The organism is Kitasatospora sp. NPDC058184, from assembly GCF_042883725.1.
Taxonomy (GTDB): domain Bacteria; phylum Actinomycetota; class Actinomycetes; order Streptomycetales; family Streptomycetaceae; genus Kitasatospora.
The window spans coordinates 55584-111887 of sequence record NZ_JBHVVE010000017.1; the positions used below are offsets into that span (position 1 = coordinate 55584).

Here is a 56304-nt window from a genome sequence, read left to right on the forward strand (position 1 = left end):
ACCGCGGGGCCGCCATGCCCCCGCAGGGCCCGGCATCCGCCGTGCAGGCGGCGGCAGGACCGCGGAGGGACTCGGATCAGGTGCCGTCCGTCGGTTCAGGCCCGGAGTTCCCGGGCACCCGCGAGGTATCCCACCGGCAACGACTCACGAAGGAGAGCCCGCCATGACGAAGTCCGGCGACAAGGGCACCCAGCCGAACGAGACAACGCGGGAGCGCTCCGCAGAGGAGCGTTCGATCACCTCCCCCACCCCGGCCGACGTCCGGGCGAAAGCGGACGGGATCGTCGGGGCCCGCGAGCGATCCGCCGAGGAGCGCGGGATCACGGCTCCCACCCCGGCCGACGTCCGGCGCAAGGCCGACTCGGACGACGACGAACCGGAGCCGCCGGCGGCGGACACCGTGGCGCCCTAGGGAGAATCGTGGCCGCCCGGCAAGCCCGCGCCGCTCCTCCCCGGACCGGAGCACGCCGGGCGGGGACGGCATCTCAGGAGGCCGACTGCGGCGCACACGGCCGCTTCGACGACGAAGCCCGTGATCACGGCGCCCAGCTGTGGGGCTCCCCCTACCAGCCGTCGGCGGGGCGGCGTTCGTCGCCGCCGCGGCCGGCGCGATGGCATCCGGCGCGGCGGCCGCGGTGAGCGGAGCGGACCGTCCGTCCGCTCACCTCCCACCGGCCGCACCGCCCGAGTCGCGCGGGCCCTGCTCCCGGGCCCGCAGCGGCCGTCCGTGCCGCCGGTGGCTGGTGTCGCAGAACGGGTACGTGCGGCTGCGCCGGCAGGCGCACAGGGCCACCACCGGGCGCTCGGACAGCCTCCGGGTGCCGTCGGGGAGGACCACCTCCACCGGGCCCTCGACCAGCAGAGGGCCGCCCGGCACGACGACCACCCGGGTGGCGTAGCGATCAGCGCCCGCGGACACCGCGCACCACCACCAACTCCTCCTCGCGCTCGCCGGGCCGGATCACTCCGAGCCGCTCGAACAGGGCGGCCCGGGCCGTCATCACCGGCCCGAAGGGCTGCCACCGCCGAGCCGCCACCTCTGTGCGCAGCGCGGCCGCGCGCAGGAGCGCCAGGGTGGCCGGCACGCCCGCGAGCGCGGACTGCACGACCAGCAGCACGCCGCCCTCGGCCAGCGCCCCGGGAACCGTCCGGCAGATCCGGTCCAGGACCAGCCGTCCGTCCGGTCCGGCGTCCCAGGCCAGCGCGGCGCCCCGGCCGGGAGCCGCGCCGTCCGGGTCCGTCGGGACGTACGGGGGATTCGCGGTCACCAGGTCGAAGCGTTCACCGGGCAGCGGGGCCAGAAGGTCCCCCCGGCGCAGCCGGACCCGGTCGTGGTGCAGCCGGGCGTTGCACCAGGCGGTGGCCACCGCCCTGGCGGACAGGTCCACCGCCGTGACCAGGGCCCCGCTGCGCGCCGCCGTGATCGCGACGGCCCCGGTCCCGGTGCAGAGGTCGAGCACCCGGCTGGAGCCGTCCAGCGGCTCCCGGCGCACACAGGCGGCCAGCAGTTCGGTGTCGCCCTGGGGCACGTAGACCCCGGGCGGGCGGATCAGCAGCATGCCGAGCGGTTGCCCGGCCCGGCACCGTTCACACCTACCGCACGGCGGCTCGTACCGGGACATGTCCCGAGCGTCCGCTCGGGTCCGCCCCGAGCGCTCGTCTTCGGGCCGGACCCCGGATCCGTGATGCCGACGTGGCCGGGAGAAGGGACTCTGGTCAGGTGGACGGCAGCGGCGCCCCGGGCGCGCGAGGAGCCCGGCAGCCCGTGGCAGGCACTGCGGGCCGTGGCCGGGGGCCGACGCCGACGGTGGGCGTGGAGGAGGAGCACTTCCTCGTGGACCCCGTGTCCCGGGCCGTGGTTCCCGCGGGCCCGCGGCTGGCCGCCCGCGCCGCGGGCGTGCTGGGGGACCTGGTGTCCGGTGAGTTCACGGACCTCCAGGTCGAGGTGCGGACACCGCCGTGCGCCACCATGCGCGAGCTGTCCGCCCAGCTGGCCCGGTTGCGCCGCGAGCTCGCCGCGTGCGCCGAGGCCGAGGGCCTGGCCGTGTGCCCCAGTGCGACGCCCGTGATCGGGGGCGGCGGCGTGGTGCCGGTGGGCCACCACCCCCGGTACCTGGACGGGGTGGAACTGTTCCGCAGCCTGATGGACGACTTCGCCGTCTGCGCCCTGCACGTCCACGTGTGCCTGCCCGACCGCGAGGTGGCGGCCCTAGTCGGCAACCATCTGCGCCCGTGGCTGCCGCTGCTGGTGGAGATGAGCGCCAACTCGCCCTTCCACGCCGGACGGGACACCCAGTACGCGAGCTGGCGCTCGGTGCTGCGGCTGCGCTTCCCCTCCCTCGGACCGCCACCGTGGGTCGAGTCCTTCGACGACTACCGGCGCGTCGCCGCCGCGATGGCGGAGGTCGGCGGGAGCTCCTTCGCCGACCTGCCGTTCTGGGACACCCGGCCGCACCCGCGCCTGCCGACGCTGGAAGTGCGGTGCATGGACGTTCCGGCCGAGTCCGCCGACTCGGTGGCCCTGGCGGCCGTCGTGCGCGGCCTGGTGGTGACCTCCGCCCGCCTGGCGGAGCGCGGCGACAAGGGACCGCAGCTTCGCGGTGAGCTGTTGCGCGGCTCGTACTGGTACGCGACCCGCGACGGCTGGCCGGGGCCGGGAGCGGATGCGCTGACCGGACGCGTCCTGCCCGCCCCGGAACGCGCACGGAGGCTCGTCGAGCACATCGGCCCCGCGCTGGAGGAGCTGGGGGACCTGGAGCGGGTCGCCGCCTTCGTCGACCGGCTGGCCGCCCGGGGCAGCGGCGCCCACCGCCAGCGCGCCGCACACCGGGCCGGCGGCCTGCCAGCGGTCGTGGACGACCTCGCGACCTGCATGACCAGCCCGCAGGCCGTCCCGCCCCGGTCATCCGCACAGCGGTCACCCCAGGGGCGCGACCCCGACGGGTGTGCCAGCGTGGAGGAAGCCGGAGGGGCACGCGGCCCCATCTCCACGGACGCCCGCGACCACCCGGAGAAGCCGATGGACGACAGACCGGAGCAGCACGGACGCCCGCCGGAGCGCGGCGGGCGGGTGCGCCGTGACGGGTACGCCCGCCTGAACGCCGCCGACCTCGGCATCGACACCGTGGCCCTGGCCGAGGACTTCACCCGGCTCGCCGACTCCTACCAGGACCTGCCGCCGGATCCGTACGCCCGTGAGACCCACCGCTTCCGCCGCTACTCGCACGCCGTCCACCTGCCCTGGACCGGCGAGCTCTCCTACATCCCGGGCACCCCCGACGAGGAGTTCGGCACCGTCACGGAGTACTGGCAGGACGAGCACAACCCCGAGTACCCCCGGGTGCGGCGCCGGCTGCCCGACATCCCGGAAGCCCTGCACCGCAACCGGCTGCTCGACGCCCTCGTCCATGCCGACCTGGACCGTGCCCTGTGGCTGGAGGACCTGCGCCGCGTCCCCGTCTACGTCGGCATCCACCTGATCTCGCTCGGCATCCACGACCAGGACCAGGAGGCGGTGTCCTCACCGAACTGCCTGCATCAGGACGGCGGTTCACCGGCCACCTTCACCTTCGCCCACCTGATCGGCCGCCGGAACGTGAAGGGCGGCGAGAACGTCATCGCCACCCCGGAGAGCGCCGGCCGACAACCCGACGCGCTGCCCCCGGAAGCGATCCACGACCGCTTCGTGCTGACCGAGCCGCTGGACGGCTACGGCGTCCACGACCGACGCGTCAGCCACTACGTCGGCCCGGTCCGCCTCGGCGACGACGGGAACGAAGGGCGCCGCGACATCCTCATCATCGGGATCGCCCCCTACGCCCCGGGGCTTTGACCGGGGGATCCAATGCCTGAATTTCCCTGCGGCGCTTCCTTCCGGAGCGTCGGGACGCGGTCCGGAAGCGCTACGGCTGTTTCCCGGACGACGACGTGTACGACTACGAACCGGAGATGCCGATCACACCTGGCCGGCAATGCTGCGCTCAGGGGAGCGGGGTGGCGCGCAAGCAGGTGTGCTGGCCCGGCCCTGTGGCGACGTCCAGGGGCCTGGCCACACCGGCTTGGATCTCCACCCGGAAGGTTCCGGTGTCGTCGGCGTAGATCGGGATACCGTCGGGCGTCCTGTCACTGGTGGCGTGGACAACGACGATCTCGGGCGGACGGTGCGCGCCTGGTGGGCCCGGCAGGGTGATCGCGTAGCGCTCGGGGGTGTCCATGGCGGGCCTCATTCTGCAGGGGGCACCGGCGTCGGTGAGGGGGCGCGGACGGTGTCGCGGACGGTGAAGACCTCGTCTGCGCCGGTGATCTGCCGCAGGCGCCGGGTCTGGGGGAACGGAGAGGCCGACACCAGGGCGGTTGCGGCGGCGGCCGGTCCGGCGGACATCCTCAGCGGACGGTGATCGGGGGACATGATCGGCCTCCTCACGTGAGGGAAGCTGTCCGCTTGTGATCCTGCCCGGCCGATGAGCTCGGAATCCATCGGCCGGGGCCGCCGGAGTCGCCCGCTCGACCAGCTCGGCGACACCCTTGAGGATCACCGCGCCAGTCGCGGGTAACCCACCAACCCGCATGCCCGTTGCCCGGAGGCCTCCCCGCTCCGGCTGTCCGCAGGCAACGCCGTGGGCGACGGCGACGGGCTGATGGCGATCGCTGTCTGCGGAGGGCACCGTGTGGCGTGTTGCCGCGCCCGCGGCCCACCGGGGACGGTGTCGGTGGACAGTGGAGGCGGCTGTCTTTGCGCACCGGACGGAGAGGGCGTCGGCATGACGTTTCAGCATCCTGCTCGTAAGCATGGGAACGGTCGGCGCGGGCGGTTCGAGGAGTTCGCGGAACTGGCGTCGAACTTCACCAGCTCGCCGCTGTTCGCGGTGCTGTGTCTGTGCCTGGTGGGCGCGGTCGTCGCGGTGCACGTGGCCGGGCTGCCGATCGAATGGCAGCTTCTGGTGGGCGATGCGATGGGCGCGGTGACGCTGTTGCTGCTGGCGATGCTGAAGAACTCCGAGCGACGGGCCGAGCATGCCATCCAGCGCAAGCTGGATGCGATCGTCCGGGCGATGCTGGAGCAGCATGAAGGCAAGCGCGGTCAGGCTTACGAGGATCTGAAGGCAGCCATCGGGATGGAGGAGCGACTGTAGGGCCCTGGGAGGATTCAGGTCTGGGCGGCGATCGCGACGCACAGCACCGCGACGCCGAGGGCGAGCCAGGCGAGGTAGTCGCCGAGGTGTCCGGAATGCAGGCGGCGCAGCGCCCGTACGGCTCGGGCAGCCGCGTGCCGGTCGGCGGCGGACCGATGGAGGGCAGCCGTGGCCAGGGCGAGAGCGACGGCTGCGGACAGCAGGCCCAGCAGCACCCCGGTCACGGTCCAGTCCGCGGCCGGCACGGGTCCGGGCGGCGTGTCGACGTGGGTGAGGACGACGGCGGTGTAGCCGTCGGGGTCGGTGAAGACGGCCGCGCCACGGGCGAGGGCGGCGGGGATGGCGGGCAGGGAACCGACGAGGACGGCGAGGCCGATCAGACCGGCCGGGACGATCGTCATGGTGCGCGGCAAGGCGCGCTGCGGGGACCTGATTTCGGGTTCCTCGCCCTCGCCGGTGATCTCGTCCCCGTCCGGTCGGCTGTGTGGGGCCGGGCCGGCGCCGAAGAAGATCCGCAGGGCCGCACGGAGAGCGGCTGCGCCGGTGGCGGCGGAGGCCGCGACGAACACGGCGGGCAGCCACGGCTGCCAGTGGCCGGCGGCGTCCTCGCTCAGGGCCTTGCCAAGGCCGGTACCGAACGGCGGCATGCCGGCCAGGGCCAGGGCGCCGGCCACGAACAGCACCCCGACGGTGCGCAGGTCGCGTGCCTTGCCGTGCAGGCCGTGTTCATCGACGGAGCCGTACCGGTCCAGCAGTACACCGGTGAGGGCGAACAGCGCGGCCTTCACCAGGCCGTGCGCGGCGACGTACACCGCGGTGCCGGTGGCGCCGTCGGGGGTGAGCAGGGCGAGGGCGATGAGGAACAGGCCGACGTGGCTGATGGTGGAGAACGCGAGCAGGCGCTTGAGGTGGCGCTGCTGCCAGCACATGAGGGCGCCGAGGAGTGCGGTCAGCACACCGATCGCGGTGAAGGTGGTGTGGAAGGCCTGGTGGGGGATGCCGCCCGGGCCGGCGAAGACGGTCCAGTAGACGCGGGCGATGCCGTAGACGCCGAGTTCGACCATGGCGCCGGACATCAGCATGCACACCGGGGTGGGCGCCACCGCGTGCGCGTCGGGCAGCCAGAAGTGGAACGGCACGGCGGCGGCCTTGACCAGCAGGGCGGTGGCGATCAGGGCGAACGCGGCCACGGTCAGCACGTCGGTGTGGTGGCCGGCGAGCTGCCGGCCGAGTCGGGCGAGGTTGAGTTCGCCGGTGCGGGCGTAGAGGAGACCGATGCCGAGCAGGGAGCAGTAGGCGGCGAAGGAGGTGACGATGCCGAAGGTGAGCGCCCCGTGGAGCGGGCGGGGGTCCTCGATGCGGTAGCCGGTCAGGGCGTAGGCGGCGGCTCCCATGAGTTCGAAGAAGACGAAGGCGTTGAACAGGTCGCCGGTGAGCGCGAAGCCGGCCATGCCGGCTTCGAACAGCAGGATCAGGGCGGGGAAGGCGCCGGCGTGCTCGCCGGTGGGTTCGTCGAAGTACCGCCAGGCGTAGACGACGACCGCGAGGACCAGGACGGCGACGAGCAGCGCGAGTCCGGCGCCGATGGGGTCGGCGGCGAGCACGATGCCGAGGCGCGCGGGCCAGCCGCCCAGGTCGGCGGTGACGAGGCGCCCGTCGGTGCGCGCCCAGAGTAGGGCGAGGCACGCTGCCTCGGCACCGGCGCAGGTGGTGGCCAGGATGTCGCAGCCGGTCCGGGGAAGTCGGCGGCCGGCGACGGCGAGCAGCGCGGCGCCGAGCAGGGGAATGGCCACCGCGAGCGGCAGCAGGGCTGCTTCGGTCACGGTCAGCCCTTGAGGCCGGTGAGGGCCTGCGGGTCGACAGTGTGGTGCCGTTTGCGCAACTGGATGGTGAGGGCGAGCAACAGCGCGGTGACGGTCGCGCCGACCACGACGTCGGTCAGGGCGAGGGCCTGCACGACGGGGTCGACGACGGGGCGGGTTCCGGGGGTGAGGTCGGAGTAGACGGGGGCGGTCGCGCCGCGGCGGTAGCCGACGGCGAGGAGCAGGAGGTAGGTGGAGGACTGGGCGACGGCCAGGCAGCCGATGGCGTGGATGAGGTTGCGACTGGTGACCAGGCCGTACAGGGCGATGAGCAGGACCCATCCGGCGGCCAGGAAGACCCACGTTCCCATCAGGTGTCTCCGTCTCTCTGCTGGTCGGGTTCGGTGAGTTCGACGGCCTGGTCGAGGAAGTGTGCGAGCAGGGCGATCAGGCCGCAGGCGACCTCGACGCCGACCGCGGCGTTGAGGACCGGGACGGTGCCGCCGGAGGTGACGGTGTTGAAGGTGCCCAGCGGCAGCACGTTCTTAAGGAACGCGCCGCCTGCGATCAGGCCGGCCAGGCCGACGAGGCTGTAGGAGGCGGCGGCGAGCGAGTCCGCGACGTCGAGGGCGGCGAGCGGGCGCAGCTGCTTCAGGGCCCGGTAGTCGGCGGCCACGTAGGCCAGGTGCAGGGCGGTGGCGAGGACGACGCCGCCCTGGAAGCCGCCGCCGGGGCTGAGCTGGCCGTGCGCGACGATGTAGACGCCCACGACCAGGGTGACCGGTAGCAGCAGCGCGCCGAAGAGGCGGGTCGTGGGCATGACCCGCTCCGCTTCGGCGCGGCGGTGGCGTTCGTCGCGGGCCCGGCGCAGCAGCAGGGTCGCCCCGAGCACGGTGCCGAAGAGGATGGACTCCTCGCCGAGGGTGTCGAAGGCGCGGATGTCGAAGTTGACGGCGGAGACGACGTTGGCGGTGCGCCGGTCCAGCGCCGCCGCCACCGCCCGGTCCCCGTAGGAATGGCTGTCCGTGCCGAACGGCGGGAGGTGAGTGCACGCGGCCGTGAAGAACGCGGCGATGACGGCGGCCGCTGCCAGGAACATCGTCAGCCGGGCGCGGGCCGTCACTTCCGTTCCCGCCCGTTGTCGCCGGCGCTGGCCCGGTCCTCGGTACGGGTGGGTCGGCGGGTGACCTTGCGTACGGTCAGCAGGATCAGCAACGGGGTCAGCGCGGTGCCCACGGCGAGCTGGGAGAGCGCCACGTCGGGCGCCTGCAGCACCGCGAACAGCATCGCCAGGCCCAGACCGAGCACGGAGAGGACGACCGCCTGGCGGGCCGGGTCACGGGTGAGGACCGCCGTGGTGGCGGCGAGGACGACGAAGGCGACGACGAATCCGATCAGCCATGCGTTCACGGCCTGCTCACCGCTTCGGCCTCGGCTTCACGGGTGGCACGGCCGACGGCGATCGTGGTGACCGTCCCGCCGACGGCGAAGACCAGGCCGATGAACAGCGTCTTGGCCGCCCCCCGGCCCGGTCCCTGGTCGACTGCCACGGCCGCGGCGATCAGCGGCACACCGGCCACCGAGGCCGGGGCCAGGGCGTGCAGGCGCGCCAGCGCTCCGCGCAGCCGCAGCACCGCGGCCGCGGACAGCAGCACGCACCCCACGCCGGCCCACAGCAGCACGAGCACGATCACATGGCGTGGCGTCAATCCGAACTCCCTCCCCCACCCCCGGTCTGGCCAGCCGGGCGGGGTCTCGTCAGTTCTCGGGCGTGGAACCGTACGGGTGGGCGTCGTGGCGGCGGCCGGCGACGAAGCGGGCGAAGACAAGGGTGCCAGCGGGGGCCAGGACGGCCAGCATCAGCGCGAGGTCTTGATAGGAGGACCGGTCGTACGCCATCGGGAGCAGCAGGAACACCGCGCCGGCCACGGTCGACAGCATCGACGCCCCGAGCAGTCGGCGCACCGCGGTGCCGCGCGCCGCGACCCACAGGCACGTCGGCGCGGGAATCGCCAGCAGGACCAGGGCCGCCTCTGTCCAGGCGTTCACCGCGCGCCGTCCGTGCGGGCCACGGCCTCCTCGACCGGTCCCGGGGTCGGGCGCAGAGCGTGCACGACGACCTCGTCGTCGCGGGGCACGTCGATCACGCAGGTGTCCGGAGAGGCGGCGAGCAGCGTGCCGGCCCACCCGGCTCCCGCTCCGGGGCGCAGCCGGATGCGCCGTACCCTCCCGTCTCCGTGACCGGGGGCCATCGCGGCCGTCAGCACGGCCAGACCGCGCACGACCGAGCCCGGCAGCGCGAGGAGCGCACGCACCGCGCCACGCCCTCCTCCGACTCGGACGCGTGCGGCCAGACGCATCCTGCGGGCCGCGACCGCCCCGCCCGACGCGGCGGGAACGGCGACCAGCAGCTCGACGGGCGAGACGGAGCTGATGAACACCACCGTCAGCCCCGTCAGGGCAGCACCCCACACCACGATCTCCACCAGCCGGGTGAGCACCTGACCTCCTGTAGTCCTCCGGGCCGTTGTTCGGTTGCCGGCCACCTGGCGACTCCGCGGCGCAGGCGGTGCCTCCGCGCACGCCGTCCACCGCCCGGCCGTGTCATGGCCTCCGGGTCAGTCGGGAGGCTCCGACGGGCGGGGGTGCCCGGGCTCCGGAGGGGCAGGCTCCGCGGGCTCGCCCGGGCCGGGCGGGGCCGGCGGCTCAGGGGGCGGTTCGGGCGTTCCGGGAGGCGCGGGCGGATCCGGCGGCACCGGTGGCTCCACCGGCTCCGGCGGGCTGGGCGACGGCGGAACCGGGGTGACATCGGGGTCGGGCGGCACGGGAACAGTACCCACGGTGACCAGCTCCTATCGGCCCAGGGCGTGTTCGAGTTCCTTCTTGTTCATCTTCGAGCGCCCGTGGATGTTGCGCTGCCTCGCCTCGTTGTAGAGCTGCTCCTTCGTCGGCCCCTGGGCGCCGCTGTGCGACCGCAGCCCACCGCGACGGGAGGAGGACATGTCCTTCAGCGAGCTGCGGCTGGCGGTCTTCGACTCCCCGTGCCGGGCCCGCTCCTTGTTCACGGTGCGGGCGGCGATCTCCTCGGCGCGCTTCTCGCTCTCACCACGCTCCAGCGCACTGTCCTTGATGTGCTCGTACTGCCGCTCCCGTTTGGGACTCGATCCGCGAGGCATGGTCACACACTCCTGTCCGATGACTGCGGGGTGCGTGTTCCCCGCATCCGTGAGAGGAACCCGCTACCAGCACCGGGCAAACCGGCTTGCACCCGTCCAGCCGCGCGCCCCAGCGCGTCGCCGAGGCCGCCGAGGGCGTGCGCCACCTGCTGCTGGCGGCTGCGATCCCGGGCCCGGCCGTCGAACCGGCCGTGCGCCCCGAAGTCCCGCCGGGCATCCACCGGCTCGAACAGGTTGTCCGGGTCCGTGGCGCGGCGCCGACGGTCCTCCTGCTGGGAGTCGAAGCCCGTGCGGGCCAGGTAGCGGTCCAGCAGCCCGGGCACGACGGCGTTCGCCACCAGGGTCGCCACCGTACTGCCGCCCACCCAGTACTCCCTCCGCCCGGGGTGGTCGGCGGCGAACAGCACCGCGCGGGCAGCGACCTCGGGCTGGTAGATCGGCGGAACCGGCTGCGCCCGACGGGGCAGGCGGGACCGGACCCAGTCGAACTGCGGCGTGTTGACGGCCGGCATCTGCACCATCGTGGTCCGCACCCGAGTACCGGAAGCGAGCAGCTCGCAGCGCAGCGCCTCGTTGAAGCCCTGGATGGCGTGCTTGGCGCCGCTGTAGGCGCTCTGCAGCGGAATGCCGCGGTAGGCGATCGCCGAGCCGACCTGCACGATCACCCCGGCATCGCGGGGCAGCATCCGGGCCAGGGCGGCCCGGGTGGCGTAGACGTAGCCGAGGTACGTGACCTCGGTGACGCGCCGGAACTCCTCCGGGGAGACCTCGGTGAACGGGGCGAAGACGGAGGCGAACGCGTCGTTGACCCACACGTCGACCGGCCCGAGTTCTTCCTCGGCCCGTTCGGCGGCGGCCTCCACCGCGTGTGCGTCGGCGACGTCGGCCTCGATGGCGATGACCTTGGCAGCGCCGGCCCGCTCGGCCTCGCGCACCGCCGCTTCGAGGCCGGCCCGGCCGCGGGCGATCAGCGCGAGCCGGTCTCCGCGGGCGGCGAACGCCTCGGCGGTCGCGCGGCCGATGCCACCGCTGGCCCCGGTGATGACGATGGTCCGGCAGGCAGTTTCCATACTGCTTCGGGTTTCCGGGAAACAGCGGGGCAAACGGCCCGGCGCCGCGCCGCGTGCGTGGCTGGTCGTCGGGCCGTAGCGTCGACAGGGTGGACATGCCGGGGGCGTGAGTGAGGGAGGCTTCGATGCCGGCCGCAGCGCTGTTCGATGTCGACGGCACACTTCTCGACACCAGCTACTGGCACACCGTCGCCTGGACCGAGGCGCTCGCCCGGTTCGGCCGCACACCGGCGATGGCCCGCGTCCACACTGCTCTGGTCACGTCCGGCGCCAGGCCGGGCGAGGCGCTGTTCGTCGGTGACACCTCATGGGACGTCCAAGCCGCCGCCGGGGCCCAGGTCACCTGCGCGGCGGTGCTCTCCGGCGGTTTCGGCGAGCGGGCCCTGCGCTCGGCGGGAGCCCTTGAGGTCCACACCGATGTCGGCGAACTCCTTGCCCGCCTTGATTCCAGCGCCCTCGCGGACCCGACGCACTTCCAGCCCGTACGCGGCTGAGCGCGCGGCCGTGGACGACTCCCCCGACGGCGGGTACGCGGTCTCCGCGGAGTTCTACGATCTCCTGCAGGCCGAGACCGACCGCCGTCTGGCCGAGCGGCGCTTCACCGAGGCGGCCGAGCGAGCCCGCCGAGCGGTCCTGGACGTCGGAGCGGGCACCGGCATCGTCACCGAGGTCCTGCTGCACGCTTCCGGCGTGCCCGTCCACGCCGTCGAACCGGCCCCGGCCATGCGCGCCGCCCTGCTGTCGCGCCTGGCCCGCCTCGGGGCGGACCAACGCGCTCGCGTCACCGTGCACCCCGAGCCCCTCGCGGCAGCAGGCCTGACGGCCGTGGCGGACCTGGCCGTCGCCTCCAACGTGATCGCCTGTCTGGATCCCCCGACCAGGCGGGCCACCTGGAGGGCGATCTCCGCGGCCCTCCTACCGGGCGGCCTACTCCTGTTCGATCCGCCGCCCGCCGACCTGCCCGGCGGATGCGAGGCGGTGGGACGGATCGGTCCGGTGCGGGTGGGCCCTGACCTGTACAGCGCCGACGTCACCCGCCGGCCCCACCGCGGCGTCCTGCGTGTGGTCTTCACCTACCGCGTCGAACGCGAGCAGGAGCTCCTGCGCGAGGCCCGGGAGGCGTTCGACATGTGGCCTGCCCCGCCCGAGCGGCTCACCGAGGAACTCGAAGCCGCAGGACTGCACGTTGTGCAGGCCCCCGGATCCGACCTCGTGGCGGCCCGCCGCCCCGCTCTCTAGACCCGACCTCGCCCGCCTGCGGGCATCACGTTCCGGGTGCCACTGCTGCTGGACGGCCCCGGCTACCGGTGCCGCGCGCATCTCACGCGGCCTTGGTCCCGTGCCGCACCGGATCAGTCGTCCGCTTCGCCGGGTGGTGTTCCGCCTGGCGCCCCGCCAGCCGGCCCCTCACCGGTTTCCGGTATGCCGCGGCCCCCCTCACCACCGTCACCCGCGGCTGACCGGTCGCCGCCGGACAGCGCCCACCCCACGAGGCTTCCGCCGTACACGGTGAAGCCCACCCCGATCAGCCAGGACTGGACCACCAGGACTGCGCCGACCGTGCCGTAGGAAACGGCGTTGGAGACCAGCAGCGGGGCGAAGACCAGCCGGGAGAACAGCCGGAGGCCGGCCAGGGCGACCATCGTGGCCACCGCCCCGGGCACCAGCCCTCGCCGCGGGGCACGGGCCCCGAGCAGGAAGCGCGGAAGCCACCAGAACAGCAGCAGACCGCCCAGCACCGTGGCGAGGATCCGCAGGGTCGGTTGGACGGCGGTGTGCTGCCACGGCACGCCGCTCCAGGCCGCGAGGACGAGATAGCCGGTCAGCCCGGCCAGCGCGACGACCTGGCGCCCCACCCGGTGCCACGGTCCTCGCGGCAGGCCCCAGATCCGCTCGTAGGCGCCCTGCATCGCACCCGTCAGCGAGACGCCGAAGAAGGCCAGCGCGGCGAGGCTGAACCCGGTGGTCGTGCTGAGGACCTGCCCGCGTGAACTGAACAGCGTCTCGACGGCCTGGCCACCGCGCGGCGACAGCCCCAGGCCGTCGGTGATCCACTGGGCGATCCCGTTGCCGCGGGCAGGGGAAGCCGCCGCGATGACCATGAGCAACGGCACCAGGGTCACGAAGAACAGCGCGGCGAAGGCCAGCGAACGCTGCATCAGCTCGATCTCCAACCCGCGCCCCCACGCCCGCCCGCACACAAAGCGCAACCGGTGCCAGACCGCTCTCACAGTGCACGCCTTCGCACGCCGGTCAGGTGCCAGAACCCGGGGCATCCGGCCGGCGCCGAGCGCCCCGGCGCCGCGAAGTACCCTGCCGTGCCGCCGCAACCACCTCTGCCTCTCGAAGGCGTCTGCGCCCGAAGGGGCCACCTGCCGGGGCCGGACCCTGTAGCGGGGCCTCTCCCGTGTGCGGACGCGGCTTCAGCGGCCATAGGTCGGACAGCCCGGGTCAGCGGTTCAGGGCGGGCAGGACCAGCTCACGGTAGGCGTCGAAGAAGACCTCCTGATCGGGGCCGATCTGTCCGACGTAGACCTCGTCGAACCCGGCGCGCTCATATGCGCGCGCTGTCTCCACGTGCTGCTCCACGTCGTCGCCGCAGGTGACCGCGTCGGCAACCATGTCGCGGGTGACGAGCTGACTTGCCTGTTCGAAGTGCGCCGGGGTGGGCAGGAGCTGGGCGAGCTCGCCGGGCAGCAGCTCGGTCGGCCACAGCCGGTGCACCACGTCCACGGCCGTTTCCCGGTTGCTGCTCCAGCACACCTTCACGCCGCCCACCACCTTCTTGCCCTGGCCCCCGGCCTCGCGGAACGCGCCCACGAGGTCGGCGTCCGGGGTCATGGTGACGAACCCGTCCCCGATCCGGCCTGCCAGCTCGGCGGCCTTCGGCCCGAACGCCGAGACGTAGACCGGCAGCGGCTGGTCTGGGGCGGTGTAGAGGCGGGCGTTGTCGACGGTGTAGTGCCGGCCGCGGTGGCTGACCGGTTCACCGGTGAACAACTTGCGCATCACCTCGACGGCCTCCTCCAGCATCTCGGCCCGCACCTCGAACGACGGCCACGCATCGCCGTGAACGTGCTCGTTCAACGCCTCCCCCGTCCCGACACCGAGAGCGAAGCGCCCATCCAGCAGAACGCTGGAGGTGGCGGCGGCCTGCGCGGTCACCGCCGGATGCAGCCGCACCATCGGACAGGTCACCAGCGTCGTGACCGGCAGCGAGACGGCCTGCGACAGCGCCCCGATCACCGACCACACGAACGCGCTGTTGCCCTGCGCGTCATTCCACGGATGGAAGTGATCGGAGACCGCCAACCGGGTGAACCCGGCCTGCTGCGCGCGGCGGGCCTGATCGATCAGCTCCGCGGGGGTGAACTCCTCACACGACAGGAAGTAGCCGTACTCGGCCAATCGGAATCCGCTCCTTCGTGAACGTCCTCGCCCCGCCTCGGGTGGCGGCGGCCCCCGGGCACTGTCGCCACCACGCTAGGCCGATGCTCCTTCGAGTGCTCCCTGACAGCACCACAAGGCCGACGGACTCGACCGCGAACGGGTTAGTGGGACAAGATCCACGCCTCGGGCGAGGAGGGCCGGCGCCTCGGGACGATCCTGGCCCCGCCGCTGGACGGGCGCACCGGCGTCGGCCGGTGAACCCGGACGCGGCGAAGCGCGTACTGGGCCGGCAGGTCACACCCCGGTGACGATGCAGGAGAAGATCAAGCAGGTCCACGACTTGGTCACGGACGAGACGGTCACGGCGCAGGGCGGTTGACGATGAGGATGGCGGTGCCGCGCAGGCGGTCGGCGGTGTGCAGGGCGATGGCCGCCCGAGCGGTCCGGGCGGTGACCGTGGAAGCCTTCAGGCTTCGGCTCGCGCTCACCTGGCCGGGGGTTCGATCGCGAGGGTGTGCCGGAAGATACCGCGGGGGTCCCAGCGTTCCTTGATCTGTTGCAGGCGGGGGTAGTTGGCCTTGTAGTACAGGGTGTGCCAGGGGATGCCGGAGGTGTTCCAGGCCGGGTCGGCGAGGTCCGTGTCGGCGTAGTTGATGTAGGAGCCGTCGCTGACGTCGCCAGGGACGGGGACGCCTCCGGTGTCGCGGTACACGTCCCGGTAGAAGTCGCGGACCCAGGCCAGCCGGGCGGCGTCGTCCGCCTCGTCGGCCCAGACGGTGAAGTAGACGGCCTTCATCACCGAGTCCCGCTGGGCGACGGCGGTGGCGTCGGGGGCGACGGCGTTGACCCGGCCGCCGTAGCCGATGAGCAGCATGCCGCTGTCGGTGCCACCGGTGTCGTTCGTCAGGTGCCGGTAGACGGTGGAGAGCTGGGCATCGGTCAGCCCGCGGCGCAGGTATCCGGCCTTGTCCTTGTACCGGCGGGTGGCGATGTCGCCGGCCTCTCCGGTGCCGGGCCAGGTCGCGGCCTGCAGCCAGGGCAGGGTGCCCCGGAGCGTGGCGGGCCGGGTGGTGCCGGTGCCCGCGGTCACGGCGGAGAGGAAGTCGGTCAGGAGGGCCTCGGCGTCCGGGACACCCGCGTCGAGCTGTACGACCAGCTCGAAGGTGCCGGTGGCGCGGTGCCCGGCGAGGAGCACCGCGTACAGGTTCGCGGCGGGCGAGCCGGGCGCGCTGTTGCGCTCGTGCCAGGTCCCGAAGTTGCGCAGCAGGGCGCTGAACGCACGCTCGTCCATCCTCTCGTCCCAGGGCCAGACGACCAGCGCCTTCAGCAACTCGCCCGGCGCGGTGGGCAGTAGACGCGCGGGGTCGTCGTGCGGCGGGACTCCGTCGCCCTCGGGCTGCGGGGAGCGCAGCCAGTACCGGGTGACGACACCGAAGTTGCCGCCCCCGCCACCGGTGTGGGCCCACCACAGATCGTGGTGCGGATCGCCGGGATCGCGGGTGGCGACGACCGCGCGGGCGGTGCCGTCCCGGTCGACGACGACCACCTCGACGGCGTGCAGGTGGTCGACCACCGAGCCGTGACGCCGGGACAGCGGACCGTATCCGCCGCCGACCAGGTGGCCGCCCGCCCCCACCTCGGGGCAGCCCCCGGCCGGGATCGTCACGCCCCACCCCTTGAACAGGGTCCGGTACACCTGCCCGAGGGTCGCCCCCGGCTGCACGGTGAAGGCGCCCATCGCGGGATCGAAGCCGACGGCGTCCATGGGGGAGAGATCCAGCAGGAGCCGCACCTCGGGGTCGGCGGTGAAGTCCTCGAAGCAGTGGCCGCCACTGCGTACCGCGATCCGGCGTCCGGTGCGGACGGCGTCGGAGACCGCCCGCACCACCTGCTCGGTGGAGCCGGCCAGCCGGATCTCCTGCGGGCTGCCGACGAAGCGGAAGTTGTCGCCGCGCGACAGGCTGTCGTAGCGGGCGTCCCCGGGGCGGACCACGACCGGCCCGAACGGCGCCGCACCCGCGCCCTCGCCGCCCGCATCCCCGCCGCCCCCGCCCTCGGCGCCCACCGCCTGGGCGGACCGGCCGGGCGCGGACCCGGCGGCGGCGGCGCCGACGGCGATCGCACCGGCCCGGGTGAGCAGGTGGCGGCGCCCCAGTTCCTGGTCCGTCGACCGTTCCATCGCGTCGTCCCCCTCCAACGTGCGGGCGTCCCTCGGTGCCCGCACGCTACCCGCCCGCGCGGGCCAAACCACCCCGCCGCCCCCGACACCCAGCACAACTCACCGGAACGGGCCCCTGGTTAGGAAACCGGAAGCGCCAGAGCAGCGGAGCCTTGCCCCAGACACCCGCTCGTCGCGGAAGCCGTTCCGATCACTGTCGCCGTGACAACGATCCGAACGGCACTCGGCTGTAAAACACCCATGAGAGAAGCTCTGACCAGGTATTTCAGATTCAAGGACAGCGTCCTGAGTCGGTGAACGGACAGAGCCCACCGGCCTCGCCTTGACAAGTGCGGACGGCCAGTCGGCCCCGTAGGTCCGGGTCTGCCCGCGCAGCGGGACCGGGACTCCTCCTAGGCAGGTCGCGCGGCCGATTCGGGCTCGGGTTCAGCGCTGCGGGAACCGGTGCTGTTCGATCAGGTGGACGAAGTCTTCCCAGAACGAGGCACCGGGCTGCCGGTCCGGGCCGCACAGGGCGACCCCGGCGAGCTGCTCCGCCTCGCGGGCCCCTGCGGCCCGCACGAGCGCCGTGCCGGTGCCGAGCACGGCCATCGGTTTGCCGTGCCGGAGTGCCTCGTTGACGAACCGGACGGCGTCCGGTTCCACGACGAGCGCGTCCTCTGCGCCGTCCGGCACGACCGCGGCGTCGTACAGCACCGAGGCGGTGGTCGCCAACGCCCGGTCGACCTCCACGTCTTGGCCGTCGCTGCCGGCCACGCTCCCGCCGTACCGGGCCAGGGTCTCCACCGTGGCGCCCTCGGCCTGCAGGGCGGTGCGCGCGGCCCGCACCTGGGCGGCGTCCACGCCCTGCGCCACCAGGACGGCGACCTTACGGGTACGGATGCCGTGGCCGCGCAGTTTCTCCAGGCTCAGCGCGGGCGAGACCCGCTCCCCCGCTGCTCCGGCCTCGCGGTCGCCGGTGGACCGGTCCGGTGCGGGCTCGGGCTCGGGCTCGGGCTCGCCGATGCGGCGGGCGACCTCCACAGCCAGTTCCTGGTCCACGCGGGTCAGGTTGGCGACCATCCGGCGCCGCACGGCCTGGTCTCCGACCTTGCCGAGCTCGAAGGAGAACGCGGCGATGATGTGCTTCTGCTCCCAGTCGGCCATGCTGCGCCAGAACAGCGCGGCCTGGCCGTAGTGGTCGGCGAAGCTCGGACTGCGCCGGCGGATCGCCTGCCCGTCGACACGCTCCTGGTAGTGCTCGAACACCCCCTCGGCGAGGTGCCCGCCACCCAGGGTGGCCGGGCATCCACCGCCGACCGAGTTCGGCGCGTAGCTCGTCCCGGAGTGGATCACCTGCTGGCCGTAGCCGTCGCGCTGGTTGGTGCGCACCTCGGTCAGCGGGCGGTTGACCGGCAGCTGGGAGAAGTTGGGGCCGCCCAGGCGGATCAACTGGGTGTCCAGGTAGGAGAAGTTGCGGCCCTGCAGCAGCGGGTCGTTGGTGAAGTCGATGCCGGGAACGATGTTGCCGGTATGGAAGGCGACCTGCTCGGTCTCGGCGAAGAAGTTCTCCGGGTTTCGGTCGAGGACCATCCGGCCGACCGGCCGCACCGGCACGAGTTCCTCCGGCACCAGCTTCGTCGGGTCCAGCAGGTCGAACGGGAACGAGAACTCGTCCTCCTCCGGGATCAGCTGGACGCCGAGCTCCCACTCCGGGAACTCGCCGGCCTCGATCGCCTCCCACAGGTCCCGGCGGTGGAAGTCGGGGTCGCGTCCGGCGGTGATCTGGGCCTCGTCCCAGACCTGGCACGCAACGCCGAGTTTTGGCTTCCAGTGGAACTTGACGAAGGTGGCGCGCCCGTCGGCGGTCACGAGGCGGAAGGTGTGCACGCCGAAGCCCTGCATCATCCGGAAGCTGCGCGGGATCGCCCGATCGGACATCGCCCACATCAGCATGTGGGTGGACTCCGGCTGCAGCGAACAGAAGTCCCAGAACGTGTCATGTGCGGTGCCGCCGGTGGGGATCTCGTTGTGCGGCTCCATCTTCACCGCGTGCACGAAGTCGGGAAACTTAATCGCGTCCTGGATGAAGAACACCGGCATGTTGTTGCCGACCAGGTCGTAATTGCCGTGCCGGGTGTAGAACTTGGTGGCGAAGCCGCGGACGTCGCGCACCGTGTCGGCGGAGCCGCGCGGTCCCTGGACGGTCGAGAAGCGGACGAACACCGGGGTCCGGCGGCCGGCCTCCTGGAGGAAGTCGGCGCAGGTGAACTCGGCCAGCGACTCGTACGGTTCGAAGAAGCCGTACGCGCCGGCACCGCGGGCGTGCACCACCCGCTCGGGAATGCGCTCGTGGTCGAAGCGGGTGAGCTTCTCCCCCAGGTGGAAGTCCTCCAACAGCGTCGGGCCACGCTCGCCCACGGTCAGGGAGTTGTCGGTGTCGTCGACCCGAACCCCTTGATCGGTGGTGAGCGCACCGTCCGGCTCCGGGGCCCGGAAGGCGTCGAGCGCGAGGTCCTTGGCATCGCGCTCGCCCCGCGAGGAAGGGCCTGGCTGGGGAGCCTCCGTGACCGGGGGCGCCTGGGGGCGTCCTCCAGGCGGTCCGGGATTGGTGGTCATCAAGCTCTCCGTCCTGGGCCGGTGCGAGACAGCTCACGGCCGCCCGCCGGACAGCGGCTCAACCGGCGTCCCAAGCTCGGAGCCTATTGGCGCTTGGGCGGCCCCGCAGCCCGAGACCGTGCCCGGGTAAACGGAGCGTTCGACGGTCGGTCCAACCCGGGGCCGCGGCCGGGCCCGGCGAACACCTCCGCCACACCGGCTCGCACCGCGTCGGGGGCTGCCACGCCGGGTTGCCACGCGGCTGTGGACCAATCGGGGGATGCACCCCCGGGCCGCCGTCGGGTGTGGGCGCGCCCCGTCAGTCCTTGACCACCTGGTAGATGCCGTAGATGACGCCGGGAACGTGGCCGCACAGCTGCAGAAGGAACGCCCAGAGCACCTTGATACTCGGGCCGTCCTTGATGAGCACCGCGAGCCACGGCAGGACCAGGCAGAGCAGTATGAGCAGGACCTTCACCATGATCGTTCCTCGATTCACGACAGCGGACCCAACTCATCGAGGAGGAGTTGAGTCCGCAGGTGGAGCCGCGGGCATCGTCCTCGTCCTGCCCGGCTTCCTTGGCGGTGGGCGGGGCAGCTCAGAGCCCGCGGGATCCCACCAGGCCCACTCGGCCGGGCGCTCAGTGCTTGAACGCGTCCTTGACCTTGGCGCCGGCCTGTTTGATGTTGCCCTTGAACTGGTCGCCGCGGCCCTCGGCTTCGAGGGCGCGGTCGCCGGTGGCGCGTCCAACGTTCTTCTTCACGCTTCCCTTGACCGCTTCGGCCTTGTGGGCGGCCTTCTTGCCGATACCCATGACTGGTTCCCTTCGTGAGTTGGCCCTGACGGGCAGGCTCGGGGCCTATCGGCGCCCGGTACCACGCCCGAGGAGGCGGTGTGGTCCGTGGTGCCCCTTGCCAGGCGTACCCGGGCGCGCCTTCGCTTTTGCCCTGGGCCATCGGATTGAAGCGGGCGCCGGCCGTATGCTCGCTGGTCCGCTCCTGCTTGCGGACGAGACCGTCCCGCTGCGCGGCGAACGCGTCGCGCTGCGGCGAGCTCGTCGCGGTCCTGGGTCGCCGATGCCGCCAGGAGGACAAGTCCGAGAACAATGATCATGACGCACTCCCAGCCGGGTCACGTCGTATGCCTCCAGTCAACTCCGGCACTAGACTGGTGTCTACACCGTAGGCCTACGAGGTTCACGCCAGTGCGAGCCGCCAGCGAGAGAAGGTTCGACGTGGCCCCTCCTCGGATCGGCCCGGCCGTCCAGGACAACGATCCGCCCGCGAGCCCGAGGCTCAGCCGCGAGCGGATCCTGGCCTGCGCACTGGAGATCATCGACCGCGAGGGCATCGAGCAGCTGTCCATGCGTCGCCTCGCCCGCACCCTCGGGCACGACCCGATGAGCCTCTACCGCCACGCCGCGAACAAGGCGGCCCTGCTCGACGGCGTCGCCGAGACCGTCCTCAACGAACTCACCGTGGACTCCACCGACCCGGACTGGGCCGCCCAGCTGCGCGCCGTCGCACGCGGCTACCGCCGACTCGCCCTGGCCCACCCCAACGTGGTGCCGCTCCTGGTCACCCGCCCCCTGGCCACCCCGCTCGCCCTGCGCCCCAAAGGTACTCTGCGCCCGCTGGAGGCCATCCTCACCCTGCTCACCCGCGCCGGATTCAGCGGCGCGGACGCTCTGCACGTCTACCGCGCCCTGTTCGGACTCCTCCACGGCCACGTCCTCAACGAACTGCAGGAACTCGTCGACAACCCCGACGAGACCGACGACATGCTGCGACTGGGCCTGTACCGGCTGCCGATCGGCGAGTTCCCCCTCCTGCGAGGCCTCGCCGGCCCTCTCGCTTCCTACGACGGAGCCGCCGAGCTCGAACGCGGCCTCGACATCCTCCTCGCCGGCCTGGCCACCACACCTCAGTAGTGCGCCGAACCCGGGAGTCGCGCCATCGCGGCTGATATCTCGCCCCCAAACCGGGCATCCGCGAAAGCAAGTGCGGCATTTCCTCCGCATCGGCGAAGGCCGCATCGGAAGAGGGGGAAGAAACGGAGGTCATCGTGATCGTCCTCGGAGTCATCCTCCTTGTCATCGGATTCGTCGCCGGAATCGGCATCCTGTGGACCATCGGCATCGTCCTGGCCCTCATCGGCCTCATCCTGTGGATCATGGGCGCGGTCGGCCACGAGATCGGCGGCCGCCGCCACTACTGGTAGACACCAGCGGAGACCAGCCATCGGTCCTGTCACGGCAGCGCAGTCCTGCTGGCCGCGACGCCAGTCATGCGCCGCACACGTGGACGGTTCGATCCATGCCGTCTGCCTGGACCGGTTCTCCGTTGGTCAATGGCCTGGCGTCGACGCCGGCCGTGCCGACTGCGGTCGCCTTGCTGCCGGTGATGCGAGCCTCTCCCTATCCGTCAGGGCCCTGGGCACGACGATGCCGCCGGGACTCACCAACGGCATCGTCGCTGCTCCGGCATCCGGATGCGGTGGATCGCGGCGGTCTCAGTGACCGGGTGCGAGCGTGGCGGCGGCTTCGAGCATCAACCCGTGGACGAACGCTTGGGGCAGGTTGCCGCGCAGCTGGCGTTGGGCGACGTCGAACTCCTCCGCATAGAGGCCGGGCGGACCGCAGGCGGCACGGTTGCGTTCGAACCAGCGCACGGCTTCGACGTCGTTGTGCTGCTGGTGTTCCGCCAGGGCCATGACGAATCCGCACAGCAGGAAGGCGCCCTCGGCGTCCTGAAGGGGTCTCCGGTCGTGGCGGAACCGGTAGACGTGGTGGTCCAGCGCGAGATCGGCGTGCACCGCTCGCAGGGTGGCGATGGTGCGCGGGTCTTCGGCAGGCAGGGCGCCGCGGATCGCGGGCAGCAGCAGGGCCGCGTCCACGCCCGTCCGGCCAGGGGAGCGCTGCCACCGGCCGGTGGGGTGCAGGCTGTCGGCGGAGGTCTCCGCGAGGATCGCATCCGCCAGCGCCTCCCAGCCGGCGGCGCGCCCGCTGCTCGCCCGGGGTGCTGCGGCGGCGACCGCCCGCAGACCGGCCGCGCAGATCAGGCGGCTGTGCGCCCACCGGTCGTCGTGCAGCTCCCAGATCCCGGCGTCCGGCTCGCGATGCCGGGTGGCGATCACGTCGGCGGCGGTGAGCGCGGCGTGCCAGCCGTCGGGGTCGAGCCGGTCGTGGCGGGCGGCGGCGGCGAGCAGCAGCAGGCTCTCCCCGTACACGTCGAGCTGGAACTGGCGGTTGACGTGGTTGCCGACGACGTCGAAGCCACCCGGATAGCCGGGCAGGTCGAGGGTGCGCTGGTCGGGTACCGCCGCACCGGTCACGGTGTAGGCGGGCGCGAGAGCCGGGCCGTGTTCGAGCAGACGGGCGGTGACGAACCGTACGGAGTCGTCCAGCAGCGGGTGCGGCCCCGCGGCGGCGACGGCCTGGCCGATGTAGGCCTGGTCGCGGATCCACACGTACCGGTAGTCGTAGTTGCGGCCCGTCTCGGCGCGTTCGGGCAGACTGGTGGTGGCCGCTGCCACCGTGCCGCCGCCGGGGCCTGTGAGGCCGGCCAGGACGCTGTAGGCGTGCCGGGCGTCGCGTCGGCCCAGCGTGTTCGCGAGGGCGGGCACGCGCGCGGTCCAGGCCGCTTCGGTGGACCGCCACAGCACGTCGGCCGTCTCCGGTTCGGGCAGGGGCCGATCGGAGATCTCCAGGACGAGGTCGTGGTGCTCACCGGTCTCCAGACGCATCGTGGTGGACAGCGCCGCATCGCTCGGCCGGGCGTCGGGCGCTCCGCTCCAGCGCAGGTGCAGTTCTCCGGCCCGGGCCGTCCAACGCCCCTGCCCGTCCCTGCGGACCTTGCGCAGCCGGTGTGTGCCGAATCCGGGCGCCGGGTGCAGGTGGACGTCGAGGCGGGCGTCGCCGTCGACCGCCAGGATCCGGCGCAGCACCACCGCGTGGTGCCGGTCACCGGGGCAGGCGAGGGCTTCGCGGCATTCGACGACGCCGCCGGTGGTGATCCAGCGGCTGCGCCAGATGAGGCTGCCGCTCTCGTAGTAGCCGCCCCAGACGAACGGGTCGGTGGGGGTGACGGTGTACCAGCCGGGGCCACCGATGAGGGCGGCGAAAACGGCGTCGCTGTCCCAGCCGGGTGCGCACATCCACACGATGTCGCCGCGCGGTCCGACGAGGGCGCCGCGCTCGCCGTCCGCGAGCAGGGCGTAGTCACGCAGCGCGTGAGGGGCGGGAGAGCCGGCGATGGGGGCGGTCACGTTCTCGTCTCCTGGGGTACGGCGGTGCGGGCCGCGTGTCCCCGGCCGGGTGGACGCGGAGCGCCGGGAATGTGCACGGTCCGCGGAGGCCGACGGCCGTCGTCGGGAGCGGGCCGGGTCTCCTCAGGCGCGGACACGGTAGCGCTCCGCCGTCTCGGTGCGGATGGCCAGGCCGAGGCCTGGCTCGCCGCTGTGGCCCGGGCGGACCAGTCCCCCGGCCGGGTCGAGGGTTCCCTCGAAGAGGAGGTTCTCGATCCGGACATGGTCGTGGAACCACTCCAGGTGGCGCAGGTTCGGCACGGCGGCCGCGGCGTGTGCGTGGACGTGCGGGGCGCAGTGTCCGGACAGCTGGAGTCCGTGGGCCTGGGCCAGGGCGGCTGCGCGCAGCCAGACGGTGATGCCGCCGCAGCGGGTGGCATCCGCCTGCAGGCAGTCCACGGCCGGGGCCATGCGGGCGAAGTAGGGCAGGTCGTATCCGTACTCGCCGGCCGCGACGTCGGAGGTGACGGCGTCGCGGACGTGGGCGAGGCCGGTGAGGTCGTCGGAGGAGACGGGCTCCTCGAACCAGCTCGCCCCCAGGCCGGCCAGCGCCTGTCCGACGCGGACGGCCTGTTTGCGGGTGTAGGCGCCGTTCGCGTCCACGTACAGGGCGGCGTCGTCGCCGACCACCTGCCGGGCCTGCTCGGTGCGTTCCAGGTCACGCCGTTCCCGGCTGCCGCGGCTCTCGCCGATCTTGATCTTGAATCGGTGGAAGCCCTGTTCGGCCCAGCCCGCGAGCTGCTCGGCGAGTTGCCGGTCGGTGTAGGTGGTGAAGCCGCCGCTGCCGTAGAGGGGGACCTCATGGCGGGCGGCGCCGAGCAGGTCGACCAGGGGCAGGCCGAGCAGGCGGGCCTTGAGGTCCCACAGGGCGATGTCGACGGCTGAGATCGCGCCGGCGACCAGCCCCGGGCGGCCGACATTGCGCACCGTGCGGCTCATCGCCTCGTTGGCGGCCGGGACGTCGAACGCCGGGCGGCCGATGACCGTGTCCCGGAGGTGCCCGGTGATCACCTGGGCGGTGGCGGGGGCGCCGTAGGTCCAGCCCAGGCCGGTGGTGTCCCCGCCGTGGACACGGACGAGGATCATGGTGATGGAGTCCCAGGCGAGAGTGCCGTCGGCTTCCGGAGCGTCGGTGGGGATGTCGAGGACCTGCACGTGCAGGGACTCCACGGTGGCGGTGACGGTCATGGCGTCTCGTCGGCCGCGTGCTGGGCGGCGGCGCGGGCGAACTGCAGGAAGTCGGCGCCGGCCAGGGCGGCCAGGGTCGCGGTGGCGAGCCTGGTGGCGCGCGGAGCGAAGACGGACCCGACAGTGCCCGCGGTGGCGACCCACAGGCCGGTGCAGAACGGGCAGGTGACCAGCTCGCCGACGGCCTTACGGGCTCCGGTGCCGCGCACGTCCTCCTCCAACTCGGCCGGGCCGGAGGTGCCTTCGAAACGGGTGAACGGCGCGCGCAGCGGGCTGGTGACCGGGTCCTTGGCGATCAGGCGGGAGAGCTGGTGGGTGGCCAGCGCGTTCAGGGCGACGTCCCACGGAGTCGGGTAGGGCAGCTCTCGGCGAAAGGCCCGGGCGGCTGCGGCGGTGCCGAGCACCGCGGTGGCGTACAGGGCCATGAGGCCGGTGTAGGCCGCGAGCGGGCGGTCGTTGTCGCCGGTGTAGGCGCGGGCTTCGCGGTGGAGCCGCTCGTACAGGGACCGCATGGTCTACCTCCTCCTGGCGCGGTGGCGCCGCGCGGCGGCAGCACCGGCCGCCGCCAGGCCTGTCATCGCGCCCGCGACACCTGCGGTCAGCAGGCCGGCCACCGCGTTGCGGGGTTGCGGGCGCGGGATCGTCTTCTCGGGATGGTCGGCGGGCGGCGGCCCGTCCAGTGCCAGGGCGAGGGCCTCGGCCACGTGCACGGCCAGCCGTCCGGTCGAGGACTGTTCGATCTGGGTGCGGCAGCTGAACCCGTCGGCCAGGACGAAGGCGCCGGGGGCGGTGTCGCGCACGGCCGGAAGGACGCCTTGCTCGGCGATGGCCTGGGACAGGTCGTAGTGGCCCCGCTCGAAGCCGAAGTTGCCGGCCAGGCCGCAGCAGCCCTCGTCGAGCACGTTCGCGTCAAGCCCCGCGCGGCGCATCAGTTCACGGTCGGGGTCGGTGCCGAGGACGGCGTGCTGGTGGCAGTGGGTCTGCACGGTCGCCGCCCGGCCGATCCGGGGCGGTTGCCAGCCGTGGGGGGCGTGGTTGACGAGGTGTTCGGCGAAGGTGCGCGTCTGCGCGGCCAGGCGGGCGATGTCCTGGTCGCCGTCGAGCAGGTCGGGGGCGTCCGCGCGGAAGACCGCGGTGCAGGAGGGTTCGAGCCCGATGATCGGGGTGCCGGCCTCCAGCCAGGGGCGCAGGGTCCGGATGGTGCGCTCGAGGACGCGACGGGCGGTGGCGAGCTGCCCGGTGGAGATCCAGGTCAGGCCGCAGCACACCGGCCCCTCGGGTACGGCGACGTGGAAGCCGGCGTCCTCCAGCACGCGGACGGCGGCGTCGGCGACGTGCGGATGGAAGTGGTTGGTGAAGGTGTCCGGCCAGAGCAGGACGGTGCGCGGGTCGCGCGGATCGGGCTCCGCCCAGCCCTGCCGATGCCGGGTTTCCTGGAACGATTCGGCAGCGAAGAGGGGTGCGGCGCGGCGCGGGTCGATGCCGGCCAGCCGCTTTCCCAGCCATGCGAGGCCGGGGGCGTGCAGGGCGGCATTGGCCAGGCCCGGCGCCGTGCGGGCCAGCCGTGCCCACAGCGGGAGCCAGCCCATCGCGTAGTGGGCGGCCGGGCGCACACGGCCCTGGTAGCGGTGGGCGAGGAACTCTGCCTTGTAGGTGGCCATGTCGACGCCGACCGGGCAGTCGGACTTGCAGCCCTTGCAGGCCAGGCACAGGTCCAGTGCGTCGCGGACCTCGGTGGAGCGCCATGCGCCGGTGACCGGGGAGTCGTCGTGGCCGCCGAGCATCTCGAACAGCAGCCGTGCCCGGCCGCGGGTGGAGTGCTCCTCCTCGCCCGTCGCCCGGTAGGAGGGGCACATCACCCCGCCCTGGTGGGTGCGGCAGTTGCCGATGCCCACGCAGCGCAGCACCGCGCGGGTGAAGTCGTGGTCGTCGTCGGGATACCCGAAGTGCGTCCGCAGCGGTCGGGGCCGCCAGTCGGCGCCCAGGCGCAGGTTCTCGTCGACGCGGTGGGGGTGGACGACCTTGCCGGGGTTCATCCGGTCGCCCGGGTCGAACAGGGCCTTGACCTCGCCCATCGCCTCCACGAGCCCGGGGCCGAACATGCGGGGCAGGAGTTCGCCGCGGGCCTGCCCGTCACCGTGCTCACCCGACAGGGAACCACCGTAGGAGGCGACCAGGTCGGCCGCGTCGAACAGGAACGCCCGGAACGCCTCGACGCCCTTGCCCTCGCGCAGCTCGAACGGGATCCGGGTGTGGACGCAGCCCTGCCCGAAGTGCCCGTACAGGGAGGCCTGCTGGTAGCCGTACCGGCCGAACAGCCGCTCCAGGTCGCGCAGGTAGTCGCCGAGTTTCTCCGGGGCGACCGCGGAGTCCTCCCAGCCCTCCCACGTCTCGGAGCCGTCCGGCGGGCGGGCGGTCACGCCCAGACCCGCCTCGCGGGCCCTGAGCATCTCCCGCTCCCTCGGGGGATCGTCGGACAGCGCCACCGACGGGTCGTCCTCCTCGCGGCCGATCGCCCGCAGCAGCTCGAACGCCCGCGCGTCCGCCTCCTGCTTCGTGTCGCCGGTGAACTGGACGAGCAGCCAGCTGTCGCCCTCGGGCAGGCTCTCCAGCGAGTCCAGGTAGGCGTGCTCCTCGCGCATCAGCTGCGCCATGCGCCCGTCGATGGCCTCCAGCTGGGTGGGGCGGCTGTGCGCGAGCAGGTCGGGGACGGCGTCGGCGGCCTGGTAGATGTCGTCGAAGCCCAGGACCAGCAGGGCCTCCGCCGCCGGCACCTCGACCAGGTGCAGTTCGGCGTGCAGGAGCGTCACCAGGGTTCCCTCGCTGCCGACCAGGGCGCGGGCCACGTCGAAGCCGTTCTCCGGCAGCAGGGCGTCCATGTTGTAGCCGGAGACCCGGCGCGGGATCTTCGGGTAGCCACGCCGGATCTCGGCCAGGTGCCGCCCGGTGATGTCCCGCAACCCCTGGTAGAGGCGGGCGCGCGGTCCTGCTTCGGCCGCGATCCGCGCGTACTCGTCCTCGCTGGTGGGACCGGCCCAGAACCGGGTGCCCTCGTAGGTGAGGACTTCCAGGCGGTGGACGTTGTCGGCGGTCTTGCCGTAGGCCTGGGCGGACGCTCCGCAGCTGTTGTTGCCGATCATGCCGCCCAGCGCACAGTGGCTGTGCGTGGACGGCTTCGGCCCGAACCTGAGCCCGTGCGGAGCGAGTCGGCGGTTGAGCTCGTCCAGGACGATGCCCGGCTCGACCACACAGGTCCGCGCTGTGGGATCCACCGAGACCAGCCGGTTGCAGTACTTGGTCCAGTCGACGACCACCGCCTCGTTGGTGCACTGCCCCCCGAGACTGGTACCGCCTCCGCGGGACAGCACCGGGGCGGCGAACCGGGAGCAGACGCCCACCGCGGCAGCGCCGGCCTCGACCGTGCCGGGCACGACCACCCCGAGCGGAACCTGACGGTAGTTGGAGCCGTCGGTGGCGTACGCGCCGCGGCTCCCCGCGTCGAAGCGGACCTCACCGTCCACCTCGGTCCGCAGGGCCGGCTCGAGTGCGGCCAGGTCCACCTCCTGGCGCCCGGACACCGGTCAGCTCCGTCCACTGCCGGGCAGGAACTCCTGGACCTTCGCCTTGACGCCCTGCTGGACCACCGATCCCCGGTCACTGTCGCCCCTGAGCACCGACAGGGCGGCGGCCTTGATCTGGTCCCAGGTGGCGTGCGGCGGGATCGGCGGCACCGCCGGGTCGGTGCGGAAGTCGATGACGAACGGCCGGTCCGCGGCCAGTGCCCGGCGCCACGCCGGCTCCACGTCCTCCGGCTTCTCCACCCGTACGCCGCCCAGACCGAACGTCCGGGCGATGTCGGCGTAGCGCACGTCCGGAAGGCTCTGCGAGGGCTCGAACTGCGGCGCGCCCTGCATCGCCCGCATCTCCCAGGTGACCTGGTTCAGATCGTGGTTGTTCAGCACCGCGACGACCATGCGCGGGTCGGCCCACTCCCGGTAGTACTTCGCTGCGGTGATCAGCTCCGCGAGGCCGTTCATCTGCATGGCGCCGTCGCCGACGATCGCGATCGCGGGCCGGTCCGGGTGGGCGAACTTCGCGCCGATCACGTAGGGCACCCCCGGCCCCATGGTCGCCAGCGTGCCCGACAGCGAGCCGCGCATGCCGCCGCGCATCCGCAGGTGGCGGGCGTACCAGTTCGCCGCGGACCCGGAGTCCGCGGCCAGGAGCGCGTTGTCGGGCAGCAGCGCGTCGAGGGTGTGGACGACGTACTCGGGGTTGATCGGGTCGGCGGACACGTCGGCTCGGCGCTGCATGACCTCCCACCAGCGCGCCGCGTTGTCCTCCACCGTCTTGCGCCATGTGCCGTCCGCCTTGCGCTCCAGCAGCGGAATCAGCCGGCGCAGCGTCGAGCCGGCGTCGCCGACGAGGTTGACCTCGAACGGGTAGCGCAGCCCGATCATGGACGGGTCCAGGTCGATCTGCACCGCGCGCGCCTGGTCGAACTCGGGCAGGAACTGGGTGTAGGGGAAGCTGGAGCCGACCACGAGGAGGGTGTCGCAGTCGCGCATCATCTCGTAGGACGGGCGGGTGCCGAGCAGACCGATCGAGCCGGTGACGTACGGCAGGGTGTCGGGCAGCGCGTCCTTGCCGAGCAAGGCCTTCGCCACCCCGGCGTCGAGCAGGTCGGCGACCTGCTCGACCTCGGGCCGGGCCGAGCGGGCGCCCTGCCCGATCAGCATCGCGACCTTCTCCCCGGCGTTGAGGATCTCCGCCGCCCGGGCGAGGTCCGCCTCGGCCGGTACCGGGGCGTAGTGCGGGACGCCGAGGCTGGAGGGGACCTGCTTGAACGCGTGCGCCGGCGCCTCGTAGTCGAGTTCCTGGACGTCGGCCGGGATGATCACCGCGGTGACCGTGCGGCGGGTCGCCGCGATGCGCATGGCGCGGTCCAGCACGTTGGGCAGCTGAGCCGGCACGGTCACCATCGCGCAGAACTCCGAGGCCACGTCCTTGTACAGGCTGGCCAGGTCGACCTCCTGCTGGTACGAGCCGCCCATGGCGCTGCGGTCCGTCTGCCCGACGACCGCGACGACCGGGACGTGGTCGAGCTTGGCGTCGTAGAGGCCGTTGAGCAGGTGGATCGCGCCCGGCCCGGAGGTGGCCACGCACACCCCGGTGCGGCCGGAGAACTTCGCGTACCCGACGGCCTGGAAAGCGGCCATCTCCTCGTGCCTGGCCTGGATGAACCGCGGCCGGTCCTCCGCCCGGCCCCAGGCCGCGAGCAGCCCGTTGATGCCGTCCCCGGGATAGGCGAAGACGTACTCCACATCCCAGTCGCGCAGGCGCTCCAGCACGTAGTCGGAAACCTTCATCACCGAACTCCTCCACAGCGCGGGCGTGGCTCCTGGTGGGCGAACGAGGCCCGGAGAGCGGCTAACCGCTCGCGCCGCGATGAAACCGCCGAAGGTGATACCGCCCGGTGTCCGTGCGGTATCACCTGCCGGCCCGCAGGCCGTGGGCGGGCATGCCGGGCTCGGCACAGACGCTGCCCTGGACGGGGCCCGGCGGCGACCAGTCGAGGTTCCGGTGGAACGGGTGGCCCTGCCCCACGGCGGAGAACGGGCCGATGCGAGTGTCGCATTCAGGGGAATTCACCGGGTATGCGCCTTTTGAGGTACCGGTGATTCGTCAGGGACCGGACACGAGGAGGCACAGCCGATGGCTGTGAGACACGTCCTGATAGAGCGGGCTCCGCAGGCGGTGTGGAGCGTGTTGGGCGACCCGGCCGCGTACGGCCGGTGGGTGCCCGGCACGGAGCGGACCCGCCCGGGTGAGGGCCGGTGGCCCGCAGTCGGGTCGAGCCTGCGCTACACCGTCAGCGCCGGCCCGTTCCGCTACGAAGGCCACACCGTCGTACGTGTGTGCGACAGCGGGCACCGGCTGGAACTGGAGGCTTTCGCCGGGCGACTCGGCACCGTCCGGATCGCCATCGAGCTGATCGCGTGGGGCGACGCCACCCTGGTGATCGTCGACGAGCACCCGCTGCGGGGCCTGGGCGGGAGCCTCCACACGGCGCCCGCGGACCTGGTGCTGGATCTGCGCCACCGCCGACTGCTCGCCTGCCTCGCCCGCACGGTCGAGCAGAAACCCCGGGCGGCCGACCTGGAAGCGTCCGCGTCGGGGGGAGGTCCGTCATGGCCGACGCCGTCGTGATCGGGGCCGGGCCGAACGGCCTGGTCGCCGCGAACGTGCTGGCCGACGCCGGCTGGGAGGTAGAGGTGCTGGAGGCCCAGGACCAGGTCGGCGGCGCTGTCCGCAGCGACCGCGGCGTCCACCCCGACTACGTCAGCGACCTGTTCAGCTCGTTCTACCCGCTGGCCGCCGCCTCACCGGTGATCGCGGCCCTGCGCCTCGAAGAGCACGGCCTCGCCTGGAGCCACGCGCCGATCGTGCTCGCCCATCCCCTGCCCGACGGCCGCTGCGCCCTGCTGCGGCGCGGACCGGAGACGAACATCGACGACATCGGGCGGAGCTTCGGCCGGCCGGACGCGCTCGCCTGGCGACGGCTGTCACAGCTCTGGCAGGACCTGGACCCGTGCCTGGTAGGGGCGATGTTCGCGCCGTTCCCGCCGGTACGCGCCGGCTTGGCGCTGGCCTCGCGTCTCCGGGCGCCGGGCCTGCTGCGGCTGGCCCGCTTCGCGGCGCTGCCCGTACGGCGACTGGCCGAGGAGGAGTTCGACCGGGATGGCCCGGGGCTGCTGCTGGCCGGCTGCGCGCTGCACGCCGATCTACTGCCCGAATCGCCGGGCAGCGCCGCCTTCGGCTGGCTCATGGCGATGCTCGGCGAGCAGTACGGCTGGCCGGTACCGGTCGGCGGAGCCAGCGCCCTCAGCGGCGCCCTGGTGCGACGCCTGGAATCGCGCGGAGGCACGATCCGCTGCGGCACCGCGGTCAGCGAGGTCGTCGTCCGCGCCGGCCGGGCGCTGGGCATCCGCACCGCCCAGGGAGACTACGTCCGCGCGCGCCGAGCCGTGCTCGCCGACGTGCCCGCTCCGCACCTGTACGGCCGCCTGGTCCGGGAAGGACACCTGCCGCCCGGATTCCGCGACGCCGTACGCCGCTTCCAGTGGGACTTCGCCACCGTCAAGGTCGACTGGGCCCTCGACTCGCCGATCCCCTGGACCGCCGAGCAGGCACACCGGGCCGGCACCGTCCACCTCGGCGCCGACTGGACGGAACTGAGCGACTACGCACTCCAGGTCAGCACCGGCCGTCTGCCGGCCCGCCCCTTCGGGCTGCTCGGCCAGATGACCACCGCCGACCCGTCCCGCTCACCCGCGGGCACCGAATCGGCCTGGATGTACACCCACGTCCCCCAGCACATCGCCGACGACCTCGGGCCCGACGGCATCACCGGGTCCTGGGACGACAGGGAAAGCGAAGCCATCGCCCGCCGCATGGAAGCACAGGTCGAACGCTTCGCCCCCGGCTTCACCGACCGGATCCAGGCCCGGCGCGTACTCACCCCGCCGGTGCTGGAACACCTGGACCAGAACCTGGTCGGCGGGGCGATCAACGGCGGCACCGCGGCCCTCCACCAACAGGCGCTGCTCCGCCCGCTACCCGGCACGGGGCGGCCCGAGACCCCCATCCAGCGCCTCTACCTCGCCTCAGCCTCGGCCCACCCGGGCGGTGGCGTGCACGGCGCCTGCGGCGCGAACGCCGCCCGCGCCGCGCTCCGCGCCCAGGGAGCCCTGACCGGCCGGCTGCTGCGACCCGCCCTGGCCCGCGCCCAGCTTGCCCTGTCCGACCCGGGCGGGGGGCGAGACGGCGTGACGCCGTCGGGCGGGCGGGACCCGCAGCCCGGGTAGGCCGGGACTGCAGGGGCTGTCACTGCGGGGGGCGGCCACCGCCGCGGGGGGCACCGAGCCCGGATACGGCAGCCCGGCGCGCGGCGGCCGTGCGACGCAGCACGACCTGGGGCAGGACGAGCCAGCTGGTGGCGAACCAGATCAGGCAGGCCGCACTGAGGCCCCAGGCGGCAGCCGGGCTGCCGGTGGCGGTGCGCAGCAGGAGCAGCAGCGCGGCGGCGATGGTCAGGGCCAGGGTGATGAGTCCGACGGCGATGAGGCGACTGGCGACGTGGACCAGTTCGGGTTTCATGCCGTGGCCGGTGAGGAAGCGGTGGAAGGCCACGGGCGCGATCAGGGCTCCGGTGGGGACGGCGCCGAGGACGACGGTGGCGACGTAGAGGTTCTTGTCGAAGTCGGGCAGGGCGGCGAAGCGCGGGGTGAAGGCCACGCCGATGAGGAATCCGAACAGGATTTGTGCGCCGGTCTGGCACACGCGGACTTCCTGGAGCATCTCGCTCCAGAGCCGGTCGGCCCGTTGCTGGGGCGTCTCGTCCCGACCCGGTGCGCCGTCGTTCTTCGTCAACGAATCCTCCCCGCCTACAGGCGGTCCTTGTGGCGGCTGGTGCGGGCCCGTACGCGCAGCAGTTCCTCCCCGTGGGGCGCGATGGAGCAGGGTGAAGGCGGCGACCCGGAGCAGGGTCGGTGGAGGAGAAGCACCTGATGGCGCTTTCCACGTCGCCGAGCGCGACGTTCACCGGCACGTCGGGGCGGGAGTGCCGACTTTCCCACCGGAGCGGGTGATCAGGCTGGGCACCGGGCGGCTCCTGTGGGGTAGCGGCCAGGGCGGGCACTGGTCAAGGAGAGCCGCAGGTCAGGGACGGTCCTCGTGATGGCCGCACAGCCACGCCAGCGCCTGATAGGTGCCCAGGGCGTACGCGGGGTCCGTGCGTTCTTCCAGGGCATCGCGCAGGCGGACCGCGGCGGCCTGGCATTCGGCCAGCAGCTGCGCCCGGCACGGCCCGGTGGCCCCGAGCGCGGCAACAGCGGTGACCGGTGCCGCGATCTGGGCTCCGGTGGCCCACCGGTAGGCCCCCAGGACCCCGTGGTCGAACCCGCCCCAGGGCTGGGGGCGCCGATTGGCGGTCTCGATCGCGTCGAACACCTCGTCCAGCGGGCGCACCCCCACCGCCGGGATCGTCGTCTCGTCACTGGTCATGCCCGCAACCTACGACGACTCGCAGCCACTCGCCGCCGGGCCCGACAGCCGGATAGTGGACCGGCAGGGTTCCGGGCCATCGGATCCGGCGCAACCGAGTGAACCCCCCTGCCAGGCAGCGGCCCAAAAGCCGAACGCGGCATCGCCTCGGCGGTCCCGCGCCAAGCCCCCTCGAACGCTCCGCGGCCCCACTCTGAACGGCGCTTTCGCGCTGCGGCGGCGCCAGAGCACAACCGAGCGCTGCCCCCGGCGGATCGCTCAGTCGCTTTCCGCAGGCAACGCAACCCGGCGCACCTGCCCGGCCTCCAGTTCGACGACGACGGCCAGCACCGGATGCAACCAGCGCACCACCGACCGCGCGCCCGGATGCGGCTGCCTAAGCAGCCCGGCGACCAACGCCCCGAGCTCCACCCGCTCCCGCTCGGAGATCTCCCCGGTCACCAGCCGCCGACCGTCGGTGAGCACGACCAGCAACCGCTTCCACTCGCCCGGTTCGCCGACAGCCCCGGTCACCCAGCCCTTCACCGTGACCCACCCGGGTGCCGCTCCGACGCGGACGGCACAAGCATCAGCAAACTCCCTCCGTACACGGGACGCGATCATCCGAGCATGCCACCACGCATCGTCGGAGACGATCCGCACGGCGGCTCTGGCCCGTCGTTTCCCACAGGTCCGTGATGAGCAGCCGCCCGCCGGAGGACCTGCCCTGCCCGGTACGCATACCTGCCGGACAGGCCGGTGGTCCGCGCCGGCCGTGTGCTCCTGGCGCTCCCGGCAGGCGGAGAATCACGTTGCGGAGGGCGTCGGCGCGCTCGTCCCTGTCCGGCCTGCCGAGCTCCACCCATGTGGCTTCGACATGCAACACTCCTCGAAAGCAAGGGAGTTGTGCAGATGTCCGGCCTGCCGACTGGCGCGTGGGCGCTGGGGTAGGCGCGTTGGCATGCGTCGGCCCACCGGAGGCCGACGCACACAGCCGTCGCAGGAGGGTGATCCGATGCAGAAGTCCGCTGTCCGCCCGATGCCCGTCACGTTCCCCGACAGCCCGCTGCCCGACGTCCCGGTCGACGTGGAGCTCCGCTTCGACACGGCCCTTCCGTATGCGGCATGCCTGGTGTTCCCGCTGACCCCGTGCGGCTGCACCGGCTCCGACGCCGAGGTGTGCTGGTACTTCAGCCGGGATCTGCTGGACGAGGGGCGCCACGTCCCCAGCGGCACCGGGGACGTCAAGATCAGCCCCGGACCGGTCGGCGAAGTCCTCATCACCCTGCAGGGCCCCGACGGCCGGGCGGTGCTCAGCGCCCCGGAGGACGTCGTGGCCGCCTTCCTCACGGACTCGTTCACGCTGGTGCCCGCAGGTTCGGAAACCGACCACCTTGATATCGACGCCACTCTCGCCCGGCTGCGCGCCGCCGGCTGACCGCACGAAGTGCGCCGGCCGGGCGCCCGGCCGGCGCACGGGTGCCGATGTGCGCCCCGGTCACCTATGCCAACGAGGACGCCTGGGATCTCCTCGGGCACTACGTCGCGTGGCTGGCCGCGGGACTCGCGGCACTGCTGGTCAGCCTCACCGCGCGGCTGTGACCTGCCCCGGCAGCTCCGGCCCGTCAACCACAGCCGGGCCTTCCTCTTCCGGTCTCATCTTGACAGAGAGGGGAACAGGAATAGGCCGCTCCTCTTCCTGATTGGTCTTTGCATACGGTCGTGCGAAGGGGGTAAGGGTGGCCGATCTGAAGGTGTTCCGGCGGGGTGCCGATGGCCGGGATGTCGAGCTGCAGGGTTCGACGGTGGCGCGGGAGCAGCAGGAACTGCAGCGACGGGTCGAGGCGGCGCTGGAGCCGATGCTTGGGGTGCGGTTCCTGGCATCGGAGTACGTGACGGGGCCGTGGCACCAGGGGCGGATCGACACGCTCGGGCTGGACGAGGACGGCGTGCCGGTGATCATCGAGTTCAAGCGCCGGCGGGATGCCGGGGTGATTACCCAGGCGGCGTCCTACCTGGTCTGGTTGCTGGCGCACCGGCACGAGTTCGAGGCGCTGGTGCGTAGACGTCTGGGCGCCGATGTGGCGGAGGCGGTCGATTGGCGACGGCCTCGGGTGATCTGTGTCGCGGGCGAGTTCTCCCGCCATGATCGGGCTGCCGCCTCGCTCTACCAGCGGGACTACCGTGTGGACCTGGTGCGCTACCGGGTCTTCGGTCCCGACCTGCTGACGCTGCAGCTCGTCGAGACCGTCCCGGGCTTCTCCGCCGCAGGGTTCGCGCCGATGCCGTCCGGTGCGGGCGAAGCTGCGGACGACGAGCCGGACGTTGTCGCGGTACCGTCGGGGTCCTCGCAGGTGGAGGTGCCGGGGTGCCTGCGGGAGCTGTACGGCGAGCTGGACGAGGCGCTGACCGCGGCGGGCGAGCTGGAGGTGGTGCTGCTCAAGCACTACATCGCCTACCGGCGGCTGCTGAACGTGGCGTCAGTGATCTTCCGGCCCTCCGTGTCGCACAGGGCGATCCTGGTGTACCTGCGGCTGAACCCGGACTCGGTGGAGCTGGAGGAGGGCTTCACCCGCGACGTACGCGGCATCGGTCACCTGGGGACGGGTGACCTGGAGGTGCGAATCGCCTCGTCGGCGGACGTGGAGAAGGCGGTGCCGTTGATCCGGCGGGCGGTCGAGGAGTCCTGAGGGCCTTGGAAGGGCGGCTGGAGCGTGGTGCTCCGGCCGCCCTTTCGCGTCTTCGGACGATCGCTGTGGCGGCGGTTCTCATGCTCACGCCTCCGGTCCGGCGAGGGTGAAGTCGTCCTGGGTCTGCTCTGCTCGCAGTCGCTGTTCGGCGATCTCGGCGTAGTGCGGGGAGAGTTCGACTCCGACGAAGCGCCGGCCTTCGCGCAGGGCGGCGACGCCGGTGGAGCCGCTGCCGGTGAAGGGGTCGAGGACGGTGCCGTCCTCGGGGCAGATCCGGACGAGCTGCTGCATGATCTCCAGCGGCTTCTGGGTGATGTGCACCCGGTCCTTGCGGGGCTGGCTGGCGATGAAGTGGCCGGGCAGATAGAGGTCGCGGCCGTTGTCGAGGGTGCCCTTGACGCCCCAGGTGATGAACTCCGCGGACTGTTTGAAGCCGCCCTTCCTCGGGCGGCTGGCGGGCTTGATCCAGGGGATGGTGCCCTGCCAGGTCCAGCCGGCCATCTGTAGAGCGTCGCTCGTGGTGGGCTCCTGCCGCCAGTCGGAGAAGACCATGGCGACCGAGTGCTCGGTGCTCGCCCGGTAGGCCTCGGTGAGGAGTTCGGTGAGCCAGGCGCGATAGGAGCGCTGGTCGCGGTTTTCGCCGGGGAAGGTCTTGAGGTCGTGGGCGGAGCCGCTGGTGACGTACTTGGCGCGGGCGTCGCGGCTGGTGCGCTCGGAGCTGGTCCGGCCGCCGCTGTTGTACGGCGGGTCGGTGATGACCGCGTTGACGGATTCGTCGGGGAGGTTCTTCAGTACGGCGAGGGCGTCGCCTCGGTGGAGGGTGAAGTCGTTCACGGGGGCCTTCCTCGGGCAGGGGTGTACCGGCTCCGGGCGGCGCGCCGTGGCAGCCGCCGGGAGCGGTGGTGCAGGGGACGGTAGCCGCGATCGGCAGCCGTGCCTAACGGACAGCACGAGGACGTCGGGGCTGGTCGGGGCTCGTTTGGTGCGGCCGGAGTTCGCGTCTACTGTCTCGCCATGCCAACCGGGCAGCGGGCCAAGTCGGCCCGGCCCGAGGCGCATTGGCCCGCGCTGTCCCGCCCAGGCGAGACCGCGCGACGGAGTGCGCGAATCTTCCCTACGCCCGAGGGGTGCCTCGTGTTCCAGCTGAGATTACGAGCGCGGCCGGCTGCCGCGCGTGACCCGAGACCGGCGTCCGGGAGCTACCAACTCCCCCGACCCGGACCCGCCCTGAACGGCGGTTTCACCACCAGCGCGGTGCCGGCGACTTCTTCGCACGAGGAGCCGGCACCGCGCTCTCCTACGAACCCCGCAAGGAGCCGCTGCGATGCAGCATGCCCTGGCACACCCATGCCCTCATCCGCCTCCGCCGTTGGCCCGGTTCCGGTTCGGTGATCGGCGGGCACCGTGAAGAAGGCGGTCAGCGCACTCGTCGGGGCCGTCGCCTGCGGCCCGCTGATGCTGGCCCTGCCGGTGGTGATCGCCGGCGCGGGCAACGCCTCGGCGACGTCCGCCTCGTGTCCGCCCGGCGGCGGTCCGCAGGGTGTGGACAGCTCGGCCGTCGCGGCGCAGGTCGAGGCGATCCTGAAGGGTTCCAGTCCGCTCAGCGCCCCGAGCGTGGCGGGGCTGAGCAAGCCCGACGAGCAGATCCCCAACGCGAAGACCATCCAGGCCACCGGTGTCGCCCTGCACATCCCGATCCGGGGGCAGGTCGTCGCGCTGGCAACGGCGATGCAGGAGAGCGAGCTTCGCAACATCCGCTACGGCGACCGGGACTCGCTGGGCCTGTTCCAGCAGCGGCCCTCGCAGGGCTGGGGCACGCCGGAGCAGATCATGCAGCCGGTGTACGCCTCGACGAAGTTCTACGCGGCACTGCAGGAGGTCAACGGTTGGGAGTCGATGACCGTCACCCAGGCCGCCCAGGCAGTGCAGCGCTCCGGCTTCCCCAACGCCTACGCGAAGTGGCAGCCCTTGGCGGAGGCCCTGCAGAAGGCCATCGCCCCGCTGCTCTCCCCCGCCACCGGCACCTCGCCCACCCCAGCGCCGACGCCGACGACGGGCAGCACCCCAAGCCCGACGCCCAGCAGTGGGGGCTGCGGTACACCGACGGCAGGTGGTGACGGCACCGACTTCGGGACGATCCCGCCCGGCTCGCTGCCGGCCGGATACAACATCCCGACGGACGCGCCTCAGCCGGTACAGACCGCGATCCGCTGGGCGCTCGGACAGTTGGGCACCCCGTACCAGTGGGGCGGCACGTGCGCGAACTCGCACGGCGCGGACCCGATGGGCAGGTGTGACTGCTCCTCCCTGATGCAGGTGGCCTACCGAACCGGCGGGGTCTCACTGGAGCGGACCACCTACGACCAGGTCAAGCAGGGCACCGCCGTCTCGGCGGACGCGCTCAAGCCCGGTGACCTGCTGTTCACCCGGGGCACCGCGGCCGTGCCGGAGCACGTCGGGATGTTCATCGGCTCGGGGCTGATCGTGCACGCCCCGAAGACCGGCGACGTGGTCAAGATCTCGACTCTCGCCTCGTGGCGGGCGGAGATCCTCGCGGCCCGCCGGGTCGTCTGACCCGCACTCTCCTCCCCTCCCTCTTCTCCCCTTTTCTCCGGGCTGCCTTGGCATGCCTTGATTCGAACTGGAGTTCAATCTTGTATCTCGCGGACGCCGTCGTACAGCTCGCCTACGACCCCGGAATCACCCCCAACGAGGGTGGCCTGCCCGGCCTTTCGGTCCTCAAGCAGGTGATGGGCTCGCTGAACTTGTTCGGCATCATCGCGGTCGTCGGCGCCCTGGCCGTGAGCGCCGGTGTGTGGGCCTGGGGCCACCACAGCGGCGGTCACCAGGCCGAGGCCAACGGCAAGAAGGGCGTGCTCGTCAGCGCCGGCGCCGCCCTCCTGCTGGGCGCCGCGAACGGCGTGGTGAGCTTCTTCTCGACGCTCGGAAGTCAGGTCAAGTAATGCAGAAACGTTCATTCAATGCCGCCCGCGGTGGTCTTTCCAGCGGCGCGCTGGTGCGCCGCCGGGTGCTGTTGGGCACGGCCGTCCTGGTGGTGCTCGTCGTCTGCTCCGGGATCCTGGCCTACGTCACCCGGGACGGCCGGAGCTCCCCCGAACATGCTGCTGCGGCCAGCTCGCCCGCGCCAGGCCCGTCGGGTTCGGTTTCGCCGGGCGCGCGCTCGGCCGCGCTGCCCGGGCCGCCGTCGACGCACGATCCGATCGCGTTCGCGAAGGCGGCGGCGGTGGCGCTGTGGTCGTACGACACCCGCTCGTCCTCCCAGCCCGAGCTGGTGGCCTCCCTTCACCGGTGGCTGACCGACGAGGGCCAGTACGCCGACGCGGACTCGGTCGACCGGCTGGTCCCGTCGCCCCTGCTCTGGGGGCGGATGGCCGACTCCGGGCAGTTCGCCTCGGCGACCGCGGCGGAGGCGCACTTCCCGGAGTCGTTCACCCGGGCGCTGCAGGCGGATCCGGGGGCGATCTCGCAGGCGTACGTCTACGCCGTGACGGTCTCCGGGAAGCAGTCGATCTCCTGGAACGGTGCCCCGGCCGGCGGCGCCGAGGACCGCTCGGCCACTCTCGCCGTCCAGTGCCGTCCTGACCGCCCGTGTGCTCTGGCCGGTGTGCTGCCGGCCGTGGCGCCCTGAGCCCGGGAGGTACTCGTGGACATCTGCAACCTCCCGATGATCGCCCAGGTCTGCACCGTCGTCGACGGCATGAACTTCGTCAGCGACCCGGGCAAGAGCATCACCGACGGCATCGGCGCGTGGATCGCCAAGTCGATGGGTGAGCTGGCGGCCAGCGCCGTCGACCTGTGCGCGAAGGCGGTCGACGAGACCACCGCGATCGACCTGTCAGCGCCGTGGTTCAGGGACAACTACCAGCTGATCCTGCCAATCGGGCTGATCCTGACCGTGGGCACCTTCTGCGCGCAGCTGATCCTGGCCGCCTGGCGCCGGGACGAGCGAGCGCTGGCCAAGGCGGCGTGGGGCACGATGACCGGTGTCCTGTTCGCCTTCGGGGCGATCAGCTTCACCGCGGTAGCAGTGACGACGGTCGACGCCTTGTCGGCCGGGTTGTTCCAAGCGGCGCACACCAGCGTGGCCGACGCCGTCAGGCGCATGATCAAGGTCACCCAGTTCGGCGCCATGTTCCCGCTCGGCTGGGCGATTCCCGCCCTGGTCGCGGTCGGCAGCGCGATCGGGGCGTTCCTCTACTGGTGCGTGATGGTCGCGCGCAAGGTCGGCGTCCTGGTGCTGGTGGCGCTCGCGGCGTTCGCGGGTGCCGGCGGCGGCTGGGAGGTCGCCAAGCGCTGGCGGCGCGGCTGGATCGAGGCCACCGCCACCCTGATCGTCAGCAAGCTGCTGATGACGGTGGTATTCCTCGTCGGCGTCTCCGCGCTCGGCAAGACGGACGCCAAGGACGGGATCGCCGCGCTGTCCGACGCCCTGGCCGGCGTCGTGATCATGGTCATGGTGCTGCTGTGCCCGTACGCCGTCTACAAGTTCGTCCACTGGGCGACGGACGGCGGTGGCCACGACGACGTGCACCGCACCGGCATGGCCGGGATGGCGACCGTGGCCGGGGCGGCGAAGACCGCCGGTTCCCTGGCCATGCAGTCCGGCATGGGGATGCCGGCGCCACAGGGACCGCCCCAGGTTCCCGGGGTCGGCGGCGGCGGTGCTGCCTCCGGCATCGACCCGACCGGCCGGATCAGCGCGGACGGCATCGACGCCGGCCCCGCGCAGCAGCCGACGAAGTTCCGCTTCGGCGAGGACCCGAACGCCGGCGGCGACCGCGGCCGCGCCCTGGTCACCCGGCCCGGCATCCCGTCGCTGATTACCCGGGCGTCCGCCGGAGGCGGCGCCGAGCGGTCGAAGTCCGACGGCGGCGAGGCAGCCCCGGCCCCGGCCGCCCCGCGTGTCCAGGGTGCCAACCTGGCAGACTCCGTCGCTCCGTCTGCTGTCGGGAGTTCTCCGGCTTCCGGTACGGCCTCGGCCCCGAGCGTTCCCGCTCCTCCGGCACCGGTCGGCCCCGCCGTTCCCCCGCTGCCGGCACCGGCTGCTGGTAGTCCGGGCCCGGCTGGAGGCCCGGATCCGGGACGCTTCGTCTACCCGAACCGGACCGCCGAGCCCGGGTCCTGACCAGTATCCTCCTTCCCCGGGGTGGGCGGCCCAGCGCCGCCCGCCCCGGGCCCACCATCCCCGAAGGAGCCCCGCGATGACGTCCAGAAGAGCGCCGCGCCCCCGCCCGCCGCCCGCACGCGCCTCCCTGGAACCCCGATGTCCTCCACTCCGAAGTCCGACGCCACCCCCGCGTCCGTCAAGTTCCCCCACCGCTCCAAGCGCGGCATCCTGCTCGGCCTCAGCGCCCCGCAGCTGGTCGCCTCCGCCGCCACCGGCCTGCTGCTGCTCGCCGTCCTCACCACCCGCGGCGTCACCGGCGCCCTCCAGCTCATACCTGTCTGGGCCACGGTCGCCGCCGCCGTGTTCGTCCGCTACCGCGGTCGCACCCTCGCCGACTGGGCGCCGGTCGCCGCCCGCTACGCGCTGCGCCGCCTGCGGGGGCAGCTGCTCTGGCTCGCCCGCCCCTCCTCCCGGCCGGTGCGCGAGGGCCTGCTGCACCTTCCCGGCAGCGCGGCCAGCCTGCGTGTGGTCACCGCCCCTGACCGCCGGTACGGCGCCGTCCACGATCCGCACGCCGGCACCCTCACCGCGATCGTCAAGGTGAGCAGCCGCGCCTACGCCCTGCTCGACCCCGGCACCCAGAACGCCAACGTCACCGGCTGGGGCCGCGCGCTGGCGGCCCTCGCCCGTACCGGCCAGGTCGCCCGCGTCCAGGTCATCGAGCGCACCGTCCCCGACTCGGGCGACGCGCTGCGCCGCTACTGGGAGGAGCACGGCCGCCCCGACGCCCCGCTGGCCGGCGCCCTCTACGGCGAGCTGATCCAGAACGCCGGTCCGGCCGCAGCCCCGCACGAGGCCTACGTCGCCATCGCTCTCGACTTCAAGGGCGCCCGGCGGCTCATCTCCCAGGCCGGCGGCGGCCTCACCGGTGCCTTCGCCGTCCTCGCCCAGCTGACGAGCTCGTTCGAGCAGTCCGCCCGCACCGCCGGCCTCAACCCGACCGGCTGGCTTTCCACCGCCGAGATCGCCGCCGTCGCCCGCACCGCCTACGACCCCAAGTCCCGCGCCGCCCTCGACCGCTGGTCCGAGGACGGACGCCCCGGCGCAGCCCCGGCCGCCGCCGGACCGGTGGTCGTGGTGGAGAAGGCCGACCACATCTCGACCGACTCCGCCCACCACGCCACCTACTGGGTGGAAAACTGGCCGCGCACCGAGGTCAACCCCGGGTTCCTGCACCAGGTGCTGTTCGCCTCCGGGGTGCGCCGCACCGTCTCCCTGTCCTACGAGCCGCAGGACCTCGACTCGGCGATGCGCGACGTGCGCCGCAAGAAGGCCTCCGTCATCGCCGACTCCGCCGAGCGTGCCCGCAAGGGCCAGGTCTCCAGCGAGGCCGACTCGGTGGAGTACCAGGACATACAGAACCGAGAGCGACAGCTGATCGCCGGCCACGCCGACGTCGCCCTCACCGGGCTGCTGACCGTCTCGGCCGACACCGAGGACGAACTGCGCTCCGCCTGCGCCGTGGTGGAGACCGCCGCGGTGGGCGCCCAGCTCGACCTGCGCCCGCTCACCTGGCAGCAGGGCGAGGCGTTCACAGCCTCCGCTCTGCCGTTCGCTCTCGCCGCCTGACGCCGGCCCTCCCACCTTCCGAAAGAGCACCCCGATGCCGGCCACCACCCCTGTCGTGCAGGACTTCGTCCCGTACGCGACCGCCGCGATCGACTTCCACCGCGCGCTCAACATCCCCACCGGCCCGCTGGTCGCCTCCCGCGCCGAACTCGACTCCCTGCACGAGCACCTGGTCGCCCTGCACGCCCTGCTCGACGCACACGCCCAGCGCACCAGCCCGCTGCTGCCCGGGGAGGGCGACCATCTCAAGGCCGCCCGCACCCGCCTGTGGCAGGCCGCCGACCACCTCCACGCCGCGTACCACAGCGCGCCCCGGCCCGGCACCGGCGAAGTCCCTGCTCCCGAGGCGTGTCGCACCCGCCGGCCCGAGGGCGCGCCCGAACTGACCATCTGCCGCCGCCACCAGCAGACCGCCCACCTGGTGCGCCGCCGCGCCACCCCCGCCGACCTGCACTCCCCGTTCACCGGCCTCGTCCGCCACTGACTTCCGAAACCCGTGATCATGTCCAGGAACCGCGCCACCGCCTCCCCGCTCTTCGTCCCCCGCAAGACCACCCGCGCCCAGCAGCGCGCCGCCCGCGCCGAGTTCGCCGAGGCCCGCACCAAGGCCCGCTCCGCCCAAGCCCCCGCCCGACGCCGCGAACACGAGGGGCCCGACCCCGACCTGCGACCCACCTACCCCGCCTCCGGGCGCCCGGGTCCCGCCTCCGCCCGCGGCGGCAAGCTCCGCCTACCCAAGCACCGCCTGACCACCGCCGTCGCCGGCGGCGCCTACCCCTTCCTGGCGGAGGCCGGCCTCGGCGCCGAGGGCACCTTCATCGGCCGCGACCTCCACGCCGAAGGCTCCTTCTGCTTCGACCCCTTCGCGCTCTACAACTCCGGTCGAATAGAAGGGTTCACGAACCCGAACGCGATCCTGTGCGGCGTCATCGGCATGGGCAAGAGCGCGCTCGCCAAGTCCATCGCCACCCGCTCCATCGCCCACGGCTACAAGATCTACGTACCGAGCGATCCGAAGGGCGAGTGGACCGGGCTGGCCCAGGCCCTCGGCGGGCAGACCATCGCCCTCGGCCCCGGCCTCCCCGGACGGTTGAACCCTCTGGACGCGCCGGAGCGGCCCGCGGAGGTGAGCGAGGAGGACTGGAGCACCGAGGTCCGCAAGCGCCGTCTGCTCCTGCTGGCGAGCCTCGCGGCCACCGTGCTCAAGCGCGATCTACTGCCGATGGAGCACACCGGCCTCGACGTCGCCCTGGACCTGGTCGTCGCCGATGCCGAAGCTGCCGGCACGGTGCCGCTGCTCGGCGACATCGCCCACGTCCTCGGCCGTCCCGAGCGCCTCGACGCCGCCCTCGGCAACCAGGGAGGCGGCCTCGGCCACGCGACCGACGACCTCGCGCACGCCCTGCGCCGCCTGGTCCACGGCGACCTGAGCGGCATGTTCGACGCCCCGTCCACCGTCACGTTCGACCCGAACGCGCCGATGCTCTCCATCGACCTTTCCCGTCTGGGCAGCAGCGGCGACGACACCGCCCTCGTCCTCGCGATGACCTGCGCGAGCGCCTGGATGGAGGCCGCTCTCACCGACCCCGCCGGCGGCAGGAGGTGGGTGGTCTACGACGAGGCGTGGCGGATCATGCGCCACGTCGGCCTGTTGGAGCGCATGCAGCAGCAGTGGAAGCTCTCTCGCGGGCTGGGAATCGCAAACCTGCTGATCCTGCACCGCCTGTCCGACCTGCTGTCCGCGGGCGACGCCGGATCGCGCGGTCGCGTCCTCGCCGAGGGCCTCCTGGCCGACTGCTCAACCCGGATCATCTACCGCCAGGAACCCGACCAGATCCCCGCCGCCATAGCCCTGCTCGGCCTCACCGGCGTCGAAGCCCAAGCCATCGCCGCCCTCACCCGCGGCCGCGGCCTGTGGAAGGTCGCCGCCCTCTCCTTCATCGTTCAGCACCTCCTCCACCCCATGGAAAAGCAGCTGTACGACACCGACTTCCGCATGGCCGCCTGACCGCCCCGGCCCTCCGAGAATCCTTAACTCACATGCCCAGCACCGACATCGAGTCCTACCTCGACCACTCCCACCTCACGGCAGCCGACTTCACGGCGTTCGAGCAGCTGCTCGCCGCCCAACGCGACCGCCGCCCGTACACCGATTCCGACTGGCACCTTGTACTCAGCTCCAGCGGCCGAGGCGGCGACGGGCGGTGGGAGTCCACCTACGCGCTGTTCCGCCCGGGCGGTGCCTTCGGCACCCCGACGCCCGACGACGAGACGTACGTGCGGGTGTACTTCGACGAGAACGGCCGAGCCCTGCCCGACCAGCCCCACCGCCCCGCGCCCGTCCCTCCGTTCGCCGCAGAGCTGGTCGAGCACCTGCCCGGCTGGACCGTCCAGCCCAACCCGCTCGCCCCCGGCCGGGACCTCGCCGAACTCCGCCGCCAGGCCTGGGGCTGGGGACGGCTTCCTTGGAACACCGTCTCCGCTCCGCACACCGCCTTCACCCTCACCGGCCCGAACGGTGAACGCCTCCTCGCTGTGCGGACCGGCGTGGACGCCCCGCTCCTCGTCGGCGCTGCCCGGCCCGACAACGTGCCCGCCTACGACCCCAGGGCAGTGCACCTGCCCACGCCCGTCGCCTTCCCCGCCGGCGCACCGCCGGCCGCCGTGGCGGCCGAGCTCACCACCACCCTGGGGCCGCGCTGCCAGCAGGCCGCCTGGAAGGCCCGCGCGAGCGCCGCCACCCACGCCGTCGAGGCCCTGCGCCGTCTGAGCACCGCCTACATCCCGGCCCCCGGCGACCCCTGGGGCCACGGCGAGATCGGCTCCTTCGACTCCCAGGAGGGCCGCAACCGCGCCGCCTGGCCGTACACCGAGACGCTCATCGACCAGGGCCCGTACCTCGTGGCCGGCATCCGTTCCGCAGCGACGATCGAGGACCACCTCGACCCCGCCATCGGCCCCGACCTGCGACAGCTCCACGTCACCGAGACCGCGCTCGACAGGCTCCGAGAGGTCCGGGACGGCTGGCGCGCCGACATGGCCGCGATCACCGGAGACCGCGCCGCCGCCGAGCGAGCGCGGGACCGCGCCGAGGACCTGCGCAATCAGGAGGCGTGGCAGTGTGCCGCGCCGCTCACGAACGGCCCGCTTCCCGCGCTGGCAGCACACGTCGCACCAAGGATCGGTTCGCCCGAGCCGAACCGCGAACAGCAGGTCAAGGCCGCACTCGCGCGCACCGGCCCGGTTCACGGCCCCAGCACTGCGGCGGCAACGTCACCGGTCCCGCCGACGCCGGGTGCACTCCGGTGCGCGCGGTGAGCGTCTAGCACGGCTTCGCAGCCGGACCAACTCCCCGGTCTTCGGCATCATCAGCTCCCCGCCCCGCTGCGGCCCGTCCGCGTACCCCGCAGGAGCACGCCATGCAACCCGACCAGCTGACCGTCCTGTTCGCCGAGAACGGCTTCGGCGTCACCGCCCACGTCTACGGCCCGGACACCCCGCCCGGCCGCGACACAACCGGTCCTGGCCGGCACTACGCCCACGTCACCCGACCCCTCGCGCAGCGGGGCCTTGAGACCGGGGTCGACTTCGGAGCGGACGACCATGTCGTCGTCGCGCAGCTGCACGACGGCACCTTCCTGTCGATCTCACCCCCGCCGGACGGCGGACGCCCCGAAGTCCCCGGTTTCCCGGACGCGTGGCTCGTGAGCCGGTACGCCCCGGGCAACGCCGAGCTGCCCGAAGTCCTCTACGACAGCCGGCCTGGCGGGCCCGACGCCCGCAAGCGGGGGAACGTGCCCGAGCTGCTCGCCGCCGTCGACGAGTACCTCGACGGCCTGGGCGTGCCGTCCCGCCAACAGGTCCAGGCCGTACGTGCCGGCGCCGAGTCCGCCCTCCACCGCGCGGGGTTCATCCCCGTCGTCCGTGTCCACGAGACCCATCACCGGCTTCCCGTCGCCATGGTCGACCCCGGCGAGCGCCGGAGCGCCGTGACGCGGGCCGTCGACCACCTGCGCGCCGCGGGCTACCGCTTCACCTGCCCGGCGGACCTGATCGACCACAGCCTTCCGCCGACGCTGCCCCCGTCCCGGTCGCTGGCCCAGGTCGGCGAGGCCGTCTCGGCAGCCGGGCACACCCGCGAGGTGGCCGACGCGCTGAGCGAACTGACCGCTCCCGGCGACGGCGTCCTCGACCAGGTCGTCGGCGTGCTCCACGAAAGCGCCTCCTGGTGGGAGGGCCTGGGCGGCGCTTCCGATCCGCACTACGCCGCCCGTCTGCGCCACATCGCGGACATGGCGGACGGCTACGTGCGGGAGATCCGGGCGATGCGCGGCGACCTCGCCGACCGGCACGCCGCTCACCCCAGTCGCGCCCGGCCCGCACCCCGGGTCCCGGCCCGCCTCGACACCCGGGTGCTCGCCGCCGTCGCCACCTCCCCCACCGCCGTACGCACCCTCACTGGTCACCCGGCCGAAGCCGTCCTCGCCGCACCGGCCGCCGTCCGCTCCGCGGGTCCGCGCCGCTGAACCCCTGCCCGGGAAGGACAACCGCCGTGCCCCGCCGCCGCAGACCGCGTTCCGCCCACCGCTCCCACCGTCCGACCACCAAAGCGGAGCCCCACCGTGTCTGCCGCCGAACCCACCCAGCTTCCCCACGTCGCCATCGGGCACCACCCGAACCACGGCATCGTCGCCTCCCTGCCCACCCAGTCCCCGGCCGCCCAGTGGATGCTGGAGCGCCTCGACTTCGAGCGCCTCCCCGGCTACCCCACCCTCTACACACTCACCGACCAGCACCTCCAAGCCCCCGAACGCGCAGCGTGGGCTGCCAAGCTCCTCACCGACGCCGGCTATCGCGTCGACACCGACATGGCCCTGGCCTCCGAGAACACCGGTCGGCAGAAACGGGCACAGGAACGGACGGCCGCCGCCGAACCGACGCCCAGCCACCAACCGGACACCGGTCCGGACGTCGCCTTCGCCGAGCATCCGACGCTGGGCATCGTGGCCGCCGTCAACGACCACCTGCCCTTCAATCCGGGCATCTTCCTGGACACCGACGGCTGGCGCCACCACCGGGACCTGGACGTCTACTTCCCGCCGACCGGCACCCGGGCGGAGTCGCTCGACGTCGTGGCGCACACCGTCACGGGACTGCGGCGCGGCAACTTCCAGGTCGCCCTGGAGCCCCGGCTCGCCGAGGACGTCGCCGCGCACCGCGCCGAGGTCCGGCAGGCGTTCACCACGCACAAGTTCCGCGTCGACGAGGCCGCGCTCAAGGGCCCCACCCACCAGCCCGCTCCTGCCGCCGCAGTCGGCACCAGCAGGCCCCCCGCGGCCGTCGACCCCCGCATCGCCTTCGCCCGTACGCGCTGACCAACCCCGCACCCCCTCCGACGACACCCAGTTCCTCCACCGCCCCAGCACCCCCCGCTCCCGCGCCTCTCCCAGGAGCCGGACGTAGCCTTCGCCGTCCACCCCAAGTTGGGCATAGTCGCCGCTCTCCGCGACCACCTGCCCCGCGAGCCGGCCGAACTCCTCACCGAAGCGGGATGGCTCCACCCGGCGAACCTCGACATCCTCCGAGCGCCCGGCGACGGCCTCGACGCCGTCACCGAGGCGACCATCCGCCTCCGGCGGGGCCGGTACACCGTCGCCGTCGAGCCCGCCCTCGCGGACACCGTCCTCACCTGTGCCACCACCGGTGACCACCACCGCTGACCAACCAGCACCACGAACAAGGGACAGACGAGCATGGCAGTGAAAAAGGTCTGGACGATCACCCACGCGTGCGGGCACGAGGCCGAACGCGACCTCGGCGCCCGCCCGGCCGACCGGCGAGCCGGCTTCGCCGAGTGGCTGGCCAGGCAGGACTGCACCGACTGCTGGCGCGCCGCCCAAGGCGACGACGAGACGGGCAAGGCCGAGTGGCTGGAGGCCAAACGCGCCGCCGAGCAGGCTGAGTCGGAAGCCTGGTCCCAGCAGTACCGGATGCCACCACTGGAGGGCACCGACCGCGGCATCGCCTGGGGCATCCGGTGTCGCCACCAGGTCCTCGCCGCCGCCTACACCGCCCTCGTCCTCGACACCGGCATGCCGGATCCGCAGTGGGAGCAGATCGAGGACCAGGCCCGCACGATCACCCGCGCCGGCTGGTGGATCGACCAGCGTGCCTCCGAGCCCGGCGATCTGCCCGAGCTGCTCGACGCGGCCGTGGACACCGACCGGCCGACCGAGAACCCCTTCGTGTGAACCCCCGGTGCCCTGCCCCTGCGGGCAGGGCACCGAACCAACTCCCCTTCCTCGCCGTCCGATTCGAGAGCACCACGACGGCCAGCCCCCCTGCACCGCAGCGTCCGGCGCGCCGAGGACACCACCGATCCGCTCGCCGCACCTCGCTGACGCTCGCGGAACACCCCGGCCGGGCCCAGCCGCCTCCTACCACCGACTTCCAGCCCGGCCAAACCGCCGAATCCGCGGATTCTCGGTCTCCCAGCCCGCCCGCCGGGCCCCACCGCCCGTCCGAGAGGGGACGCCGTGATCGCCCACCTGCAGCGCGCCACCACCACGGCCGCGCTGATCCCCACCCTCTACGGCCTGGACGACCCACGCGGACGGCTGCGCCCCAGGCTGATCGGCGCCGACTACCGCGGCGCCGACAAACAGCTGCAGCTACCCCTGTTCGGCGACCCGCACGAGGTCCTCGGCGGCGGCGTGCTCGACGCCCCGGCCCTGCGGATCGGCTCCCGGGCGCCCGAACTCCCGGTGTGGATGTGCTCGGTGCGCTCCGACCCCCGCCAACCGGACCTGAGCGACGCCCAGTGGGCCGACGTCGCCCGGCGCCTGGTCACCGCGACCGGACTCGCCCCCGTCGACGACCGGAACGGCTGCCGGTGGGCCGCGATCCGCAATGGCGACCGGTCCGTGCACGTCGTCGCCACCGTCGTACGCGAGGACGGATACATCCACGGCACCTACCGGGACCCCTTCCACATACAGGCCGAGTGCACCCGCATCGCCGGCGAACTCGGCCACCTCACCCGTACCGTCACCACTTCCAAGGACCACCGGATGCCCGCCATCACCATCGGCGCCGGGCCCAGCGGCAGCGTCGTCGCCACCGGCACCAGCGACGACCTCTCGGCCACCCTGCTCCGCCACGCCGGGTTCAAGCAGATCGACGACTGGCACGGCCGCCGCCACCGGCTGCCCACCACGACGCCCAACCACGAAGCAGCCGCCTGCGCCACCCACGCCGCCGAGATGCTGCGCGCCGCCCGCTACAAGGTCGACCTCGACCCCCGGCTCGACGTCCAGCCGCTCGCCACCGCCGGCCAGCAGATCCTCGATCTCAGCGATGAGCTGCGCGGCAGCACCGACTTCGCCGAGCTCGCCGGCGTGCTCGACCGACTCCTCGACCCGGACGACGGGATGCTCGTGCGCCTCCAGGAGGCCTTGGAGACCGCCTCCGAACAGATCACCGATCTCGACCCCGACCAGGTCGAACTCTCCGACCGATTCGGGTCCTCGTCCGACCAACTCGTCGAGGTCCAGGCCGAACTGGACGGGGCCGTCGACGAGGTCCGGCGCGCCGGGTCCCGCGCGCCGGGCGCCACCGACGGCAGGGGCACCGACGACCTGCGAACCCGCGCAGCCCTCGCCCGCAGCACCACCCCCGGCATGTCCACCGCAGCCGCCCCCACCCGGCTGCCGCCCGCATCAGCTACATCGGCCCGGCCTGCCGCCCGAGCCCGCTGAATCGTTCCGCCAGCCAAGCCCCGTGGAGAGCACCGTGATCCGCACCAGAGCCGATCGCGCCCCGCCCACCGCCCGCTCGTACCTCCCTGGACCTCCTCTTGCCTGCCCCTCGCACGAGCGCGCCGTCAACCACCACCGGCACGGACGCGCTGCTCTACCTCCTGTTCGGCGTCCTCGGCGCTGTCCTCGCCTTCGGCTCCCTCGCCTGGCTGACCGGCAACCTCACCAACGCCCTGGCCGGCTCCGGCCCCTGGGCATCGTTCAACGCCACCAACGCCCTGCTGCACCCCAACCGGCTGTGGCCCCACCTCGGCCCCGCCGCCGTCCTGGTCGGCGCCCGCCTCGTCCCCGGCGTGCTCACCCTCGCCTCCACCGTCACCGTGCTCGCCCTGTGGCTCCGCCACCGCGCCGGGACGAAGAGTGGTCTGGCCCGGGCAGCGGACATCGCACCGCTGCTGGACGAGGAAGTCACGGACAAGGCCCGCAGCCTGCGCCCGAGCCTGAAGGACGAGAAGGAGGTCGCGCCGGCCGACCGCGGTATCCCCATCGGCACGCTCTCCCCGGGCAAGGCCGAGGTCCGCGCGAGCTGGGAGGACGTGATGGTCGCGATCATGGCGCCGCGCTCTGGCAAGACGAGCGGCATCGCGATCCCCGCGATCCTCGCCGCGCCCGGGCCCGTGCTGTTGACCTCGAACAAAGCCGCCAACGACGCCTACACGGCGTGCGTGGACGCCCGGGCGAAGGTCGGCAAGGTCTGGACGCTCGACCCGCAGCAGATCGCGCATCACCCGCGCGAGATGTGGTGGGACATCCTCGCCGACGCCCGCGACCTTGCCGGCGCCAAGCGCTTGGCCGGGCACTTCGTCACGGCGAGCGTGGACGAGTCCAGCGGCTCCGACTTCTGGTCCACTGCCGCGAGCAACACGCTGGGGGCCCTGTTCCTGGCTGCCGCGAGCCACCGCCGTCCGATCACCGATGTGCTGGCCTGGCTCGCCTCGCCTTCCGACCGCACCCCCGTCGACCTGCTCGGCGACGCCGGCCACCACGCGGTCGCCGCCCAGCTCCAGGGCACCGTCACCGGGGCCACCGAGACCAGGGATGGGATTTTTGAGACGGCGCGGCAGTACGCCAGCTGCCTGCTGGACCCGGAGATCGCCGCCTGGGTCACCCCCACCAAGGGCGTACCGGAGTTCAAGCCGTTCGACTTCGCCTCCTCCCGCGACACGCTGTTCCTGCTCAGTAAGGACGGCGGCGGCTCCGCCAGCGCGATCATCGCGGCGGCGGCCGACGCGGTGATGCGCGCGGCCGTCATCGTCGCCGAACGCAACGGCGGCCGGCTCGACCCGCCCGCCCTGTGCGTACTCGATGAAGCGGCGAACGTCTGCAAGATTTCGGACTTGCCGGACCTCTACTCCCACCTCGGCAGCCGGGGCGTCATCCCGATCACCATCCTGCAGTCTTACCGCCAGGGCCAGCGCTGCTGGGGCGAGGCCGGCATGGATGCCCTGTGGTCCGCCGCCACTGTGAAGGTGATCGGCAGCGGCATCGACGACGCCGACTTCGCGGACAAGCTGTCGCGGCAGATCGGCGAGCACGACGTGCAGACCGTCTCGGTCTCCAACTCCGACAGCGGCAAGTCGACTTCGGTCTCGATGCGCACCGAACGCATCCTGCCGCCGGACGAGATCCGCGCGCTCCCCAAGGGCAAGATCCTGCTCTTCGCCACCGGCATGCGGGTCGCGATGCTCGACCTCAAGCCCTGGTACAAGGAGCGCTCGGCCAAGGAGATCGGCCCGGCTTCCTCCCGCGCCACCAAGGCCATCACCGAGCGCGCGCTCGCCAAGGCCGCCCACAGCCGCGACGACTTCACCCTCTCTGCCTGAGCACCCCGCCCGACGGCGCCGGTCGACAGCACCCCCAGCCGGCGCCGCACGTCCTTCCCCACCTCGCCTCGATTCCCCTTGCTCTCCGGGAGTTCTGCATGTCCGATCCGAACGCCGTCAAGCGCCCGCGCGTATCGGCTCCGCTGTCTGGGGCGCCGGTGTTCCGGCGCGGGGGCCACTGGTGGCTGGTCACCGGGGCCGGTTCCCTTCTCGCCTCCGATCCCGTGTTCACGGGTGAGCTGGACCGGTTCGCCGCTGCCAGGGCCGCCGCCGACCGCGAGGTCACCCGTCTGCGGGCCGAGGGCGACGGGGCAGCGTGATGGACCCGCTGCTCACGGGGGAGCAGGCCGTGCTCGGCGCGGTGCTGCTCGATCCGCGCCAGCTCGATCGCCTGGGCTGGCTGGAGCCGCGCGACTTCTACCGCCCGGCCCACCAAGCCCTGTTCGGCGCTCTGCGCACCCTCGGTGGTGCCGGGCACCCCGCGCTCGCCGCCGGGGGTGCCGTGCCGCTGGCCTGGTTGAACGACAGCCTCGCCGAAGCCGGTCGGCACGTCCAAGGTCTCACCGCCTCCTACCCGCATGCCCTGATCGCGGCCTGTCCGCGCCCGGCCAACGCGCCGGTCTACGGCCGGATGGTGCTCGAAGGCTCCATCCACCGCACCGTCGCCGAGCATGCCGCCCGCCTGCTCGCGGTCGCTGAGGAGGGCGCCCGGCAGCACGAGGCCGACGGCACGGTCGCCCAATCCGACGTCCTGGTGGGCGTCCTGGTCGACCTCGCCCGGCGTTGGGGAACCCCGCCGAGGCCGCAGGGCCCTGCCGTGCCGCCGGCCGTCGTCGCTGCCGCACCTGCGGCGGGCCAGATCGAGGACGAGCGGTTCCTGCTCGCGCTGCTCGTCCACCAGGACGGGGCGATCGGCGAGGTGTTCGGCTGGCTGCGGCCCGGCGACTTCGCCGACCGGGGCCACGGCCACCTCTACCGCTGCCTCGGGGCGCTCCACCACCGGGGGGAGCCGATCGACCCGGTCACCGCGCTGTGGGAAGTGCAGCGGCGGGGCCTGCTCGCCAACGGCACCCTCACCGGCGAACGCCTCTCCGCCGTGCTCGGCAACGGCGCGGCCGGCTCGGCCGAGTGGCTCGGCGAGCAGCTCCTGCGCGGCTCCCTCAACCGCACCGCGGCCGTCGCAGCCCGGCAGATCGCCGCTCAGGCCGACGGCGACCGGCTCGCCCCCGGTCAGCTCATCGGCCAGGCGCTGCATGCGCTCGGCCCGGTCGATCAGGTGCGGGAGCGCTGGCGCACGGCCACCTCCCCGCCGGACTCGCAACCGCGGCCGCGCGCCGACCAGACCGCCCGCGTCAGCGCCGCGCTCGCCCGCAGCCCCACCCGAGCCGCCGGCCGCACGATGCCCGGTGCCGCCTCCGCCCGAATCCCGTGCGTGGTCACTGCCCCCACTGTCCCCACCCGCCCCCACCGGAGCTCCTCGTGAACACCCCCGTCAGCGAATCCCTCGCCCTGCAGTCCCTGGCCCTTCGCGTCAAAGCACAGGAGGCGAAGCTGCCCGCCGTGACCAGCCCGCCGGCCCGGCTCGCCGAAGCCTCCTCCGTCGGTCGGCAGATCACCGAACTCGGCCACCTGATCGCCGAGATCGGTCAGGCCATCGAAGCGCGGGTGGCCGTGGAGCCCGTCCCCGAGCATGTTCTGCGCACGGCCTGGACCTACGGCGAGGTCGCCGACCGGATGGGCCAGACCGTCTCCGCCCTGGGCGCGGCCACCGACCAGCTGGCGACGGTCGCCCACCTCGATCCCCTGCGCGGCCGGCCCGACGTCGACCAGGCCCTGGCAACCGCCGGCCAGGTCATCAAGGAAGCGGTCTCGACCGCTCACAGCGAGTTGGCGGAGGCCCAGCGGTCCATCCGGACGACGGTCTCGATCATCGATGGACAACAGGCTCGGGTCGAAGCCGCCCGAGCCCGCTCGGCCCACGTTCCCTCGCAATCCACGCCGTTCGCTCAGGCTTCCGTCGTGGCAGCGCCTGTGTCCCTGTCTCTTGTACGCTCGCGCTGAACTCCCGGCCGGTCCCGCCGGACTCAACACGGCTTCTTGTCACCTATGGGACAAGCATCGGAGCGCGGGAGCTGATCGCGACCGGTAGACCGCAGCTTGGGGCTCCAGCAGGCAGACTGGGCAACACCACCTATCGACGAACGGGGGCCGATGGCCATCAAGGACCCGGACCGGAAGATTCTCTGGGGCAGGTCCGGGAACGAGTGCGCGTTCCCGGACTGCCGCCAGAGGCTCACCGACGACGTGGGCGCCGATCCCGACTCGCGGAACCCGGTCGTGCTCGGGGAAGAGGCACACATCGTTGCCAGGGAGGACGACGGACCGAGGGGCGATCCCGGCCTCCCGCTCTCGGACCGGAACTCGTACACCAACCTCATACTGCTCTGCCCTACGCATCACACGCTGATCGACAAGGAGCACGGGCGCCACTTCCCCGTCAATGACCTCCTGGCCATGAAGCGTGCGCACGAGGACGCCATCGACCGGCGACGGGAACCCTCGGATGGGACGCCGGAGGAGTGGCACAGGCGGGACGCCCTGCTCGCCGGCCTATCCGCCAGTCGAGGCCGACTCATCACTCGCTGGATCGCAGTGGGGTTGACTCCCGAACAAGCCGAGGGCCTGGCCAACGACGATGAGATCGGTGTGTGTCAGAACTTCACCCAGTTCCACATCGGGCGCAAATTCGCGATTCTGACAGGCGACTTCGGCTCTGGCAAGACCGTCGCCCTGGAACGGGAGTACCAAAAGGCGGCGGTCCGGGCCATCGACGACCCCGATGCGCCACTACCGATCCACTTCACGGCTAGGTCAGCCGGACCCGACCTTCTGCGGGCGCTCGACGAACGGCTCACACGCATTCCCAGCAAGCACCATCAGGTGACGGTGTTCCTCGACGGCTTGGACGAGTTCGGAGCCGAACGCACGGCCGAAGTTATCGACGAACTCTGGTCCTGGCTCTACAGCGCATCTGGCCGGAAGGTCTTGGCCACCAGCCGCCCGGACCCCAACCTCCGCGCCGACTTCTTCACCCTGCCTGCACTCTCGGATGCCGAGCTCCAGGAACTCCTCGATCGTGTGGAGGCACCAGAGGACCTGGCGTGGCATTCCAACGCTGATATCCGCGACGCTCTGCACCGCCCGCTCTTCGCGCTGATCGCTGCCGACTGCCATCGGTCCGGATCCGAGGTACCGCATTCGCGAGGAGCGTTCCTTGCCGCCCTCGTCGAACGGGCTCTCACCCGGTCCGCAGGCCTTGGTCTTGAGACATACACCCTACTCGCCCGACTCG

At 72.6% G+C, this 56304-nt stretch carries 60 protein-coding genes (1 of these 60 cut by a window edge); 30 read left to right on the forward strand and 30 right to left on the reverse strand.

Annotated elements, in window-relative coordinates; translation table 11 throughout:
* Positions 1-163 precede the first annotated feature (163 nt).
* A complete protein-coding gene (locus tag ACFVXH_RS28540) occupies positions 164-412 on the forward strand; it encodes a hypothetical protein (protein WP_117485503.1) in 249 nt (82 codons plus the stop codon).
* A gap of 249 nt (positions 413-661) precedes the next feature.
* On the opposite strand, the gene ACFVXH_RS28545 is transcribed toward ACFVXH_RS28540, so the two are convergent.
* Both ACFVXH_RS28545 and ACFVXH_RS28550 read right to left on the reverse strand, forming a co-directional pair.
* Entirely contained in the window at positions 662-919 is a 258-nt protein-coding gene (locus ACFVXH_RS28545) for a CDGSH iron-sulfur domain-containing protein (RefSeq protein ID WP_117485505.1), read from the reverse strand.
* Positions 903-1559, reverse strand: coding sequence for a HemK2/MTQ2 family protein methyltransferase (locus tag ACFVXH_RS28550; RefSeq protein WP_387828501.1), 657 nt, complete (start codon positions 1557-1559; stop codon positions 903-905). Before ACFVXH_RS28550 ends, ACFVXH_RS28545 begins: the two co-directional genes overlap by 17 nt.
* 206 nt (positions 1560-1765) lie before the next feature.
* Between ACFVXH_RS28550 and ACFVXH_RS28555 the strand changes: the two genes are divergently transcribed.
* A complete protein-coding gene (locus ACFVXH_RS28555) occupies positions 1766-3832 on the forward strand; it encodes a YbdK family carboxylate-amine ligase (protein ID WP_387828504.1) in 2067 nt (688 codons plus the stop codon).
* Between the two features lie 148 nt (positions 3833-3980).
* On the opposite strand, the gene ACFVXH_RS28560 is transcribed toward ACFVXH_RS28555, so the two are convergent.
* Positions 3981-4214 carry a DUF6296 family protein gene (locus tag ACFVXH_RS28560; protein WP_074003010.1) on the reverse strand — a complete coding sequence of 78 codons (234 nt, stop codon included), beginning with the start codon at positions 4212-4214 and terminating at the stop codon, positions 3981-3983.
* 8 nt (positions 4215-4222) lie between these two features.
* Complete coding sequence (locus tag ACFVXH_RS28565) at positions 4223-4408, reverse strand: hypothetical protein (protein WP_143204561.1); 186 nt, start codon at positions 4406-4408, stop codon at positions 4223-4225.
* 352 nt (positions 4409-4760) lie between these two features.
* On the opposite strand from ACFVXH_RS28565, the gene ACFVXH_RS28570 reads away from it, so the two are divergent.
* The gene (locus ACFVXH_RS28570) at positions 4761-5132 is read left to right on the forward strand and encodes a low affinity iron permease family protein (RefSeq protein WP_074003011.1); all 372 of its coding nucleotides are present in this window, start codon (positions 4761-4763) and stop codon (positions 5130-5132) included.
* A gap of 14 nt (positions 5133-5146) precedes the next feature.
* On the opposite strand, the gene ACFVXH_RS28575 is transcribed toward ACFVXH_RS28570, so the two are convergent.
* From ACFVXH_RS28575 to ACFVXH_RS28615, 9 genes are all read right to left on the reverse strand, one after another.
* Positions 5147-6955: a complex I subunit 5 family protein gene (locus ACFVXH_RS28575; RefSeq protein WP_387828509.1), complete on the reverse strand. Its 1809-nt coding sequence runs from the start codon at positions 6953-6955 to the stop codon at positions 5147-5149.
* A gap of 2 nt (positions 6956-6957) precedes the next feature.
* Complete coding sequence (locus ACFVXH_RS28580) at positions 6958-7305, reverse strand: sodium:proton antiporter (RefSeq protein ID WP_049649646.1); 348 nt, start codon at positions 7303-7305, stop codon at positions 6958-6960.
* Positions 7305-8057, reverse strand: a complete 753-nt coding sequence (locus ACFVXH_RS28585; RefSeq protein ID WP_049649645.1) for an MnhB domain-containing protein — start codon at positions 8055-8057, stop codon at positions 7305-7307. The genes ACFVXH_RS28580 and ACFVXH_RS28585 overlap by 1 nt, the downstream gene beginning before the upstream one ends.
* Positions 8054-8344: a Na(+)/H(+) antiporter subunit B gene (locus ACFVXH_RS28590; RefSeq protein ID WP_387828512.1), complete on the reverse strand. Its 291-nt coding sequence runs from the start codon at positions 8342-8344 to the stop codon at positions 8054-8056. The genes ACFVXH_RS28585 and ACFVXH_RS28590 overlap by 4 nt, the downstream gene beginning before the upstream one ends.
* The gene (locus tag ACFVXH_RS28595) at positions 8341-8643 is read right to left on the reverse strand and encodes a monovalent cation/H(+) antiporter subunit G (protein WP_159028339.1); all 303 of its coding nucleotides are present in this window, start codon (positions 8641-8643) and stop codon (positions 8341-8343) included. The genes ACFVXH_RS28590 and ACFVXH_RS28595 overlap by 4 nt, the downstream gene beginning before the upstream one ends.
* A gap of 49 nt (positions 8644-8692) precedes the next feature.
* A complete protein-coding gene (locus tag ACFVXH_RS28600; protein ID WP_380741378.1) occupies positions 8693-8983 on the reverse strand; it encodes a monovalent cation/H+ antiporter complex subunit F in 291 nt (96 codons plus the stop codon).
* Positions 8980-9435 (reverse strand): hypothetical protein, encoded by a 456-nt coding sequence (locus ACFVXH_RS28605; RefSeq protein WP_387828516.1) that lies wholly within the window; start codon positions 9433-9435, stop codon positions 8980-8982. The genes ACFVXH_RS28600 and ACFVXH_RS28605 overlap by 4 nt, the downstream gene beginning before the upstream one ends.
* 351 nt (positions 9436-9786) lie before the next feature.
* A complete protein-coding gene (locus ACFVXH_RS28610; RefSeq protein ID WP_049649641.1) occupies positions 9787-10110 on the reverse strand; it encodes a hypothetical protein in 324 nt (107 codons plus the stop codon).
* A 2-nt stretch (positions 10111-10112) separates the two neighbouring features.
* A complete protein-coding gene (locus tag ACFVXH_RS28615; RefSeq protein WP_387828519.1) occupies positions 10113-11180 on the reverse strand; it encodes an SDR family oxidoreductase in 1068 nt (355 codons plus the stop codon).
* A 125-nt stretch (positions 11181-11305) separates the two neighbouring features.
* On the opposite strand from ACFVXH_RS28615, the gene ACFVXH_RS28620 reads away from it, so the two are divergent.
* On the forward strand, positions 11306-11674 hold the full coding sequence (locus ACFVXH_RS28620) for an HAD family hydrolase (protein WP_074003017.1): 369 nt from the start codon (positions 11306-11308) through the stop codon (positions 11672-11674).
* A 10-nt stretch (positions 11675-11684) separates the two neighbouring features.
* Positions 11685-12419: a class I SAM-dependent methyltransferase gene (locus ACFVXH_RS28625; protein ID WP_074003018.1), complete on the forward strand. Its 735-nt coding sequence runs from the start codon at positions 11685-11687 to the stop codon at positions 12417-12419.
* A 113-nt stretch (positions 12420-12532) separates the two neighbouring features.
* Here ACFVXH_RS28625 and ACFVXH_RS28630 read toward each other — a convergent pair whose 3' ends face one another.
* The 7 genes from ACFVXH_RS28630 to ACFVXH_RS28660 form a co-directional block, all read right to left on the reverse strand.
* On the reverse strand, positions 12533-13339 hold the full coding sequence (locus ACFVXH_RS28630) for a ribonuclease BN (RefSeq protein WP_387828522.1): 807 nt from the start codon (positions 13337-13339) through the stop codon (positions 12533-12535).
* A gap of 292 nt (positions 13340-13631) precedes the next feature.
* A complete protein-coding gene (locus tag ACFVXH_RS28635; RefSeq protein ID WP_387828525.1) occupies positions 13632-14588 on the reverse strand; it encodes a TIGR03557 family F420-dependent LLM class oxidoreductase in 957 nt (318 codons plus the stop codon).
* 341 nt (positions 14589-14929) lie between these two features.
* Complete coding sequence (locus tag ACFVXH_RS28640) at positions 14930-15058, reverse strand: hypothetical protein (protein ID WP_387828528.1); 129 nt, start codon at positions 15056-15058, stop codon at positions 14930-14932.
* Positions 15055-16749 (reverse strand): FAD-binding oxidoreductase, encoded by a 1695-nt coding sequence (locus tag ACFVXH_RS28645; protein WP_387828531.1) that lies wholly within the window; start codon positions 16747-16749, stop codon positions 15055-15057. The genes ACFVXH_RS28640 and ACFVXH_RS28645 overlap by 4 nt, the downstream gene beginning before the upstream one ends.
* Positions 16750-17175: 426 nt before the next feature.
* Positions 17176-19347: a catalase gene (locus tag ACFVXH_RS28650; protein WP_387828534.1), complete on the reverse strand. Its 2172-nt coding sequence runs from the start codon at positions 19345-19347 to the stop codon at positions 17176-17178.
* 298 nt (positions 19348-19645) lie between these two features.
* On the reverse strand, positions 19646-19807 hold the full coding sequence (locus ACFVXH_RS28655) for a YqaE/Pmp3 family membrane protein (protein WP_387828537.1): 162 nt from the start codon (positions 19805-19807) through the stop codon (positions 19646-19648).
* Positions 19808-19967: 160 nt separating this feature from the next.
* Entirely contained in the window at positions 19968-20141 is a 174-nt protein-coding gene (locus ACFVXH_RS28660; RefSeq protein WP_387828540.1) for a CsbD family protein, read from the reverse strand.
* Positions 20142-20561: 420 nt separating this feature from the next.
* On the opposite strand from ACFVXH_RS28660, the gene ACFVXH_RS28665 reads away from it, so the two are divergent.
* Both ACFVXH_RS28665 and ACFVXH_RS28670 read left to right on the forward strand, forming a co-directional pair.
* Positions 20562-21257, forward strand: coding sequence for a TetR/AcrR family transcriptional regulator C-terminal domain-containing protein (locus ACFVXH_RS28665; protein WP_387828543.1), 696 nt, complete (start codon positions 20562-20564; stop codon positions 21255-21257).
* Between the two features lie 134 nt (positions 21258-21391).
* Entirely contained in the window at positions 21392-21547 is a 156-nt protein-coding gene (locus ACFVXH_RS28670) for a DUF6131 family protein (RefSeq protein WP_387828546.1), read from the forward strand.
* Between the two features lie 291 nt (positions 21548-21838).
* On the opposite strand, the gene ACFVXH_RS28675 is transcribed toward ACFVXH_RS28670, so the two are convergent.
* The 6 genes from ACFVXH_RS28675 to ACFVXH_RS28700 all read right to left on the reverse strand — a co-directional run bounded on the left by ACFVXH_RS28675 (position 21839) and on the right by ACFVXH_RS28700 (position 30472).
* Positions 21839-23593, reverse strand: coding sequence for a glycoside hydrolase family 15 protein (locus tag ACFVXH_RS28675; RefSeq protein WP_380741370.1), 1755 nt, complete (start codon positions 23591-23593; stop codon positions 21839-21841).
* Between the two features lie 123 nt (positions 23594-23716).
* A complete protein-coding gene (locus tag ACFVXH_RS28680; RefSeq protein WP_387828549.1) occupies positions 23717-24820 on the reverse strand; it encodes an enolase C-terminal domain-like protein in 1104 nt (367 codons plus the stop codon).
* Positions 24817-25332, reverse strand: a complete 516-nt coding sequence (locus ACFVXH_RS28685) for a DUF1360 domain-containing protein (protein WP_387828552.1) — start codon at positions 25330-25332, stop codon at positions 24817-24819. The genes ACFVXH_RS28680 and ACFVXH_RS28685 overlap by 4 nt, the downstream gene beginning before the upstream one ends.
* Before the next feature lie 3 nt (positions 25333-25335).
* Positions 25336-28398, reverse strand: coding sequence for an FAD-binding and (Fe-S)-binding domain-containing protein (locus ACFVXH_RS28690; protein ID WP_387828555.1), 3063 nt, complete (start codon positions 28396-28398; stop codon positions 25336-25338).
* A 3-nt stretch (positions 28399-28401) separates the two neighbouring features.
* Positions 28402-30189, reverse strand: coding sequence for a thiamine pyrophosphate-requiring protein (locus ACFVXH_RS28695; protein WP_387828558.1), 1788 nt, complete (start codon positions 30187-30189; stop codon positions 28402-28404).
* A 121-nt stretch (positions 30190-30310) separates the two neighbouring features.
* Positions 30311-30472, reverse strand: a complete 162-nt coding sequence (locus ACFVXH_RS28700; RefSeq protein WP_387828561.1) for a hypothetical protein — start codon at positions 30470-30472, stop codon at positions 30311-30313.
* A 63-nt stretch (positions 30473-30535) separates the two neighbouring features.
* Here ACFVXH_RS28700 and ACFVXH_RS28705 point away from each other — a divergent pair, with 63 nt between their 5' ends.
* Both ACFVXH_RS28705 and ACFVXH_RS28710 read left to right on the forward strand, forming a co-directional pair.
* Entirely contained in the window at positions 30536-31030 is a 495-nt protein-coding gene (locus ACFVXH_RS28705) for an SRPBCC family protein (protein WP_387828564.1), read from the forward strand.
* Entirely contained in the window at positions 31012-32688 is a 1677-nt protein-coding gene (locus ACFVXH_RS28710) for a phytoene desaturase family protein (RefSeq protein WP_387828567.1), read from the forward strand. The genes ACFVXH_RS28705 and ACFVXH_RS28710 overlap by 19 nt, the downstream gene beginning before the upstream one ends.
* 19 nt (positions 32689-32707) lie before the next feature.
* Here the strand turns inward: ACFVXH_RS28710 and ACFVXH_RS28715 are convergent, their stop codons facing one another.
* The 3 genes from ACFVXH_RS28715 to ACFVXH_RS28725 all read right to left on the reverse strand — a co-directional run bounded on the left by ACFVXH_RS28715 (position 32708) and on the right by ACFVXH_RS28725 (position 34411).
* Positions 32708-33253 (reverse strand): DUF6328 family protein, encoded by a 546-nt coding sequence (locus ACFVXH_RS28715; RefSeq protein ID WP_387828570.1) that lies wholly within the window; start codon positions 33251-33253, stop codon positions 32708-32710.
* A 288-nt stretch (positions 33254-33541) separates the two neighbouring features.
* A complete protein-coding gene (locus ACFVXH_RS28720) occupies positions 33542-33886 on the reverse strand; it encodes a hypothetical protein (RefSeq protein WP_380741362.1) in 345 nt (114 codons plus the stop codon).
* Between the two features lie 258 nt (positions 33887-34144).
* Positions 34145-34411 (reverse strand): hypothetical protein, encoded by a 267-nt coding sequence (locus ACFVXH_RS28725; protein ID WP_074003030.1) that lies wholly within the window; start codon positions 34409-34411, stop codon positions 34145-34147.
* 469 nt (positions 34412-34880) lie between these two features.
* On the opposite strand from ACFVXH_RS28725, the gene ACFVXH_RS28730 reads away from it, so the two are divergent.
* From ACFVXH_RS28730 to ACFVXH_RS28740, 3 genes are all read left to right on the forward strand, one after another.
* Positions 34881-35303, forward strand: coding sequence for an SsgA family sporulation/cell division regulator (locus ACFVXH_RS28730; protein ID WP_387828573.1), 423 nt, complete (start codon positions 34881-34883; stop codon positions 35301-35303).
* A 41-nt stretch (positions 35304-35344) separates the two neighbouring features.
* Positions 35345-35467: a hypothetical protein gene (locus ACFVXH_RS28735; RefSeq protein WP_380786730.1), complete on the forward strand. Its 123-nt coding sequence runs from the start codon at positions 35345-35347 to the stop codon at positions 35465-35467.
* A 137-nt stretch (positions 35468-35604) separates the two neighbouring features.
* Positions 35605-36555 (forward strand): DUF5655 domain-containing protein, encoded by a 951-nt coding sequence (locus ACFVXH_RS28740; RefSeq protein ID WP_074003032.1) that lies wholly within the window; start codon positions 35605-35607, stop codon positions 36553-36555.
* A gap of 84 nt (positions 36556-36639) precedes the next feature.
* Here the strand turns inward: ACFVXH_RS28740 and ACFVXH_RS28745 are convergent, their stop codons facing one another.
* Complete coding sequence (locus ACFVXH_RS28745; protein WP_074003033.1) at positions 36640-37389, reverse strand: site-specific DNA-methyltransferase; 750 nt, start codon at positions 37387-37389, stop codon at positions 36640-36642.
* 570 nt (positions 37390-37959) lie between these two features.
* Here ACFVXH_RS28745 and ACFVXH_RS28750 point away from each other — a divergent pair.
* The 18 genes from ACFVXH_RS28750 to ACFVXH_RS28835 all read left to right on the forward strand — a co-directional run.
* Positions 37960-39129 (forward strand): C40 family peptidase, encoded by a 1170-nt coding sequence (locus ACFVXH_RS28750; protein WP_074003034.1) that lies wholly within the window; start codon positions 37960-37962, stop codon positions 39127-39129.
* 80 nt (positions 39130-39209) lie between these two features.
* Positions 39210-39518: a DUF6112 family protein gene (locus ACFVXH_RS28755; RefSeq protein WP_063346628.1), complete on the forward strand. Its 309-nt coding sequence runs from the start codon at positions 39210-39212 to the stop codon at positions 39516-39518.
* Positions 39518-40204 carry a hypothetical protein gene (locus tag ACFVXH_RS28760; protein WP_074003035.1) on the forward strand — a complete coding sequence of 229 codons (687 nt, stop codon included), beginning with the start codon at positions 39518-39520 and terminating at the stop codon, positions 40202-40204. The genes ACFVXH_RS28755 and ACFVXH_RS28760 overlap by 1 nt, the downstream gene beginning before the upstream one ends.
* A gap of 36 nt (positions 40205-40240) precedes the next feature.
* Complete coding sequence (locus tag ACFVXH_RS28765) at positions 40241-41701, forward strand: ATP-binding protein (RefSeq protein ID WP_074003283.1); 1461 nt, start codon at positions 40241-40243, stop codon at positions 41699-41701.
* Between the two features lie 138 nt (positions 41702-41839).
* On the forward strand, positions 41840-43312 hold the full coding sequence (locus tag ACFVXH_RS28770) for an SCO6880 family protein (RefSeq protein ID WP_380740961.1): 1473 nt from the start codon (positions 41840-41842) through the stop codon (positions 43310-43312).
* Between the two features lie 34 nt (positions 43313-43346).
* Complete coding sequence (locus ACFVXH_RS28775) at positions 43347-43796, forward strand: DUF6238 family protein (RefSeq protein WP_074003037.1); 450 nt, start codon at positions 43347-43349, stop codon at positions 43794-43796.
* 18 nt (positions 43797-43814) lie between these two features.
* The gene (locus ACFVXH_RS28780; RefSeq protein ID WP_074003284.1) at positions 43815-45320 is read left to right on the forward strand and encodes an ATP-binding protein; all 1506 of its coding nucleotides are present in this window, start codon (positions 43815-43817) and stop codon (positions 45318-45320) included.
* A 32-nt stretch (positions 45321-45352) separates the two neighbouring features.
* Positions 45353-46630, forward strand: a complete 1278-nt coding sequence (locus ACFVXH_RS28785) for a hypothetical protein (RefSeq protein WP_074003038.1) — start codon at positions 45353-45355, stop codon at positions 46628-46630.
* A gap of 101 nt (positions 46631-46731) precedes the next feature.
* Positions 46732-47838, forward strand: a complete 1107-nt coding sequence (locus ACFVXH_RS28790; RefSeq protein ID WP_387828579.1) for a hypothetical protein — start codon at positions 46732-46734, stop codon at positions 47836-47838.
* Positions 47839-47934: 96 nt separating this feature from the next.
* The gene (locus ACFVXH_RS28795; RefSeq protein ID WP_387828582.1) at positions 47935-48687 is read left to right on the forward strand and encodes a hypothetical protein; all 753 of its coding nucleotides are present in this window, start codon (positions 47935-47937) and stop codon (positions 48685-48687) included.
* A gap of 108 nt (positions 48688-48795) precedes the next feature.
* Positions 48796-49032, forward strand: coding sequence for a hypothetical protein (locus tag ACFVXH_RS28800; protein ID WP_387828585.1), 237 nt, complete (start codon positions 48796-48798; stop codon positions 49030-49032).
* A gap of 33 nt (positions 49033-49065) precedes the next feature.
* Positions 49066-49563 (forward strand): hypothetical protein, encoded by a 498-nt coding sequence (locus tag ACFVXH_RS28805; RefSeq protein ID WP_387828588.1) that lies wholly within the window; start codon positions 49066-49068, stop codon positions 49561-49563.
* A 285-nt stretch (positions 49564-49848) separates the two neighbouring features.
* Positions 49849-51069, forward strand: coding sequence for a hypothetical protein (locus ACFVXH_RS28810; RefSeq protein ID WP_387828591.1), 1221 nt, complete (start codon positions 49849-49851; stop codon positions 51067-51069).
* Positions 51070-51167: 98 nt separating this feature from the next.
* Positions 51168-52952, forward strand: a complete 1785-nt coding sequence (locus ACFVXH_RS28815; RefSeq protein WP_074003042.1) for a type IV secretory system conjugative DNA transfer family protein — start codon at positions 51168-51170, stop codon at positions 52950-52952.
* Positions 52953-53050: 98 nt separating this feature from the next.
* The gene (locus tag ACFVXH_RS28820) at positions 53051-53272 is read left to right on the forward strand and encodes a hypothetical protein (RefSeq protein WP_074003043.1); all 222 of its coding nucleotides are present in this window, start codon (positions 53051-53053) and stop codon (positions 53270-53272) included.
* Positions 53272-54435: a DnaB-like helicase N-terminal domain-containing protein gene (locus ACFVXH_RS28825; protein WP_074003044.1), complete on the forward strand. Its 1164-nt coding sequence runs from the start codon at positions 53272-53274 to the stop codon at positions 54433-54435. The genes ACFVXH_RS28820 and ACFVXH_RS28825 overlap by 1 nt, the downstream gene beginning before the upstream one ends.
* A complete protein-coding gene (locus ACFVXH_RS28830) occupies positions 54432-55013 on the forward strand; it encodes a hypothetical protein (protein WP_074003045.1) in 582 nt (193 codons plus the stop codon). The genes ACFVXH_RS28825 and ACFVXH_RS28830 overlap by 4 nt, the downstream gene beginning before the upstream one ends.
* Positions 55014-55163: 150 nt before the next feature.
* Positions 55164-56304, forward strand: the 5' end (the start) of a protein-coding gene (locus ACFVXH_RS28835) for an NACHT domain-containing NTPase (protein WP_074003046.1). Its footprint extends 1556 nt past the window's final position; 1141 of the gene's 2697 nt are visible here — the first part of the coding sequence; the start codon lies at positions 55164-55166; the stop codon falls past the right edge of the window.

Coding starts and splice junctions, on each gene's coding strand:
- ACFVXH_RS28540 (WP_117485503.1), top strand. CDS start 164: ATGACGAAGTCCGGCGACAAGGGCACCCAGCCGAACGAGACAACGCGG.
- ACFVXH_RS28550 (WP_387828501.1), bottom strand. CDS start 1,559: ATGCTGCTGATCCGCCCGCCCGGGGTCTACGTGCCCCAGGGCGACACC.
- ACFVXH_RS28560 (WP_074003010.1), bottom strand. CDS start 4,214: ATGGACACCCCCGAGCGCTACGCGATCACCCTGCCGGGCCCACCAGGC.
- ACFVXH_RS28565 (WP_143204561.1), bottom strand. CDS start 4,408: ATGTCCCCCGATCACCGTCCGCTGAGGATGTCCGCCGGACCGGCCGCC.
- ACFVXH_RS28570 (WP_074003011.1), top strand. CDS start 4,761: ATGACGTTTCAGCATCCTGCTCGTAAGCATGGGAACGGTCGGCGCGGG.
- ACFVXH_RS28580 (WP_049649646.1), bottom strand. CDS start 7,305: ATGGGAACGTGGGTCTTCCTGGCCGCCGGATGGGTCCTGCTCATCGCC.
- ACFVXH_RS28610 (WP_049649641.1), bottom strand. CDS start 10,110: ATGCCTCGCGGATCGAGTCCCAAACGGGAGCGGCAGTACGAGCACATC.
- ACFVXH_RS28615 (WP_387828519.1), bottom strand. CDS start 11,180: ATGGAAACTGCCTGCCGGACCATCGTCATCACCGGGGCCAGCGGTGGC.
- ACFVXH_RS28620 (WP_074003017.1), top strand. CDS start 11,306: ATGCCGGCCGCAGCGCTGTTCGATGTCGACGGCACACTTCTCGACACC.
- ACFVXH_RS28630 (WP_387828522.1), bottom strand. CDS start 13,339: ATGCAGCGTTCGCTGGCCTTCGCCGCGCTGTTCTTCGTGACCCTGGTG.
- ACFVXH_RS28645 (WP_387828531.1), bottom strand. CDS start 16,749: ATGGAACGGTCGACGGACCAGGAACTGGGGCGCCGCCACCTGCTCACC.
- ACFVXH_RS28650 (WP_387828534.1), bottom strand. CDS start 19,347: ATGACCACCAATCCCGGACCGCCTGGAGGACGCCCCCAGGCGCCCCCG.
- ACFVXH_RS28655 (WP_387828537.1), bottom strand. CDS start 19,807: ATGGTGAAGGTCCTGCTCATACTGCTCTGCCTGGTCCTGCCGTGGCTC.
- ACFVXH_RS28660 (WP_387828540.1), bottom strand. CDS start 20,141: ATGGGTATCGGCAAGAAGGCCGCCCACAAGGCCGAAGCGGTCAAGGGA.
- ACFVXH_RS28680 (WP_387828549.1), bottom strand. CDS start 24,820: ATGACCGTCACCGCCACCGTGGAGTCCCTGCACGTGCAGGTCCTCGAC.
- ACFVXH_RS28685 (WP_387828552.1), bottom strand. CDS start 25,332: ATGCGGTCCCTGTACGAGCGGCTCCACCGCGAAGCCCGCGCCTACACC.
- ACFVXH_RS28695 (WP_387828558.1), bottom strand. CDS start 30,189: ATGAAGGTTTCCGACTACGTGCTGGAGCGCCTGCGCGACTGGGATGTG.
- ACFVXH_RS28705 (WP_387828564.1), top strand. CDS start 30,536: ATGGCTGTGAGACACGTCCTGATAGAGCGGGCTCCGCAGGCGGTGTGG.
- ACFVXH_RS28710 (WP_387828567.1), top strand. CDS start 31,012: ATGGCCGACGCCGTCGTGATCGGGGCCGGGCCGAACGGCCTGGTCGCC.
- ACFVXH_RS28720 (WP_380741362.1), bottom strand. CDS start 33,886: ATGACCAGTGACGAGACGACGATCCCGGCGGTGGGGGTGCGCCCGCTG.
- ACFVXH_RS28730 (WP_387828573.1), top strand. CDS start 34,881: ATGCAGAAGTCCGCTGTCCGCCCGATGCCCGTCACGTTCCCCGACAGC.
- ACFVXH_RS28760 (WP_074003035.1), top strand. CDS start 39,518: ATGCAGAAACGTTCATTCAATGCCGCCCGCGGTGGTCTTTCCAGCGGC.
- ACFVXH_RS28765 (WP_074003283.1), top strand. CDS start 40,241: ATGATCGCCCAGGTCTGCACCGTCGTCGACGGCATGAACTTCGTCAGC.
- ACFVXH_RS28770 (WP_380740961.1), top strand. CDS start 41,840: ATGTCCTCCACTCCGAAGTCCGACGCCACCCCCGCGTCCGTCAAGTTC.
- ACFVXH_RS28775 (WP_074003037.1), top strand. CDS start 43,347: ATGCCGGCCACCACCCCTGTCGTGCAGGACTTCGTCCCGTACGCGACC.
- ACFVXH_RS28780 (WP_074003284.1), top strand. CDS start 43,815: ATGTCCAGGAACCGCGCCACCGCCTCCCCGCTCTTCGTCCCCCGCAAG.
- ACFVXH_RS28785 (WP_074003038.1), top strand. CDS start 45,353: ATGCCCAGCACCGACATCGAGTCCTACCTCGACCACTCCCACCTCACG.
- ACFVXH_RS28790 (WP_387828579.1), top strand. CDS start 46,732: ATGCAACCCGACCAGCTGACCGTCCTGTTCGCCGAGAACGGCTTCGGC.
- ACFVXH_RS28805 (WP_387828588.1), top strand. CDS start 49,066: ATGGCAGTGAAAAAGGTCTGGACGATCACCCACGCGTGCGGGCACGAG.
- ACFVXH_RS28820 (WP_074003043.1), top strand. CDS start 53,051: ATGTCCGATCCGAACGCCGTCAAGCGCCCGCGCGTATCGGCTCCGCTG.
- ACFVXH_RS28825 (WP_074003044.1), top strand. CDS start 53,272: ATGGACCCGCTGCTCACGGGGGAGCAGGCCGTGCTCGGCGCGGTGCTG.